At 42.2% G+C, this 56,608-nt stretch carries 59 protein-coding genes (1 of these 59 only partly in view); 26 read left to right on the top strand and 33 right to left on the bottom strand.

What is annotated here, in order from left to right:
- Window positions 1-92 precede the first annotated feature (92 nt).
- Genes ACOOEY_RS09600 through ACOOEY_RS09590 form a run of 3 tightly spaced genes read right to left on the bottom strand, consistent with a single transcriptional unit; the run spans window position 93 to window position 2,148 of the window.
- Window positions 93-995 (bottom strand): MerR family transcriptional regulator, encoded by a 903-nt coding sequence (locus tag ACOOEY_RS09600; protein ID WP_420388457.1) that lies wholly within the window; start codon window positions 993-995, stop codon window positions 93-95.
- Between the two features lie 12 nt (window positions 996-1,007).
- Complete coding sequence (locus ACOOEY_RS09595) at window positions 1,008-1,466, bottom strand: sterol desaturase family protein (RefSeq protein ID WP_420388456.1); 459 nt, start codon at window positions 1,464-1,466, stop codon at window positions 1,008-1,010.
- 25 nt (window positions 1,467-1,491) lie between these two features.
- Window positions 1,492-2,148: a carotenoid biosynthesis protein gene (locus tag ACOOEY_RS09590; protein WP_420388455.1), complete on the bottom strand. Its 657-nt coding sequence runs from the start codon at window positions 2,146-2,148 to the stop codon at window positions 1,492-1,494.
- 68 nt (window positions 2,149-2,216) lie between these two features.
- On the opposite strand from ACOOEY_RS09590, the gene ACOOEY_RS09585 reads away from it, so the two are divergent.
- Entirely contained in the window at window positions 2,217-2,519 is a 303-nt protein-coding gene (locus ACOOEY_RS09585) for a DUF4286 family protein (RefSeq protein ID WP_420388454.1), read from the top strand.
- Here the strand turns inward: ACOOEY_RS09585 and ACOOEY_RS09580 are convergent.
- The gene (locus tag ACOOEY_RS09580) at window positions 2,516-2,977 is read right to left on the bottom strand and encodes a GNAT family N-acetyltransferase (RefSeq protein WP_420388453.1); all 462 of its coding nucleotides are present in this window, start codon (window positions 2,975-2,977) and stop codon (window positions 2,516-2,518) included. The two genes, ACOOEY_RS09585 and ACOOEY_RS09580, sit on opposite strands and share 4 nt — an antisense overlap.
- Window positions 2,978-3,072: 95 nt before the next feature.
- Window positions 3,073-4,344, bottom strand: a complete 1,272-nt coding sequence (serS, locus tag ACOOEY_RS09575; protein WP_420388452.1) for a serine--tRNA ligase — start codon at window positions 4,342-4,344, stop codon at window positions 3,073-3,075.
- 243 nt (window positions 4,345-4,587) lie between these two features.
- On the opposite strand from serS, the gene rho reads away from it, so the two are divergent.
- Window positions 4,588-6,192, top strand: coding sequence for a transcription termination factor Rho (rho, locus tag ACOOEY_RS09570; protein ID WP_420388451.1), 1,605 nt, complete (start codon window positions 4,588-4,590; stop codon window positions 6,190-6,192).
- Window positions 6,193-6,256: 64 nt separating this feature from the next.
- On the opposite strand, the gene ACOOEY_RS09565 is transcribed toward rho, so the two are convergent.
- The 4 genes from ACOOEY_RS09565 to ACOOEY_RS09550 are packed head-to-tail and all read right to left on the bottom strand — an operon-like array spanning window position 6,257 to window position 10,830.
- Complete coding sequence (locus ACOOEY_RS09565; protein WP_420388450.1) at window positions 6,257-6,826, bottom strand: NifU family protein; 570 nt, start codon at window positions 6,824-6,826, stop codon at window positions 6,257-6,259.
- A 52-nt stretch (window positions 6,827-6,878) separates the two neighbouring features.
- The gene (locus tag ACOOEY_RS09560) at window positions 6,879-8,276 is read right to left on the bottom strand and encodes a dicarboxylate/amino acid:cation symporter (protein WP_420388449.1); all 1,398 of its coding nucleotides are present in this window, start codon (window positions 8,274-8,276) and stop codon (window positions 6,879-6,881) included.
- 20 nt (window positions 8,277-8,296) lie between these two features.
- Complete coding sequence (gene aroC / locus ACOOEY_RS09555; RefSeq protein ID WP_420388448.1) at window positions 8,297-9,373, bottom strand: chorismate synthase; 1,077 nt, start codon at window positions 9,371-9,373, stop codon at window positions 8,297-8,299.
- Window positions 9,373-10,830 (bottom strand): BatD family protein, encoded by a 1,458-nt coding sequence (locus tag ACOOEY_RS09550; RefSeq protein WP_420388447.1) that lies wholly within the window; start codon window positions 10,828-10,830, stop codon window positions 9,373-9,375. The genes aroC and ACOOEY_RS09550 overlap by 1 nt, the downstream gene beginning before the upstream one ends.
- Before the next feature lie 150 nt (window positions 10,831-10,980).
- Here ACOOEY_RS09550 and ACOOEY_RS09545 point away from each other — a divergent pair, with 150 nt between their 5' ends.
- The gene (locus tag ACOOEY_RS09545; RefSeq protein WP_420388446.1) at window positions 10,981-11,169 is read left to right on the top strand and encodes a hypothetical protein; all 189 of its coding nucleotides are present in this window, start codon (window positions 10,981-10,983) and stop codon (window positions 11,167-11,169) included.
- Between the two features lie 36 nt (window positions 11,170-11,205).
- Here ACOOEY_RS09545 and queG read toward each other — a convergent pair whose 3' ends face one another.
- The 7 genes from queG to ACOOEY_RS09510 all read right to left on the bottom strand — a co-directional run bounded on the left by queG (window position 11,206) and on the right by ACOOEY_RS09510 (window position 16,753).
- Window positions 11,206-12,141 (bottom strand): tRNA epoxyqueuosine(34) reductase QueG, encoded by a 936-nt coding sequence (gene queG, locus ACOOEY_RS09540; protein ID WP_420388445.1) that lies wholly within the window; start codon window positions 12,139-12,141, stop codon window positions 11,206-11,208.
- Window positions 12,142-12,175: 34 nt separating this feature from the next.
- Window positions 12,176-13,156 (bottom strand): YpdA family putative bacillithiol disulfide reductase, encoded by a 981-nt coding sequence (locus tag ACOOEY_RS09535; RefSeq protein WP_420388444.1) that lies wholly within the window; start codon window positions 13,154-13,156, stop codon window positions 12,176-12,178.
- Window positions 13,157-13,217: 61 nt separating this feature from the next.
- Complete coding sequence (locus ACOOEY_RS09530; protein WP_420388443.1) at window positions 13,218-13,658, bottom strand: doxx family protein; 441 nt, start codon at window positions 13,656-13,658, stop codon at window positions 13,218-13,220.
- Window positions 13,659-13,716: 58 nt separating this feature from the next.
- Complete coding sequence (locus ACOOEY_RS09525; protein WP_420388442.1) at window positions 13,717-14,298, bottom strand: TetR/AcrR family transcriptional regulator; 582 nt, start codon at window positions 14,296-14,298, stop codon at window positions 13,717-13,719.
- Window positions 14,299-14,338: 40 nt separating this feature from the next.
- A complete protein-coding gene (locus ACOOEY_RS09520) occupies window positions 14,339-15,091 on the bottom strand; it encodes an SDR family oxidoreductase (RefSeq protein ID WP_420388441.1) in 753 nt (250 codons plus the stop codon).
- A gap of 80 nt (window positions 15,092-15,171) precedes the next feature.
- Window positions 15,172-15,510, bottom strand: a complete 339-nt coding sequence (locus ACOOEY_RS09515; protein WP_420388440.1) for a potassium channel family protein — start codon at window positions 15,508-15,510, stop codon at window positions 15,172-15,174.
- A 10-nt stretch (window positions 15,511-15,520) separates the two neighbouring features.
- A complete protein-coding gene (locus tag ACOOEY_RS09510; RefSeq protein ID WP_420388439.1) occupies window positions 15,521-16,753 on the bottom strand; it encodes a M28 family peptidase in 1,233 nt (410 codons plus the stop codon).
- A gap of 65 nt (window positions 16,754-16,818) precedes the next feature.
- Between ACOOEY_RS09510 and ACOOEY_RS09505 the strand changes: the two genes are divergently transcribed.
- Complete coding sequence (locus ACOOEY_RS09505; protein WP_420388438.1) at window positions 16,819-17,925, top strand: TolB family protein; 1,107 nt, start codon at window positions 16,819-16,821, stop codon at window positions 17,923-17,925.
- Between the two features lie 123 nt (window positions 17,926-18,048).
- Here the strand turns inward: ACOOEY_RS09505 and ACOOEY_RS09500 are convergent, their stop codons facing one another.
- On the bottom strand, window positions 18,049-18,915 hold the full coding sequence (locus ACOOEY_RS09500) for a formylglycine-generating enzyme family protein (protein ID WP_420388437.1): 867 nt from the start codon (window positions 18,913-18,915) through the stop codon (window positions 18,049-18,051).
- Between the two features lie 22 nt (window positions 18,916-18,937).
- Between ACOOEY_RS09500 and ACOOEY_RS09495 the strand changes: the two genes are divergently transcribed.
- A complete protein-coding gene (locus tag ACOOEY_RS09495; protein WP_420388436.1) occupies window positions 18,938-19,369 on the top strand; it encodes a hypothetical protein in 432 nt (143 codons plus the stop codon).
- Window position 19,370: 1 nt separating this feature from the next.
- On the opposite strand, the gene ACOOEY_RS09490 is transcribed toward ACOOEY_RS09495, so the two are convergent.
- Entirely contained in the window at window positions 19,371-20,060 is a 690-nt protein-coding gene (locus ACOOEY_RS09490) for a hypothetical protein (protein ID WP_420388435.1), read from the bottom strand.
- Between the two features lie 625 nt (window positions 20,061-20,685).
- Between ACOOEY_RS09490 and ACOOEY_RS09485 the strand changes: the two genes are divergently transcribed.
- The 11 genes from ACOOEY_RS09485 to ACOOEY_RS09435 all read left to right on the top strand — a co-directional run bounded on the left by ACOOEY_RS09485 (window position 20,686) and on the right by ACOOEY_RS09435 (window position 32,516).
- Window positions 20,686-21,369 carry a GNAT family N-acetyltransferase gene (locus ACOOEY_RS09485; protein ID WP_420388434.1) on the top strand — a complete coding sequence of 228 codons (684 nt, stop codon included), beginning with the start codon at window positions 20,686-20,688 and terminating at the stop codon, window positions 21,367-21,369.
- Window positions 21,359-22,558, top strand: a complete 1,200-nt coding sequence (argG, locus tag ACOOEY_RS09480; RefSeq protein WP_420388433.1) for an argininosuccinate synthase — start codon at window positions 21,359-21,361, stop codon at window positions 22,556-22,558. The genes ACOOEY_RS09485 and argG overlap by 11 nt, the downstream gene beginning before the upstream one ends.
- Complete coding sequence (gene argC, locus ACOOEY_RS09475) at window positions 22,555-23,508, top strand: N-acetyl-gamma-glutamyl-phosphate reductase (protein ID WP_420388432.1); 954 nt, start codon at window positions 22,555-22,557, stop codon at window positions 23,506-23,508. Before argG ends, argC begins: the two co-directional genes overlap by 4 nt.
- 61 nt (window positions 23,509-23,569) lie before the next feature.
- Entirely contained in the window at window positions 23,570-24,745 is a 1,176-nt protein-coding gene (locus ACOOEY_RS09470) for an aspartate aminotransferase family protein (protein WP_420388431.1), read from the top strand.
- Window positions 24,746-24,749: 4 nt separating this feature from the next.
- Complete coding sequence (locus ACOOEY_RS09465) at window positions 24,750-25,691, top strand: N-acetylornithine carbamoyltransferase (RefSeq protein WP_420388430.1); 942 nt, start codon at window positions 24,750-24,752, stop codon at window positions 25,689-25,691.
- A 166-nt stretch (window positions 25,692-25,857) separates the two neighbouring features.
- Window positions 25,858-27,042: a hypothetical protein gene (locus ACOOEY_RS09460; protein ID WP_420388429.1), complete on the top strand. Its 1,185-nt coding sequence runs from the start codon at window positions 25,858-25,860 to the stop codon at window positions 27,040-27,042.
- A 122-nt stretch (window positions 27,043-27,164) separates the two neighbouring features.
- Complete coding sequence (gene argB / locus ACOOEY_RS09455; protein WP_420388428.1) at window positions 27,165-27,941, top strand: acetylglutamate kinase; 777 nt, start codon at window positions 27,165-27,167, stop codon at window positions 27,939-27,941.
- A gap of 190 nt (window positions 27,942-28,131) precedes the next feature.
- The gene (locus tag ACOOEY_RS09450; RefSeq protein WP_420388427.1) at window positions 28,132-29,187 is read left to right on the top strand and encodes a M20 family metallo-hydrolase; all 1,056 of its coding nucleotides are present in this window, start codon (window positions 28,132-28,134) and stop codon (window positions 29,185-29,187) included.
- A 42-nt stretch (window positions 29,188-29,229) separates the two neighbouring features.
- A complete protein-coding gene (gene argH / locus ACOOEY_RS09445) occupies window positions 29,230-30,561 on the top strand; it encodes an argininosuccinate lyase (RefSeq protein WP_420388426.1) in 1,332 nt (443 codons plus the stop codon).
- 43 nt (window positions 30,562-30,604) lie between these two features.
- On the top strand, window positions 30,605-31,519 hold the full coding sequence (locus ACOOEY_RS09440; RefSeq protein WP_420388425.1) for a hypothetical protein: 915 nt from the start codon (window positions 30,605-30,607) through the stop codon (window positions 31,517-31,519).
- 28 nt (window positions 31,520-31,547) lie between these two features.
- Window positions 31,548-32,516: a M23 family metallopeptidase gene (locus ACOOEY_RS09435; protein ID WP_420388424.1), complete on the top strand. Its 969-nt coding sequence runs from the start codon at window positions 31,548-31,550 to the stop codon at window positions 32,514-32,516.
- On the opposite strand, the gene ACOOEY_RS09430 is transcribed toward ACOOEY_RS09435, so the two are convergent.
- From ACOOEY_RS09430 to polX, 3 genes are read right to left on the bottom strand one after another with little or no spacing between them, the layout of a single operon-like run.
- Window positions 32,513-32,782, bottom strand: coding sequence for a hypothetical protein (locus tag ACOOEY_RS09430; protein ID WP_420388423.1), 270 nt, complete (start codon window positions 32,780-32,782; stop codon window positions 32,513-32,515). The genes ACOOEY_RS09435 and ACOOEY_RS09430 overlap by 4 nt on opposite strands.
- Window positions 32,783-32,805: 23 nt before the next feature.
- The gene (locus ACOOEY_RS09425) at window positions 32,806-33,819 is read right to left on the bottom strand and encodes a glycosyltransferase family 9 protein (RefSeq protein ID WP_420388422.1); all 1,014 of its coding nucleotides are present in this window, start codon (window positions 33,817-33,819) and stop codon (window positions 32,806-32,808) included.
- The gene (polX, locus tag ACOOEY_RS09420; protein WP_420388421.1) at window positions 33,812-35,524 is read right to left on the bottom strand and encodes a DNA polymerase/3'-5' exonuclease PolX; all 1,713 of its coding nucleotides are present in this window, start codon (window positions 35,522-35,524) and stop codon (window positions 33,812-33,814) included. Before polX ends, ACOOEY_RS09425 begins: the two co-directional genes overlap by 8 nt.
- Window positions 35,525-35,623: 99 nt before the next feature.
- Between polX and ACOOEY_RS09415 the strand changes: the two genes are divergently transcribed.
- From ACOOEY_RS09415 to ACOOEY_RS09390, 6 genes are all read left to right on the top strand, one after another.
- A complete protein-coding gene (locus ACOOEY_RS09415; protein WP_420388420.1) occupies window positions 35,624-36,034 on the top strand; it encodes an EVE domain-containing protein in 411 nt (136 codons plus the stop codon).
- Entirely contained in the window at window positions 36,031-37,593 is a 1,563-nt protein-coding gene (locus tag ACOOEY_RS09410; RefSeq protein ID WP_420388419.1) for a hypothetical protein, read from the top strand. The genes ACOOEY_RS09415 and ACOOEY_RS09410 overlap by 4 nt, the downstream gene beginning before the upstream one ends.
- 53 nt (window positions 37,594-37,646) lie before the next feature.
- Window positions 37,647-38,195, top strand: a complete 549-nt coding sequence (gene pyrR, locus ACOOEY_RS09405; RefSeq protein WP_420388418.1) for a bifunctional pyr operon transcriptional regulator/uracil phosphoribosyltransferase PyrR — start codon at window positions 37,647-37,649, stop codon at window positions 38,193-38,195.
- The gene (locus ACOOEY_RS09400) at window positions 38,195-39,121 is read left to right on the top strand and encodes an aspartate carbamoyltransferase catalytic subunit (RefSeq protein WP_420388417.1); all 927 of its coding nucleotides are present in this window, start codon (window positions 38,195-38,197) and stop codon (window positions 39,119-39,121) included. The genes pyrR and ACOOEY_RS09400 overlap by 1 nt, the downstream gene beginning before the upstream one ends.
- Window positions 39,122-39,126: 5 nt before the next feature.
- Complete coding sequence (locus ACOOEY_RS09395; protein ID WP_420388416.1) at window positions 39,127-40,107, top strand: alpha/beta hydrolase; 981 nt, start codon at window positions 39,127-39,129, stop codon at window positions 40,105-40,107.
- A gap of 81 nt (window positions 40,108-40,188) precedes the next feature.
- A complete protein-coding gene (locus ACOOEY_RS09390; protein ID WP_420388415.1) occupies window positions 40,189-41,565 on the top strand; it encodes a pyridoxal-phosphate dependent enzyme in 1,377 nt (458 codons plus the stop codon).
- Here ACOOEY_RS09390 and ACOOEY_RS09385 read toward each other — a convergent pair.
- From ACOOEY_RS09385 to ACOOEY_RS09345, 9 genes are all read right to left on the bottom strand, one after another.
- Window positions 41,562-42,305, bottom strand: a complete 744-nt coding sequence (locus ACOOEY_RS09385) for a tryptophan-rich sensory protein (RefSeq protein WP_420388414.1) — start codon at window positions 42,303-42,305, stop codon at window positions 41,562-41,564. The two genes, ACOOEY_RS09390 and ACOOEY_RS09385, sit on opposite strands and share 4 nt — an antisense overlap.
- Before the next feature lie 100 nt (window positions 42,306-42,405).
- Window positions 42,406-43,518: a hypothetical protein gene (locus ACOOEY_RS09380; protein ID WP_420388413.1), complete on the bottom strand. Its 1,113-nt coding sequence runs from the start codon at window positions 43,516-43,518 to the stop codon at window positions 42,406-42,408.
- Between the two features lie 108 nt (window positions 43,519-43,626).
- On the bottom strand, window positions 43,627-44,568 hold the full coding sequence (locus ACOOEY_RS09375; protein ID WP_420388412.1) for a M43 family zinc metalloprotease: 942 nt from the start codon (window positions 44,566-44,568) through the stop codon (window positions 43,627-43,629).
- 60 nt (window positions 44,569-44,628) lie between these two features.
- Window positions 44,629-45,366 (bottom strand): lysophospholipid acyltransferase family protein, encoded by a 738-nt coding sequence (locus ACOOEY_RS09370; RefSeq protein WP_420388411.1) that lies wholly within the window; start codon window positions 45,364-45,366, stop codon window positions 44,629-44,631.
- A 179-nt stretch (window positions 45,367-45,545) separates the two neighbouring features.
- Complete coding sequence (locus ACOOEY_RS09365) at window positions 45,546-46,013, bottom strand: hypothetical protein (protein ID WP_420388410.1); 468 nt, start codon at window positions 46,011-46,013, stop codon at window positions 45,546-45,548.
- Between the two features lie 65 nt (window positions 46,014-46,078).
- Window positions 46,079-46,756: a head GIN domain-containing protein gene (locus tag ACOOEY_RS09360; RefSeq protein WP_420388409.1), complete on the bottom strand. Its 678-nt coding sequence runs from the start codon at window positions 46,754-46,756 to the stop codon at window positions 46,079-46,081.
- Between the two features lie 76 nt (window positions 46,757-46,832).
- Window positions 46,833-47,516 (bottom strand): Crp/Fnr family transcriptional regulator, encoded by a 684-nt coding sequence (locus ACOOEY_RS09355; RefSeq protein WP_420388408.1) that lies wholly within the window; start codon window positions 47,514-47,516, stop codon window positions 46,833-46,835.
- A 3-nt stretch (window positions 47,517-47,519) separates the two neighbouring features.
- Complete coding sequence (locus ACOOEY_RS09350) at window positions 47,520-48,143, bottom strand: LysE family transporter (RefSeq protein ID WP_420388407.1); 624 nt, start codon at window positions 48,141-48,143, stop codon at window positions 47,520-47,522.
- Window positions 48,121-49,212 (bottom strand): hypothetical protein, encoded by a 1,092-nt coding sequence (locus ACOOEY_RS09345; protein WP_420388406.1) that lies wholly within the window; start codon window positions 49,210-49,212, stop codon window positions 48,121-48,123. Before ACOOEY_RS09345 ends, ACOOEY_RS09350 begins: the two co-directional genes overlap by 23 nt.
- A gap of 358 nt (window positions 49,213-49,570) precedes the next feature.
- Here ACOOEY_RS09345 and ACOOEY_RS09340 point away from each other — a divergent pair, with 358 nt between their 5' ends.
- On the top strand, window positions 49,571-50,389 hold the full coding sequence (locus tag ACOOEY_RS09340; RefSeq protein WP_420388405.1) for a hypothetical protein: 819 nt from the start codon (window positions 49,571-49,573) through the stop codon (window positions 50,387-50,389).
- On the opposite strand, the gene ACOOEY_RS09335 is transcribed toward ACOOEY_RS09340, so the two are convergent.
- The gene (locus tag ACOOEY_RS09335; protein ID WP_420388404.1) at window positions 50,386-52,248 is read right to left on the bottom strand and encodes a sigma 54-interacting transcriptional regulator; all 1,863 of its coding nucleotides are present in this window, start codon (window positions 52,246-52,248) and stop codon (window positions 50,386-50,388) included. The two genes, ACOOEY_RS09340 and ACOOEY_RS09335, sit on opposite strands and share 4 nt — an antisense overlap.
- A gap of 130 nt (window positions 52,249-52,378) precedes the next feature.
- Here ACOOEY_RS09335 and ACOOEY_RS09330 point away from each other — a divergent pair, with 130 nt between their 5' ends.
- From ACOOEY_RS09330 to ACOOEY_RS09320, 3 genes are read left to right on the top strand one after another with little or no spacing between them, the layout of a single operon-like run.
- Complete coding sequence (locus ACOOEY_RS09330; RefSeq protein WP_420388403.1) at window positions 52,379-52,837, top strand: YHS domain-containing (seleno)protein; 459 nt, start codon at window positions 52,379-52,381, stop codon at window positions 52,835-52,837.
- A 59-nt stretch (window positions 52,838-52,896) separates the two neighbouring features.
- On the top strand, window positions 52,897-53,412 hold the full coding sequence (locus ACOOEY_RS09325; protein WP_420388402.1) for a hypothetical protein: 516 nt from the start codon (window positions 52,897-52,899) through the stop codon (window positions 53,410-53,412).
- On the top strand, window positions 53,400-54,086 hold the full coding sequence (locus ACOOEY_RS09320; RefSeq protein ID WP_420388401.1) for an NRDE family protein: 687 nt from the start codon (window positions 53,400-53,402) through the stop codon (window positions 54,084-54,086). The genes ACOOEY_RS09325 and ACOOEY_RS09320 overlap by 13 nt, the downstream gene beginning before the upstream one ends.
- A 51-nt stretch (window positions 54,087-54,137) precedes the next feature.
- Here the strand turns inward: ACOOEY_RS09320 and ACOOEY_RS09315 are convergent, their stop codons facing one another.
- Window positions 54,138-55,682: an aldehyde dehydrogenase family protein gene (locus tag ACOOEY_RS09315; protein ID WP_420388400.1), complete on the bottom strand. Its 1,545-nt coding sequence runs from the start codon at window positions 55,680-55,682 to the stop codon at window positions 54,138-54,140.
- 136 nt (window positions 55,683-55,818) lie between these two features.
- Window positions 55,819-56,608: the 3' portion of a S1C family serine protease gene (locus ACOOEY_RS09310; RefSeq protein ID WP_420388399.1), read on the bottom strand. 647 nt of this gene lie beyond the right edge of the window; the window shows 790 of its 1,437 coding nt (coding positions 648-1,437); the start codon falls outside the window, past its right edge; the stop codon is at window positions 55,819-55,821.

The raw sequence follows: 56,608 nt of genomic DNA, 5'->3' as shown, positions 1-56,608 counted from the left end.
TAAATAAGGCTTATATCTTCAACAAGTTGTATTTGTAAGTATATACATGTAAGTATTTATAGAAAAACTCTTCTTAAACAGAAGTGGGGGAATTATCTGGAAATAGAGACTGATTGATGTTCTTCGATGAATTGAAGTAAATGATTGGGGTTCGCAATCTGAATAACATTATCCGGAAGATCGAGGTCCTGGCCAATGACCTGGCTACCACTCACCAGAATTTCGGTATCTGGAAAGTCGGCAGATAAGTTGTTTAAGTACTCTTTGCAATCCCTTGCCTTATCTCTGCTGGTTAGAATGGTGAGCAAATAATCCGGCTGATAAGTATTGTAAACGTTAGACAGGTCATTGAAAGGCATGTTCTGACCGAGATAAATCACTTTATTGCCTTTAGCCCGGATCAGATAGTTGGCGAATAACAAGCCCAGTTCATGTAATTCTCCTTCGGGTAGGAAAAGCATGTACTTTTTGGCTTTCTCATCAAAGGTCTCATATTGGCCATCTATGGCAACAATTACCTTTTGACGAATGAGGTTGGAGATAAAATGTTCCTGAGCAGGATTGATTGAATCGGTAGTCCACATGACCCCAACCTTCGATAGGAATGGGTATATAATATTAAGCATGGTTCTCTCGAACCCGATTTTCAATGTATTTGATGAAATGATTTTTTCGAAGCGTTGCTCGTCCAAATCAATCATGGCCAGTGTTAAGCCATAAATTTGATCGGCAAAACTGGTCGTTTTGTCTGAAACCTTAAGAACCGCTTCATGAAGCTCTGGTTGACTCATTTCCGCGATGCGGGATATCTTAAAGCCGTTGTCTTTCAGCAATGAAACATTCAGCACTAATTTGAGATCATCCTGATCATAATAGCGAATATTGGTATCTGTCCTTTTTGGATTGATCAGACCATACCGCTGCTCCCAAATGCGCAACGTATGTGCTTTGATACCAGATAAATGTTCTAAATCTTTTATTGAATAATTTGCCAAACCTCGTCTCTTTTAATCTTCTTCCTTCAAATACTTCTTCGGTACAACAAATAACCCGAAAGACACAGAATTCTCTTTCTGTGTTTTGTGGTGTGCCTTATGCGCTTCAGTGATGGCTCTCAAATACTTATTTTTTGGCCTATTGAACCAGCTCAACCTTCTATGGATCAGTACATCATGTAAGATGAAGTACAGACAGCCATAAAGACTAATTCCACAGCCGAGCCAGAACCTGTAATCTAAAGCATCTACTCCCAAAAAGATCAACACAATAGCTGTTCCTCCAAAGATGAGTGTGAATACATCATTGAGTTCAAAGAAACCTTTAGTATGAGTATGATGGGTTTTATGGATATTCCAAAGAACTCCATGCATGAGATATTTGTGAATAGCCCACGAAAAGGCCTCCATACAACCAAATCCCACCAATATCCAAAGGATCGCACTCAACATATTCAACTCAAACAGCATGTTTGATCAATTGTTTACTTCAACTTTAAATAAAATTCAAAGCTATAAAAAAGCCGATCAGTATATACAAAAGTCTAATAGCCAGAGGATTGTTTGCTTTTGGCATAAAAAAAGTGAAGAAACTATGCATGATGAGGCTGGCCACAAACCAACCAACATAATTTCGGATGGGGATATAGGAAGACTCCCAGGTCCAAAAATCGAATTTGACAGCAACCGGTTCTATGATAATGTCAATAGCAGTCATTAATACCGCTCCCAGGAGAATTGGATAATACTTGCTTTTGGTCACATTTCTGGCGAGTAGATTAGTAGAGTAGATAAGTATGACCCAGTTGATACCAATCGCCAATGGTACGTCTAAAAACTTAGGCCCTAAAGTGGGCCCATAAGTATAGTAACCGAAGATAGCACCGGTTTTCACACCCGCTACTTCGACAAAGAAGCCCATCAGAAATACAGTCATAATGAAAAGAATGTAGCGGACCGACTTCTCCTTTTCGAAATGCAAGACAATTGCTGCAGTAGCGAGCAGGTTTAAAGGTGTAAGCATTTGAAAAAGCTCACGGGTCTGAGGAAAGCTTAGTCCAATGGCACCAGCGAGGTGCATGGCAAGAATCAGGTAGAAGGCATTTTTTTGATTTACGAAAGGCAGACGGTCAATCTGAGGTAGCATAAGCATCAAAACTCTGGAGCTGGGGAAATGTTTCGTCAAAAATAAGCCTTAATTTTGGGTCAAACCGCAAAAGAATGATTCTATATAACGTGACAGTTGCAATTGACAAAAGAGTAGAGCAGGATTGGGTAGTTTGGATGAAGGAAACCCATATCCCTGAGGTGCTGGAGACCAATCAGTTTGTAGATCACAAGTTTTTCAAAGTGCTGAATACAGAGGATCCTGAGTCTTCATCATACAGCGTTCAGTATTTTGCAGAGAGCATGAAACATGTAGAGCTCTATCTTGCCGCTTTTGCACCGGAGCTACAGCAAAAGCACCATCTGAAGTTCCCAAATCAGTTTGCGGCCTTCAGGACTTTACTAGAGAAGGTTTAGTAAGCTTCTATTTGTCTGGCATTGAGCGTGCAGTTGACCCACTCTTCATCAAGCTCAGCCCCTAGCTTCTGATAAAACTTAATAGCCGGTTCATTCCAATCAAGTACCTGCCATCTCACTTGCTTTGAGTTGGTGCGCTTAGCCTCATGGATTATGGCATCTAATAATAGCTGGCCGTAGCCCTTGCCTCGATGAGAAGCTCTAACAACCAGGTCTTCAAGATAAACCGCCTTGCCTTTCCAGGTGGAGTAACGAAAATAGTAAAGGGCAATGCCTACAATCTCTTTGTCATTTTCTGCCACGAAAAACTCGTATACAGGTTTATCACCAAAGCCATCTTGCTCCAACTGCTCGAGCGTAATTTCCACTTCATCAGGAGCTTTTTCATAAACGGCAAGCTCATGAATTAATTCTAATACCTGAGGCAGGTCTGCCTTAACTCCTTTACGAATCTTCATTTTCAGTTTGGTTTTATGGACTACTCTGACAAAATAAGGATTATTCCACTACCCTTTTAGGCTGTGGTAATGTCCTCACTTTCTGAACCTGCCAATTAAATACGCTCGAACCCGGTATAGCTATGCAGCACCTCAGGTATGGCGATACCGTCAGCGTCCTGATTATTTTCCAGAATAGCGGCCATAATTCTAGGCAACGCCATTGCACTTCCATTGAGGGTGTGTAAAAGCACAGATTTCTTTTGGTCATCTTTATACCTAAGCTTCAGGCGGTTGGCCTGATAGGTTTCGAAGTTTGAAACAGAGCTTACCTCCAACCATTTGCCTTGTGCGGCAGAATACACCTCAAAATCAAAGGTAATGGCTGAGGTAAAGCCTAAATCTCCACCACAAAGCCTCAGAATTCTAAAAGGTAAGTTTAGACTGGAAAGGAGGTGCTCTACGTGAGCGCACATTTCTTCCAGTGCCTGATAAGACTCCTCCGGTTTTCTTACCTGTACTACTTCTACTTTATCAAACTGATGCAGCCTATTCAGTCCCCTCACATGAGCTCCCCAGCTTCCTGCTTCTCTTCTAAAACAAGGTGTGAATCCCACATTCTTAACGGGGAGGTCCTGCTCGTTGAGAATAACATCTCTGTAAAGGTTAGTAATAGGTACTTCGGCTGTCGGGATAAGATACAGGTTCTCTTCCCCAATATGGTACATCTGACCTTCTTTATCAGGTAACTGGCCAGTGCCATAGCCGCTGGCTTCATTTACGACAATAGGTGGTTGAATTTCAGCATAGCCAGCCTTCACTGCTTCATCGAGGAAGAAGTTTACCAGCGCTCTCTGAAGTCTGGCGCCTTTACCTTTATATACCGGGAAGCCTGCTCCTGTAATTTTAATCCCCAGATCGAAATCTATGATGTCATATTTTTTAATCAGATCCCAATGGGGTTGAGCACCATCAGGCATTTGAGGGATTTCTCCTACTCTTTTAATTTCTTCATTGTCCTCATCACTGTTGCCGGCCGGAACAGAATCATTAGGAACATTAGGAATGTTGTACAGCTTTTGAGTAAGTGCTGCCTGAATTTCGTTGAGTTTGTCGCTAAGGTTTTTGTTGAGTTGTTTAAGCTCAGCCGTACGGGCCTTTACCTTTTCGGCTTCCTCCTTTTTGCCTTCTTTCATTAAGGCACCGATTTGTCTGGCTATGTTGTTGGCTTCAGATAGATTGGAATCCAGTTCCTGCTGTGTACTCTTTCTTTCTTCGTCAAGTTTAATGACCTCATCCAGCAGCTCAGTCGCATTCGCAATGTTTCTTTTTTGCAGTCCTGCAACGTACCTGTCTTTTTCAGCAATAATGTTGTTTACCTGAAGCATTCAATTTCAATTTAGGCCGCTAAATTATCTATTTCAACTGAATAAAAAGTGCCAAAACGGCTATAAAAGCCGCTATAAGAAGAAAAAGAAGTGCTAAATTTTGAGAGTTTAAATGTTTGGTCTAATATTGTGTGTCCTTAAGATGATAGGAAGCATTCCAAAAGTCATCTCTAACTACAATTCTTTTAACCGAAATCATTTTTATAATCTGCCTCTCCGAGGAGATTCCCAATAAATTCATTTATGTATAACATCGAAGAACTGAAGCTCAGACTTCTTTCAGAATTGAAAGAAATTGCTGAAAATCTTGGTGTAAAGAACTTCAAAAAGCTGAACAAGCAAGATCTCATCTACGCTATCCTCGATCAGCAAGCCATTACACCAGACGAGAAATTACCTAAGAAGGCTGATTCAGGCAAAGCTGAAGAAAAAGCACCTGAATCTAAAGAAGAAAGCACACCAGAAAAACAACCTAGGGAAAAGAGAAAACCAGCTCAGGATAAGTCGAAAAGACGTCCGAGAAGAGAAAACGTTACTGACTCTGCCGATGCAGGGGCTGCTGACGCTACTCCGGAGCCAAAATCTGATTCTGAGAAGCCGCAGCCAAAAGAGGAAAAGAAAGCTGCTGGTGATAAGCAGGAAAAGCCTGAAAGACAGGAAAAGCAAGAAAAAGGTGAGAGAAAAGATCACCGAAGAAACAAGAAGCAGGAGTACAACCAGAACATCAAGGATTTTGATGGACTGATTGAAAACGAAGGTGTTTTAGAGATGATGCAGGATGGCTATGGCTTCCTTCGCTCTTCAGACTATAACTACCTTGCCAGCCCTGATGATATCTATGTTTCTCCATCTCAAATTAAACTTTTCGGACTAAAAACAGGTGATACTGTTAAAGGTCAGATCAGACCACCGAAAGAAGGAGAAAAATACTTTGCTCTACTTAGAGTGGAATCTGTAAACGGAAAGACTACAGAAGAAATCAGAGACAGAGTAGCATTTGAATACCTTACACCACTTTTCCCTGATGAGAAATTAAAGCTGAGCACTAAGCCTTCTTTAATGTCTACCCGAATTTTGGACATGTTTGCTCCAATTGGTAAAGGACAAAGGGGTATGATTGTGGCGCAGCCAAAAACTGGTAAAACAGTATTGCTCAAAGAAATCGCGAATGCCATTGCTGAAAACCACCCTGAGTGTTACCTCATTATCTTATTGATCGATGAGCGTCCTGAGGAAGTGACAGATATGGCCCGTAGTGTAAAAGCTGAAGTAATTTCTTCAACTTTTGACGAGCAGGCAGAGCGTCACGTAAAAGTGTCGAACATTGTGCTGGAGAAAGCCAAAAGAATGGTTGAGTGCGGTCACGATGTGGTGATCTTGCTCGATTCCATAACCCGTTTGGCAAGAGCTTACAATACAGTGGTACCTTCATCAGGTAAAATCCTTTCCGGTGGTGTTGATGCCAATGCATTGCATAAGCCGAAAAGATTCTTTGGTGCTGCCAGAAACGTAGAAAACGGAGGTTCACTTTCAATCATCGCTACTGCTTTGATCGAGACTGGTTCTAAAATGGACGAGGTAATCTTCGAAGAATTCAAAGGAACAGGTAACATGGAGTTGCAGTTGGACAGAAAGCTTTCAAACAAGCGAGTATATCCTGCTATCGATGTTCCGGCTTCAGGTACCAGAAGAGAAGATTTGCTCATGAGCAAAGAGGAACTTCAAAGGGTCTGGATCCTACGCAAGTTCATGGCAGACATGAACTCGGTAGAGGCTATGGAATTCTTACTAGACAGAATGAAAGGAACAAGAGACAACAACGAGTTCCTGGTTTCAATGAATGGATAAGAACAACAAACAACCATAAAAAAAGCCCTCTTTCGGAGGGCTTTTTCATTGGGTTAAATATTTTTTATCCTTCTTCGGCCACTACTTCCTTTACTTCATTAGGAAGCATTTGCTTAAGTAAGTTCTCAATGCCATTCTTCAATGTCACAGTAGAGGCAGGGCAACCACTGCATGAACCCTGGAGGTTTACCGTCACAATGCCATCAGCGAAAGAAGAGAAACCGATAGCTCCTCCATCTTGCTCTACTGCAGGACGAATGTATTCATCAAGAATCCCTTTGATTTTCTTTACCACTTCAGAATCGTTCTCATCGAAAAGAGGATCTTTATCTAATTCTTCCAGAATCAGAGGTTTTTCATTTTCCAGGTATGGCTTAATTACAGATTTGATTTCTTCCTGAATCTCCTGCCATTCTACCTCTTCTTTTTTAGTAACAGTAACGAAGTTGCTCATGTAGAAAACCCGGTCTACATAAGGTAATTTGAATAATTCCTGAGCCAAAGGTGACTGTTCTGCAGATTCGACATTAGGGTAATCAAAGCTGACTCCGTCTTGCAGAAGCATGAAGTTAACCACAAACTTCATAGAGTTTGGGTTCGGGTTGGCTTCCATATAAATATTAACAGGTCTCATATCCACTTTCTTTTGCGCAGTTAACTTAACTGCAAAGGTATAAGATTAGTTCTTAGTCTTCTTTTAATTCTCCCTCAGTTTTAGCCACTAAGGTTGAAACCACTGTGTCACCCGTAACATTTACCACTGTTCTTAACATATCCAGTGGACGATCGACAGGGAAGATGATGGCAATCCAGGCCGGATTAAGCCCTACAGATTGTAAAACCACAATCATCATTACCAAACCTGCACTAGGTACAGCAGCACTACCAATAGATGCTAAAGTTGCTGTCAATACAATAGTAAGCTGTTGCGCAACTGTGAGGTCAACCATGTGAAGCTGTGCCATAAAGACAACCGCAACGGCCTGGTAAAGGCTGGTGCCATCCATATTGACCGTAGCCCCGATAGGCAAGACAAAGCTTGATACATTCTTAGATACTCCCAGGTTGTCTTCTACACACTCCATCGTCACAGGCAGAGTTGCCGCGCTGGAACTGGTAGAAAAAGCCAGGAACTGGGCCGGGCTTACCTTCTGGAAGAATTTTCTGTAGGTTAAAGACTTAACAAATGACCTGATAATTATTGGATAGAAAATAAAGATCAGGAATAATAAGCCAGCTACCAGAGTCACCGAATAAGAAGCCAGTCCTTTAAAGATTTCAAATACCTGTGCCGGAGTGTCGGCCATCTTGGCGATGACACCTGCCAACAGGCAGAATACAAAGAAAGGAGCAGCCTTCATTACATAGTCTACCATCTTTAGGAAGACTTCATTGGCTCCATTGACGAATGATTCTAAACCGGCTACCTTATCACCAGGCAGAGCGGCCATACAGATACCAAAAAAGATACCGAAGAAAATGACCTGTAACATCAGCTTGTCATTACTTAATGAGAGCACAATGTTGGAAGGAACCATATCAACAAGGAAAGCAAGAGGTCCTGCGTCTTTGTTTTCTGAGGCGGCAGCCTGTTTCTCCGCCACCATCTTCATATCGTCCTCTGACATCTCTTCTCTTTCGTAGAGGTGACTGTATTGAGGGTCAGACATCAGGTTCTTACCATCAAGAATTTCAACTCCATCAGTTTCTGCCACCCAGGCCTCGTATTGTAACCTGTTTCTAATTCTTTGTTCCTCGTCAATCAGGGTGCCGGGTTTGATGACATTAACCAATAGTAAACCAACAGCAACAGCGGCTACCGTAGTCACCATGTAGAAGCCTAAGGTTTTGCCTCCCATACGGCCAAGTTTGGACATGTCTTTCAGTCCGGATATTCCACTGATAATAGAGAACAATACCAATGGCACTGCAATGTATTTCAGCATTCTGATAAATATCTGTCCGAATGGATCTATCCAATCAATGGTGAATTGGTTCCAGCCGAGTGAGCTTGATAGGAATGCCCAGATGACTCCGGCCAGTAAACCAATCATGATTTTGACGTGCAAAGGTAGTTTCTTCATGACCTGAAAGTGAGGGTTTTTTAAAGTCGATTTGACCTGCTAATTAGCAAATAATCGGCAATAACCAAAGCTGACATTGCTTCAACAATAGGGACAGCACGGGGTACGACACAAGGGTCGTGACGACCTTTTCCTGATACAGTCACTGTTTCTCCGGCTTCGTTGATGCTCTCCTGATCTTGCATAATGGTAGCCACTGGCTTGAAGGCCACGTTAAAGTAGATGTCTTCACCGTTGCTGATACCACCTTGGATACCTCCAGACAAGTTGGTCCGCGTTTTCACCTGATCCTCAGCTTGATAGAATGCATCGTTGTGTTCAGACCCTTTCATCTGAATGCCATCAAAACCGCTACCGTATTCGAAGCCCTTTACCGCATTAATGCTCAGCATGGCCTTACCCAATTCGGCATGTAGCTTGTCAAACACAGGTTCGCCTAATCCGGCAGGAGTACCTTTTATGACTCCGGTAACAATTCCACCAATGGTGTCTCTTTCCTTACGTGTTTGATCGATCAGTTCGATCATGGCTTCGGCTGTCTGAGGGTCAGGACAACGAACAATGTTGTTTTCTGCCTCTGACAGATCAAGCTCCTGATAAGGTTTTTCAAGCTTCAGTTTACCCACTTGTGATACATAGGCCTGGCAGCTGATCCCGTAATGTTGCAATAGAAGTTTAGCCACAGCTCCGGCTGCTACACGAGCCACAGTTTCACGAGCCGATGAGCGACCACCTCCACGGTAGTCCCTTATCCCGTATTTGGCATGGAAAGTATAGTCTGCATGAGATGGACGAAACTTATTGGCTATATGGCTATAGTCTTTGCTTCTCTGATCACCGTTTCGGATGATGATACTGATAGGAGTTCCGGTTGATTTTCCTTCAAATACTCCGGATACAATTTCGAATTCATCAGCCTCTTTTCTCTGCGTGGTAATTTTAGACTGACCTGGTTTTCTTCTGTCCAATTCGGACTGAATAAAGGATTCATCAATCGAAAGACCAGCTGGACAGCCGTCAATTACCACACCTAATGCTTTGCCATGAGATTCACCGTAAGTGTGAATCCTGAATAAATTTCCGAAACTACTTCCCATTACTTTTTGAAGAACAAAAACGCTGCAGCGCCCAACATAGCAATAATCAACAAATTGGCGATAATCTGGGTAGTATTATTCTTCTTCAGGCTTTGCAATTCATTGGCAGCAATGTCAATATTATCGTAGAAAGAGCCCAGATCTGTGGAGGAAATGGATACGTTTTGTTTGCTTTCTCCGGTAACCTCAAGCTTGATCTCTGATTTCAGGGTATCGTATTTAGCTGTTTCTGGGTTGAAGTAAATCCAGCTAAAGAAGTCTTTCAGATCATATTCACCGGGCTCATTCGGAATTCCAAAATAGCTGTACTTCTTGGAACCGGTCACTCTGCCAGCTCCTCTATTGATGTCCTGAGCGATGTTTGGCGGATAAATGTCCATCACCTTGCTATCAGGGATAGTAGGATCAGGAATCCCGGAGATGTTACCTTCTCCATAAATATTGAACTCGTAAGAGAAGCTTTCGCCAGTCTCTACACTGTAGGTATTGATCTTTTCATCTAACTCAAAGTTACCTACTGCTACTTTGTCTTTGAGTGGGTGGGGAGGAAGTGCTTTAACCCTTACTGTCTTTTCTTTGGTATTGAAGGTTTTGAAGTCTTCTTGTCTGTCACGGCCAAAGAATGAAGGAGAGCGGGCAACTCTGTACTTGATCATTTCAAAAGGAACTGAAGGAAATACAACAGGCTCTAAATTGAGCGGATAATAGGTGGCCTGGTAAATCTTATATCGGGTATAATTCTTTCCATTAATGGTTACCCTTTCCCCATAAATATTCTCGATGTTGAAATTTTCTTCCCAACAGTTCTCAGGACGCAGGTCCTTTAGGATAGTTGAAAGTTGTTTTCCAGCTTCGTGGAACTGAAGCGGAGCTCTGTTCGCGTCCGCAACGTAAAAGGCAAATGTGGTGGTGAAGCCTTCACCCACATATACTTCATTTTTATCAGTAGTGAGTGCCAGGAAGGCATCTTCTTCTACATCCACAAATTCTGGTTCACTCTTATTTCTACCGAAAAGATCATCGAATGGGTCACGGGCAAAAGGGTCGTATCTTCTGCGCGAGTTTGATCTTCTCTCTACGGGAGGTGTTACTTTGATGGTCTTTCCCTGTGAGCTGATTTCAGTACCATTGATTTCCATGGTGAATGCCTCGAGCGTATAGGTACCTTCTTCCAAAGGCAGGTACCTCTGGGTGATGCTTTGAGAAGAGCTGATCTGACCATTGACAATATTGGTCTTACTGGAAGATGACGTTCCCCTTTTGGCAAAGCCTTCAATGTTAGGGAAGTCAGTGTAGTTTTTTATCGACTCATTGGTGATAGTAACGGTGATGGTAAAGAGCTCATTCATGCCTACCTCATCTTCACCCAGTTGTACCGTAATTTCCTGTGCGAAACTGCTGGCAGAAAGGCAGGTGATCAGGACTAAGACCGACAAAATTCCCCGAAAATTTCTCATATTTTTTTATTATATTCGTTACCCATTCAGGAAATGGTATTTCAAAGATAAACGCATTTTTGAAAGCATATAACCTGAATTATGTGACTTACGTATTGGTAGGTACGACCTGAACAAAAAGTAGATTCATAACCCTAAAACGTTCTTAACATGCTGGAATATTTCAAGACTATTCTCGCTAAGGTGAGTTTCGATAAACGCCTTTTCGAAAAGGAGTTAAGAAAAGCGATTAAATCACTCATATCAGATGAGTTACAGGAACTGAAAAACTGGTGTTACGCCAAATTTGGCCACATTTATGGGCCCATCATAGAAAAGCAGTTCGTATTAGTGCAATAAAACTAAATTTAACCAGCCCATCCTAACCAGATGGGCTTAACTATTTTTAAGGAATTTCAGATTACGTTTCAGTCCTTCCAGTTTCGTTCTTTTCACCGCAGATTTTCTAAAGGCTGCGCCAAAAACCTCTTCTGTTAAATCTTGCCAATTATTGTTAAAAAGCTGCAAAAGTTCTTCAGGCGGTAAAAAAGCCGGTTCCTGATGCGGAATGGAGAATCGATTCCATGGGCACACATCCTGGCAGATATCACAACCAAAAGCCCAGTTTTGCATATGGTCTTTAAACTCCTCTGGAATACCGTCCTTAAGTTCAATAGTCAGGTAGGAGATGCATTTGCTGGCATCTAGTTGATAGGGAGTAATTGCATCCGTAGGGCAGGCATCTATGCACCGGGTACAAGTACCACAATAGTCTTTAATGGGGCCATCAGGCTCGAGCTCAAGATCAATGATCAGCTCTGCCAAGAAGAAGAAACTGCCTCTTCCTTTATTAATCAAAAGCGTGTTTTTTCCCAGCCACCCCAAGCCTGATTTTTCGGCCCACTGCCTTTCCATTACCGGGGCAGAATCTACAAAGACCCGGCCTTCGATATGGCCGATTTCAGCTTGCAGGTCCTGAAACAAGGTTTTGAGTTTTTCCTTAATGACAAAGTGATAATCTTTGCCATAGGCATATTTGGCCAATTTCGGACTTTCAGGATATTCGTCAGCGAAATCCTGATCGGGATAGTAATTGTAAAGAAGTGAGATGACTGATTTAGCGCCTGGTACCAGCACAGTAGGATCGAGGCGTTTGTCAAAATGATTCTCCATGTAGCTCATTTTTCCATGAGCTCCTTTTTTCAACCACTTTTCCAGACGCGGGGCTTCTTCTTCCAGGAATTCAGCCCGTGAAATACCACAGAAATCAAAACCCTGTTGTCGGGCTAACTGCTTCACTATGCTCGTATTTCTGCTGATCTGATACTCCATGGAAACTCAAATCTAGCAAAGAAGTTGGAATGAATTAGTGAACCGCTACTTCACCCTTGCCAGCGAGAATACTCTGGATAATCATTTCTGAATGTACCCTGGTGTTTTCAATAAAGAGCTTACTGGTTTGAAGACCTGAGTTGATTACCCCGGCAACGTAAACGCCTTTCAAGGGAGTCTCGAGCGTTTGCTCATCATGGACGGGGATTTTGAATTCATCTTCTGTCACCGGTATGCCAAGTGACTCGAATAACTGATAGTTTGGCATGTATCCCGTCATAGCCAGAACAAAATCATTTTCTATGGTTATGTCTCCATCAGGGGTTTGGAGAACTACTTCATGGGGTCTTATTTCTTTTACGGTAGTGTTGAAGTAGGCCTTGATGCTCCCTTCCTTGATGCGATTTTCAATATTTGGCCTGATCCAGTATTTGACTTTAGGATAGATTTCCCCTTCTCTGATAGCCATAGTTACCTCAGCGCCTTTATAATAGGTCTCCAATGCCACATCGCAAGCTGAGTTGGCAGCACCAATGACCAGAACTTTTTGATCTACATAAGGATGAGGGTCATCATAGAAGTGTTTGACCTTCTTTAGTTCCTCTCCGGGAATGTGGAGTAGACGAGGCGTATCATAAAACCCGGTAGCAACTATAACATGTGATGCTGTGAAAGTCCCCTTGGTCGTTAGTACCTGATACACACCATCATATTCACTCATACTTTTTACCTCTGTATACAATTTGATGTTCAGGTCCCAGCTTTCCTGAACTCTTCTGAAGTATTCAAGTGCTTCTCTTCTTGTGGGCTTATCGTTGTGTGCGATGAAAGGAACCCCACCAATTTCAAGTAAGTTGGAGGTGGAAAAGAAGGTCATGTTGGTTGGAAAATTATAGAGGGAGTTCACTAATACCCCTTTTTCTAATACAACATAAGACAGTCCTGCCTTTTTGGCCTCAATGGCACAATTCAAACCGATTGGCCCTCCCCCAATAATTACTAAATCGTATTCCAAAGCATTAATGTTTGATTACTAAGTAAATGAAATGAAGAAGGAAAAGTTCTAAAAATACTCCCTAATTATGGATTCGATTGTTCTTCTTTTGGAACAACAGAACGAATGCTGCACTGATGATCACAATGTTCTTCACTATGTACTGCCCTTCAATAGTCAATTGAAATGGGAAATCTTTAAAAGTGATTTCGGTAAGTATGAATAAAGGCATTATGGTACAGCACATGTGGAAAAAGAGGATCCAGAAAGTCAGCTTGAATTCTCTGGAGAAAACAAGTAATAAACCCAAACCAACTTCCATTAAGGCCAGACTTGGCATAATCATGCCCTGTGGCATTAAGTTGAATGTCATGATTTGAATGGTCTGGGTAGCTAATGATTCTGCCGGACTTAGTCCAGGGAAAAACTTCAGGGCTCCAAACCAGAGGAAGAGGATGCCAATACAAATTCTCAGTATACGGAATTGATGGCGTTCGATAAAAAAGGAAATAACTCGTGCCATAGCTTAAAAAATAGAATTGCAATATAGAATTTCAGATGAGATTAGAAACTGACAAATGTCATTTTAATGATCTAATGGTAATATCTACCACCTCCTGAAGTTCCTCGCGCGAGGCAAAGGTTTTGCACACTACTCTTAAGCCATTGATATTGTTGAAGATAAAGCGGGCATATGCTTGTGCGGACTGTTTGGTATTAAATTCTCCACTTTCCTGACCCTCTTTTACGAGTTCAGCCAGGACTCTCTCAATAGTCTGCTTGTTTTCACTAACCAGCATTTGAATGTCTGGATCCAGGTTGGCCAATTCTGTGGTTGAGTTGACTACAAAACATCCTTTTTTGTCGTGGTCTTGCATCACGTCTTCTATGACATGATTGAGAAATGCCTCTATTATTTCAGAGGCAGGTTTGTCCGAGCGAATTTGATTAAGCAGCCAGGAAGATGAGTTTTGACGATAGCGCTGTAGAGCGGCAACATATAGTTGATGCTTGTCGCCCCAGGTATCATAAATACTGGCACGATTGATTCCTAATTCATCAACCAGATCCTGAATGGAGGTGGCATTATATCCCTTCTTCCAGAAGAGTTGTAAAGCTTTCTCCAATACTTCACCTTCATCAAAATTCTTCTTCCTGGCCATAACGATCTTCGATTGACTGATCGTTCTAAAATATGAAATTTTAGATTGTTGCTATACCGCCATCAACCAGAATCTCTTCACCGGCCACATATGATGAGTCTTCTGAGGCAAGGAATAAGACCGCTTTTGATACTTCGGCAGCAGTACCGAACCTCTTAAGTGGTACAATGTTGGTGAAGTTTTCGGCCATACCTTTCAACTGGTCTTCAGTCATACCCATTTTACCATAGATAGGAGTCTCAATTGGCCCAGGGCTAACAGTGTTCACTCTGATTCCTCTTGGAGCGAGTTCTGATGATAACGTTCTTGCGAAGCTTCTTACAGCCCCCTTGGTAGCAGAGTAAACCGAGCTGTTTTCAAATCCTTTGTGAATGACGGCTGAGGCATTCAATACGATCGATCCACCATCATTGAAAATAGGCAGGAACTTCTGTATGGTGAAGAAAAGGCCTCTTACATTGATGTTAAAGTGAGTATCGAAAAAGGCTTCATCACTTTGTCCGATTGGGGCGAACCATGCAATACCTGCATTGGCAAACAAAATGTCTACCTGGCCATAGTCGGCCTTTACTTCTTCAACTAAACTGTCAATATCAGCCAGCTTAGATGTATCGGACTGAATGGCCTTGAGATTCGGGTTGTTGATTTCTGCCACGGCAGCATCCAGCGTCTCTTTGGTGCGTCCTGTAATAATCACTTTGGCTCCTTCCTCAAGGAATGTTTTAGCACTGGCAAGTCCAATACCGGTGCTTCCGCCTGTAATTACGGCAACTTTGTTGTTTAATTTGCTCATGATTTTATTTTAGAATGATTGTTCCAAAAATGATTGAATGATAACAGAACGATCGTTCTAGATAATAGTTCCCGAGCTGACTATTTTTTGGATTTTCCTTTCAGAAGGTTGGTGTATTCTTTCCTGGTTTGCTGGAAATGCTGGTAGACGGTGTTGATGAAAGTAAGGATCAGGCCGACTCCTATACCAATGTAGATGATGGTAAAGACCTTTCCTCCATCAGTTTGTGGAGAGAAATCTCCATAGCCAACTGTACTTAGGGTAATTGCGGCAAAATAAAGTGAGTCCAGATAAGACCAGCCTTCCAGATAACTGTAGACCAGGGCCCCGCCAAAAAGGATAAACATGGAGGCGCCTAATAAACTTCTGTAGTGTTTATCTTTTAAGAATTCCAGTAAGGTGTGGAATAGGAATTTCACTTACCGGGGTCTAGAATTTTATTTTGCTCGACTTGGTTTCCTCTCCACGTTTGAACTCGACTGTTGTTTCATCACCTGCTTCAAAAGCGCCAAGCGCCCTCATGTAGCTCATCATGTCAACAATGGTGGAGTCGCCCAGCTTCATCACAATGTCCCCTTTCTGCATACCGGCTGAGGCAGCTGGTTTACCTTCGGTAACGCCATCTATACGCATTCCTGTACCGTCATACAGGTAATCGGGTACAACACCCAGTGACACCGTAAACCTTGGTGAGTTACCAGAGTCGTCTTTCGTCTTGGTAAAGGCCAGTTTTTCTTTATCGTCCAGCCTGTCAATGAGTCTTTCGATGTAGCGAATTACTTTGATCATACCGGAATAGTTGATTTTGTCAGCATCATCTGATGGTCTGTGGTAGTCTTCGTGTTGCCCGGTGAAGAAATGAAGCACCGGAATATCTTGTAAGTAGAATGAGGTATGGTCCGAAGGTCCAACTCCCGACTCTGAAGTAACAAGCTTTAGTGAGTCATAATTGATTTTGTCTAAAATATCATTCCAGACAGGACTGGTCCCTACCCCATTGATGGCTAGCGTATTTTCTTTCTTAAGTCTGCCCACCATGTCCATGTTGATCATATAGTTGATACTGTCCGTAGAAACAGTGCTGTTTTTAGAATAGTAGTTAGAACCCCACAGCCCATTCTCTTCTCCTGAAAACGCGATGAACAGATAATTGTAGTTTGATTTCTTCTCTTTCAGAATTCTTGCTAGTTGAATCAATGCGGCAGTTCCGCTGGCATTATCATCGGCTCCATTGTGTATAGTAGGCTCCCCACGATAAAGTGAACCTTCATTACCATAGCCGAGGTGATCGTAATGTGCCCCAATGGCAATAGTGTAAGGCACCCCATTATCGATATAGCCTACCACGTTGCGACCACTGATTCCTTCTCCACTGCTTCCAATCACTGCCTGCTCATGAGGATTGGTGGGCTTGTTTACTCTGAACACCTGAAAATATTTGTCTGAACCTTTTGGCTCTAAACCGATGGCCTTGAATTGATCAGCAATGTATCTGGCAGCCAGAATCTCACCATCAGTTCCAATGGCACGACCCTCCAGATCATCACTCGCCAAATAGCTGATATCTTCTTTCAGGCCAGTCATCAATTCCTTGTCGGTGGTGAAATCTGTGCAGGATGCTAAAAATGCAGATACGAACAGGAGTGCTAAAAACTTCTTCATGGTGGTTAAATTTAGCTCAAAGATAATAATGATTATCTTCGCGCCATTATCGAAACTTTCTAATAATGAGGCAGTATTTCCTTCTAGTTATTGTATTAGCCCTTTTTTCTTGTGGGAAGCAGCAAAGTTCCAACTCAATCGTAGAATCTCGTTCTGCTACAGATTCTTTACTGCTGCATCCTGAAGAGATGAAGTACCTGAAGAACATCAAACAAATCACGTTTGGGGGGAATAATGCGGAGGCTTATTGGAGTTTCGATGATAAGCACCTGGTTTTTCAGAGTGATTACAGTGCATGGGGTGTCAACTGTGACCAGATTTTTGTGACTGATTGGCGTAACGATGATTTAAAGAATAATAAGCCTGAGATGCTGAGCACGGGCATGGGAAGAACGACTTGCTCTTATTTCCTGCCAGATAATCAGACTATAGTTTATGGTTCTACCCATTTGGGTGGAGAGGATTGTCCTCCAGCACCGGAACCAAGAGCCGATGGCAAGTATGTATGGCCAATCTATCCAAGCTTTGACATCTTCACTGCCGATTTGGACGGAAACATCATCAAGCAATTGACCGACAATCCTGGATATGATGCCGAAGCCACCGTTTCTCCGAAGGGCGATAAAATCGTCTTTACCTCAATGAGAACAGGCGATCTCGAATTGTTTACGATGAATATTGATGGCACAGATGTAAAGCAGATTACCAATGAGTTGGGCTATGATGGTGGCGCTTTTTTCTCTCCTGACGGAACCAAGCTGATTTTCCGTTCTTCCAGACCAAAAACAGAGGAGGAGATTAAAGAGTACCAGGACCTATTAGCAGATGGACTGGTTAAGCCAACTGACATGGAACTTTACATCTGCAATGCTGATGGAAGTGACCTTAAAAAGCTGACTGATCTGGGGCAGGCCAACTGGGCACCGTTTTTTCATCCTTCAGGTGAAAAAATCATTTTTGCCAGTAACCACACCGCTACCCGTGGTTTCCCTTTCAACCTGTATATGATTAACATTGATGGAACCGGTTTAACCCGAATCACACATGATGAGACTTTCGATGCATTTCCGGTTTTCTCCAATGATGGCAAATACATTGTCTTTTCCTCGAACAGAAACAATGGTGGGACAAGAGATACCAACCTGTTCGTAGCAGAGTGGATTGGGGGTTAGTTAAAAATTTGAGGTTTTAAGTGGTAAGGTTTATCCACCACGCAAGTAGGCCAAGCCTTGCACGAATGTTCTCCTTGGGAGAAGATGTCCGAAGGACAGAGGAGGATTATCTATTACATAAAACTATTTCTCAACCACCTCCATTACCAACCTAAAGCCAGTGTAAGCAGTTGGCTTTGAAAACTCTTGTCGAGAACTGATCATTGCCCAATAAGGTGTTTGCAGATAACTTCCTCCTTTCGCCACAGTTGAAGTTTGCCCTTCAGCATAAAGTGAAGTAGTCATTTCACTCACGTTGCCACTCATATTAAATAGGCCATAAGGATTTGATATGAATTGATTGACAGGGCTGGTATAGCTGGTAGGGTTAACTTCATCCATCTGTTCTTGAGCAAGGCTAAATTCAATCGATCCATTGTCCTGAACCTGGCTGATGATATTCGTGTCACTCACCCGAAGGATGTTAGCCAATACCTCGCCTTTGGAGTTTCTAATGTAAGGACCACCCCAGGGAAAAGGAGCAATATCATTACCTCCACGAGCTGCCCATTCCCATTCCTGCTCAGTTGGCAAGCGGAAAAGGACTTTCTCAAACTCACGTTTCGGTTGGTTATTATATTCTGTCGTAAGCCAGGCTGCATAAGCCATAGCATCATTTAAGTCTACACCAACAATTGGATAGTTGTCGAAAGCTGGGTGCTTGTAGTAATATTCAAGTTTGGATTCATCAAGACCTTCGCGAAAATTCCAAACACTCACTTCAGGAGAATAGTCTTTGTTCTCTTGACCCATAAGACTATAAAACTTTCTATAATCTCCAGCTCTGGTCTCAAATTTGGCCATGTAAAACCCATTTTCACCTGTCTGGCATGGAATATATGCCCAGTGATCCTTGGAAAGAATTTCTGGAATTTTAGGGGTCTTCTTTTGAGCAAGCGAAGGAAGAGAAACCAGGAGGAATGCCAGCAAAAGTGTGTTAGCTTTGTTCATTGTTCTAAAGTTGAAGTTAAAGATGACCAATAAACGAATCAAATACTTCTTTCTTGCCTCTATTCTGATCCAGATGTTTGTGATCACCTCTTTGGCAACCGCTTCACCTCTTCTCAGTATGCCCATAGCAGGTGAAGGAAGTATGCCTTGGGGTAACCTGATGACAGCCATCCTTTTTGTGCTTTTCCCCCTGAATTTTTTACTCATCAGAACCACCCGAAAAATTCATCAGGTCCCACAAATGGCTTTTAGAATTTGTGTACTGGCCAGCCTGGTATTGGGCGTTCTCTGGATTCCGGTTTCTTTCTTATTGACAGGCAATTGGTCGGCCAGCTTTAGTGGTCAGGACGCTTCTTCCCGGTTTTGGTGGGTCTACACTACGGTGACACCATTGCTGCCTTTTGCCGGTTATTTCCTCATGAGGATATTGACTTTGTTTTTTAAAACAAAGTGAACTAATTCAATTTACCTTTTAGAATTTCAACGTCTTGCTTCAAACTCAATAGTAGGTCTTTGAGTTTCTGGTTTTCCCTTTTCAAGGCTTCCTTTTCTTTATTCTCGTCAATTAGATATAGGGTCAGTTCTTCAATCTTCTTTAAAAGAATTGTTTGAATTTTTCCTAAATCCTGTCCCTTTGTCTTGATCTCATTGGCCGATGGTACTTCGGGCAGGTGTTGATTTTCCATAATAAAAGCCTCCAACTCATTCAAGGTTCTTAATTTAAAGCTAGGGGTAAAGACATAGTCCGGCCAGTCACCTCCTGCTGTTGAAACTCTTACTCCTTTTGCTAATACAGTCCCATCTACAGAGAGTTTTTCAGTTGGCGATGTGGTCCCAATTCCAACATTACCCCCACCAGAGTAAGCCGTCCCATTTCCATCGGGATATAGGATAATATTTTGTTGAGATGATAGTAATAAATCAGAAAAGGAATAACCAGCAAGTCTTGTTGATCTAATGCGAAATTGACCATCTACCGCCTCAAATCTCAAAAGGGAATAAGTGTCATCAATTCTTAATTTGGAATCAGGTGAATCAGTTCCAATCCCAACTTTTCCATTACCAGTCACTCTAAATCGTTCGACAGAGTTTGTTTTTATCAAGAAATTTTCGTCAATATTAACTTCGAAGTTATAATTCCCCACTCCCTCGGTACCGATGAAGTGACTTGAGGTTCCTATGGTTTCTCTTTGTCCTTTAAAATATATTCTGGAGGTATTGTTTGAAGAGTTTGTATGCAATATCATTCCTGTTGTTGCCGAACTTTCTAAATGAAAAAGGAAAGTTGGGTTAACAGTGCCTATCCCTACATTACCGGAATTATAGTAAATCGGACTTGAACCAATTTGAGTGCTTTGAGCAAATATCAGGGTAGGGGAGAAAAGAATTAATAGAAAATAAATTGACTTTTTCATAAGGTTTATTGTTTAGATGAATGTAGTAAATGAATTTTAGCAATAAGAATAGTAGACATCAATAATCGGTTATCTATTATTTTCTAATTTCTTATCAACGGCATTTGCACATTCCGGAATTTCTATTTCCTTTGTCCCCTCAATGTTGAAAACAGCTCATATAGTAACCCCACCCGGAGCCCCTCTTTTTGTTAGAGGTGTGAGGACTGTTTTAGCCATAAGGCAAAATAGGCGCTAGTCGCCTCTATTCTTTAGGTCACTTACGTGGTGACTTCTTAACCTATATTTCTTAGTTTAATCTTATTGAATTTCAACCTTAGTCTGTATTCAGGCTTAGATTTGATCATAACCCAAAATGGAATTAAAATTTACAATCAGACCGGCCACCTCAGATGACATTCACTATGCACAGATCATAGTAGATGAAATTGCTTCTTCGGCAGCTAAAAGGGGAACTGGTATTGCCAGGAGAACACCGGAATATGTCTCCAGAAAAATGGATGAAGGTAAGGCCGTAATTGCCTACGCACAGGATGGCACATGGGCAGGATTTTGCTACATCGAGGTCTGGAGCCATGGGCAGTTTGTTGCCAACTCTGGCCTAATTGTCAATCCTGAATTCAGAGGACATGGTCTTGCTAAACGCATTAAGTCGGAGGTCTTCAAACTCTCTAGAAAGAAATTCCCCGAGGCTAAAATCTTTGGTCTTACCACAGGAGCTGCGGTGTTAAAGATTAACTCTGAATTAGGTTACAAGCCTGTGATCTATGAAGAGCTTACGCAGGATGATGATTTCTGGGCTGGCTGTAAAACCTGTGTGAATTATGATATTCTCACCGCCAAAAATAGGAAGAACTGTATTTGTACTGCCATGCTGTATAACCCGGCCTGGGAGAAAAATGCCAAGCCAAAAAGGACTGCCTGGACAGAAAGAGAGCTCGATAAAGACCTCAAATTATTTGAACGCTGGATTAAATTCAAGAAGAGTGTACTCCTGAAAATTGACGAAAGAAAAAAGAAGAAAGACAATGGAAAATAATAAAGTAGTACTGGCATTCAGTGGGGGATTGGATACTTCCTATTGTGTTAAGTACCTCTCTGAAGATAAAGGATTGGAAGTACACTCTGTAGTGGTGAATACCGGAGGATTTGATAGTGACGAGATAAAGAGAATTGAAGAAAGGGCTATCAGTTTAGGTGTTAAATCCCACAAGACCATTGATGAGACCGATAATTACTACCACAAAGTGGTTCGCTTTCTCATCTTCGGTAACATCCTCAAAAATGGATCTTATCCACTTTCGGTAAGTGCAGAGCGTGTTTCGCAAGCGGTTGCCATTGCTCAATATGCTAAAGAACTTGGTGCTAAAGCCATCGCTCATGGAAGTACAGGAGCCGGTAACGATCAGGTGCGCTTCGATATGATTTTCCAGACCTTTATGCCAGAGGCTGAGATCATCACCCCAATTCGTGATATGCAGCTTTCGAGAGAGGCTGAGATTGAGTACCTAAAAGCTAAAGGCGTTGATTTTGACTTTACCAAATCTGTTTATTCCATTAACAAAGGACTTTGGGGTACCTCGGTGGGAGGAAAAGAAACGCTTAGCTCCAATGGTTATTTGCCGGAAGAGGCATTCCCAACCCAAGTCACTAAAACAGCTTCCGAGGACATTAAACTGACTTTTGAAAAAGGAGAGATAAAAGCCATTAATGGAACGTATTATGATCAACCTGCGGAAGCTATTCTTGCTCTTGAAAAGATAGCAGGTCCTTTCGGTATTGGCCGGGATATTCACGTGGGAGACACCATCATTGGTATTAAAGGACGTGTAGGTTTTGAGGCAGCGGCCAGTGTTCTTCTTATCAAATCGCATCAGGCACTGGAAAAACATGTGCTTAGCAAGTGGCAGATTTACTGGAAAGATCAGGTTTCCGCTTTCTATGGTAACTGGTTGCATGAAGGACAGTTTCTTGATCCGGTCATGCGTGACCTGGAAGCTATGATGCAAAGTACACAACGTAATGTGTCTGGCGATGTATTCCTCACTTTGTTCCCATACAGGTATCAGATTAATGGTATTGAATCACCACACGATCTGATGTCAGCCAAGTTCGGTCACTATGGTGAAATGAATAAGTCATGGACGGGTGATGATGTAAGAGGCTTCGCGAAAATCTTCGGTAACCAGAATGCTATTTACCATCAGGTCAACGAAGAAGAAATATGATCAAGGTAGGAATTATAGGAGGTGCCGGATATACAGGAGGAGAGCTGATCCGCCTATTGGTCAATCACCCCGAAGCCGAAATCAGCTTTGTGCAAAGCCGAAGTCAGGCCGGTAAAAAGCTCTACTCTTCACATAGCGATTTGCTGGGAGAAACAGAACTGGCATTTGTACCAGAATGGCACGGTGATGTTGATGTTTTATTCCTTTGTATGGGACATGGCGATTCCAAAAAGTTCATGGAGTCGAATGAGGTCAATGCTTCTGTTAAAATCATCGATCTTGCACATGATTATCGATTGGACGATAGCAAGGTTTATGGTTTACCTGAGCTGAACAGAGAAGCAACGAAGTCCGCCAACTTTGTTGCTAACCCGGGGTGTTTTGCTACCGCCATTGAACTGGCGTTACTTCCTCTCGCACACAATGGTATGTTAAAGGAGGTGCATGTTTCAGGAACTACCGGGTCTACTGGAGCGGGTGTCATGCCTTCTGAATCGACTCATTTCAGCTGGAGAAATAACAACATATCTACCTATAAGGAATTTCAGCATCAGCATCTTGCAGAAATCAGGAAGTCTTTGATGCAGTATCAGCCATGGTATGAGAACAATATCAACTTTGTTCCATATCGCGGGAATTTTACCAGGGGGATATTGGTATCCGCTTACCAGTATTGTGAGTGGCCATTAGAAGAAGCCATCAGAGTTTATAAGGAGTATTATGAAGACCACCCTTTTACCTGGGTGACCGATAGCCCTCTAGACGTAAAGCAAGTGGTGAATACTAATAAATGCTTTATCCATTTGCAGATGCACAATGGCTACCTGATGGTTCAGTCGGCCATTGACAACCTGCTCAAAGGAGCTTCGGGCCAGGCGGTTCAGAATATGAATCTGATGTTCGGGCTGGACGAAACCACCGGATTGAAATTGAAAGGAAGTGCTTTTTGAGCCCCTTCCTGTAGAACAATAACTATAACACGTCATCCCCGTGAAAACGGGGATCTTAATAATGAACGGAGAGATTCTCGCCTATGCGGGAATGACGACAACAAGCAAGAAGATGAAATTATTCGATGTATATCCCCTCTATGATATTGAACCTGTGAAGGGGTTCGGTTCGAAACTATGGGATAAGGAAGGAACTGAGTATCTGGATCTCTATGGAGGTCATGCCGTTATATCAATCGGTCATACCCATCCGCATTATGTGAAGCGCCTGACAGATCAATTAAATACCCTCGGTTTCTATTCCAATGCTGTACAGAACTCAGTTCAGCAGGAGTTGGCAGACGAGATGGGGAAAGTTTCCGGCTGCGAAGATTATCAGCTTTTCCTATGTAGCACCGGAGCTGAAGCCAATGAAAACGCGCTGAAATTAGCTTCTTTTCACACCGGCAGAAAGAAAGTTATAGCCATGAAACAGGCCTTTCATGGTCGTACTTCAGGAGCCGTAGCGGCTACAGATAATCCTAAGATTGTAGCCCCATTCAATGCTGATCATGAGGTAGCTTTTGTGCCGATGAATGATATCAATGCACTTAAAGCAGAATTGGATGATCAAACCGCTGCTGTCATCATAGAAGGTATGCAAGGAGTGGCAGGTATCTATGTGCCAGACAATGAGTATCTGCAGCAGGTCTCAGCTCTTTGTAAAGAGGCGGGTGCTTTATTGATTATGGACGAAGTTCAATCAGGTGCAGGTCGCTCAGGCAAATTTTTCGCCTATCAGCATAGCGGTATTCAACCCGATGTGATTACCCTGGCCAAAGGAATTGGCAATGGTTTCCCTGTGGCAATGGTTTTGATCGCTCCACATATTGAGCCGTGGCATGGTATGCTGGGTACTACCTTCGGAGGTAATCACCTGGCTTGTGCAGCAGCACTTGCGGTATTGGAAGTGATTGAGCAGGAAAACCTGATGGACAATGCCAAGACCTTAGGTGATTGGTTGATTGATGAACTCAAGCAGATTTCTCAAATCAAGGAGGTGAGAGGAATGGGGCTAATGCTAGGCTTAAGCTTTGATTTTGCCGTGGCTGATCTTAGGAAAAAACTTCTTTTTGACCACAAGATATTCACCGGTTCAGCGGGTGATAAAAATACGATGCGACTCCTGCCTTCATTGGCCGTAAGTCGTGAAGAGCTGGAACATTTTTTAACTGCACTTAAGCAAGAACTGAATTAGTCAAATGAAAAACTTCACCTCCGTAAAAGATGTAGAAGACCCGGTGGCATTGGTTCAAAAGGCCCTTGCCTTAAAAGCTAACCCTTTTAATCCTGATTTTGCCAGAGGGAAAAAGGTAGGTCTCATATTTCTTAACCCAAGCCTAAGGACCAGGTTAAGTTCTCAGATTGCTGTTCAAAATCTGGGAGCTGAGGCCATTGTGCTTGATATAGGAAAAGATGGCTGGGCCTTGGAGTTTGAGGACGGAGTGAAGATGAATGGTAGCAAAGCCGAACACATTAAAGAAGCAGCTGGGGTAATGGGGCAGTACTTCGATGTTTTGGGAGTGAGAACTTTTCCTGAGCTGAAGGACCGTGAGCTGGATTACTCCGAGCAATTGCTCAATGCATTCATTAAGTACTCAGGTCTTCCGGTGGTAAGCCTGGAAAGTGCCACGTTGCATCCACTCCAAAGTTTAGCCGATTGGATGACCATAGCTGAGCACTGGGACAAAAAGGAAAGACCGAAGGTAGTACTAACGTGGGCGCCCCACGTAAAAGCATTACCTCAGGCTGTGCCTAATTCATTTGTGGAGTGGATGAAAGCAGCACCGGTGGATTTGACGATTACTCATCCTGAGGGGTATGAATTGGCAGGTCAATTTGCTGAATCCGTACCTGTAGAGTACAACCAGGCCAGGGCCCTCGAGGGTGCCGACTTTGTCTATGTGAAGAACTGGTCTTCTTACCACCAATATGGTCAGATCCTGAATCAGGATGAAAGCTGGAGTTTTGGTAGTGAACAACTAGCCTTAACCAACAATGCCAAAGTAATGCATTGCTTGCCAGTAAGGAGAGGTTTGGTCATCAAGGATGAAATATTAGATGGACCCAATGCAATTCACCTGCAACAGGCCAAGAATAGAATTTACAGTGCACAGGCTGTATTTGCTGAGCTGCTGGGCTAATCGTCATTCAGAGGAAGAACATTTCGATGATAATCAGAAATGTGCGACCGAAGAATCTCCCAATTATTGCACCGTAACCAGGAGGTTCTTTGCTTCACCCGAATCCTCAGGATTCACTCTGAGTTATGTAACTTCAAACCAATAACCAACAATAAATACAACCATTATGAAAAAGATACTTTTTACAACACTCTTATTAACCCTAATTTGCTCAAACTCATTTGCTCAGTGGAGCACCAACGGAAGTAATATTTATTATTCAAGTGGCCCTGTTGGAATCGGTACCTCTAATCCATCCAGAGAATTGGCCGTCATAGGAAGTATTCATTCATCGAATATCTTAGGGAATATTGACACCAATATTGGACAACAATTAGAAAGAGGGTCTGCCAGCTTAACCACCCTAAGGTTTGATTCAGATGCTTGGAGGATTTATTCTGGGGGTACTGGTTCTTCAGGAGAGCTTTTAAGAATTACCGAGTCAGGAAATATAGGTATTGGCACACCCTCACCTTCGAACAAGTTGACGGTTAGAGCATCTAATGCATTGGAAGGGCTAAGAGTCGAATCATCTTTGGGCAAAGTAGCCTACCTTGGAAATCTAGGTAGTGCCTCAAATATTGACAGGGGTTTATTAGAATTATATGATCAGGGTAGTTCCTTAATCAGATTTGCAGCCGAATCAACTTCTGTTTCTTATATCAATGCCGGCAATGTTGGCATTGGCACTACTTCGCCTGCTGAAAAATTAACTGTCGATGGAAATATTTTGGTCTTCCACCCAGATAATCAATATTATAATTCTCCCTCAACTCTCACTCTTCTGAACAACGCCTTGGTTTTCAAGCACCAACATGGAAATAAAAATGCGGAAATCAGAGGAGCTATTTCTCCAGGAAAACATACAACAGGCCTGGTCTTTAGAACCAAGTCCAGCTATGATACAAATCTGGAGAATAGGATGATAATTCATCCTGATGGCAATGTTGGCATTGGAACCACATCACCCACTGAAAAACTCTCCGTTGACGGCACTATACTGGCCAAGAAAGTCAGAGTATCTGTTGCCGGAACAGACTGGCCAGACTATGTCTTCTCTCCCAACTTTAAACTGAGAAGCCTAGACGAGCTGGAGCAATTCATTCAACAAAATCAACATCTACCTGAAGTACCCTCTGCTAAGGAAGTAGAAGCTAATGGATTGGACCTGGGAGATATGGAAGCTACTTTACTCAAGAAAATTGAAGAGCTAACCTTATATGTCATCGAACAGAATAAGAGACTTGAGAATCTGGAGACTGAGAATAAGGAATTGAAGAAAGAGGTGGCAGGACTGAAAAAGCAAGATTAAGCGTCATTCAGAGAGAGAATCATCTTGATAAATTCAAAGATGATGCGACCGAAGAATCTCCCATTTAATAAGGAGATTCTTCGCTTCGTTACACTTCGCTCTGAATGACAGAAGGATATAAAATGAACAAACTAACCATAATCAAAATAGGTGGAAATGTGATCGATGATCCCAAGTCATTAGATCTGTTTCTTGCTGATTTTGCGAAAAGAACCGAACCTACCATTCTGGTGCATGGCGGTGGAAAGATTGCTACACAAATCGGTAATCAACTGGGAATTGAAGCCAGAATGGTGGATGGCCGGAGAATTACAGATGCTGAGACGCTCGATTTGGTGACTATGGTTTATGGTGGTTTGGTCAATAAGAAAATAGTGGCACAACTTCAGGCTAACGGCATCAATGCGATTGGGTTGACTGGTGCTGATGGAAACTCCATGCTGGCAAAGAAACGTCCGGTGAAAGAGATAGACTATGGCTTTGTAGGTGATGTGGTTCCGGAAGGGGTCAATATTAATTTGTTGGTAAGCCTCTTGAATCAGGGTATTCGCCCTGTTTTTTGTGCATTGACTCATGATGGCCAGGGGAATATGCTTAATACCAATGCAGATACTATTGCTTCAGTATTGGCGGTGGCGCTCAGTAAATCTTTTGATGTAGAGTTAGTCTATTGCTTCGAACAGCCGGGTGTTCTTTCAGATTTTGAGAGTAAAACGGTAATCCCGGTACTTGATCCCGACAATTACCACGAGTATAAAAATTCAGGTATAATCAACAGTGGCATGATTCCTAAATTGGATAATGCTTTTGACGCCCTAAATGCTGGGGTGGGACAGGTTAGAATTATTCATTTCTCAAGTCTTAATAATAATCAGTCCGGAACGATAATTCAATTATAAGATTTTGACGAGGCTGCTTTTCTAAGATAAGATGATAAAGATCCTTGGTTAAGTTATGGAGTCAACACTCAAAAACAAGGGAAGGAATTTTTCTATCCACCGTCAGTCAAATAACCAAAAACGATGAAAATTCAGTTGGCTAAATTAAAAGACAAATTTTTTCAACACCAAACACCTCAACTCAACTGATATGAATTTTGACACTCAGGCTATTGCCCTTCTGAAAGAACTAATAGAGATTAAATCCATTAGTAAAGAGGAAGAAAAAACGGCTAGTCACATCGAGCATTTTTTAAAAGACAAGGGTATTGAAGCCCAAAGAATTCAGAATAATGTATGGGCAAAGAACAAACACTTCAGTCCATCAAAACCAACTCTACTTCTTAACTCACATCATGATACAGTAAAGCCTAATGTGGGTTATAAAAATGATCCTTATCAGGCCATAGAGGCCGATGGTAAACTGTATGGTTTAGGAAGTAATGATGCAGGAGGTTGCCTGGTCTCTTTGCTTTCAACCTTTCTGCATTTTTATGATCAGGAGATACCTTATAACCTGATTTTTCTGGCTTCTGCTGAAGAAGAAATTTCCGGAAAAGAGGGAGTAGGCCTTGCTCTACAGGAATTGGGAGATATTGAGTTTGCCATTGTAGGTGAGCCAACTCTAATGCAAATGGCTGTGGCTGAGAAAGGACTTATGGTACTCGACTGTACAGTAAAAGGAAAGGCCGGCCATGCCGCCAGAAATGAAGGGGAGAATGCCATATATAAGGCCCTGCCTTCTATTGCCTGGTTTAAGAACTATCGTTTTGAGCGGGAATCAGAATGGCTGGGTCCAATTAAGATGACGGTAACACAAATCAGTGCAGGTACCCAGCATAATGTTGTTCCAGATACCTGTCACTTTGTGGTAGATGTGCGTACAACTGATACCATGACCAACTGGCAAGTACTTGAGCATATTGAGCATTCGGTAGACTGTGAAGTGGTTGCCCGTTCCACAAGGCTAAATCCTTCTTCAATATCAATAGAACATCCAATAATCAAAGCCGGAGAAAGTATGGGGCTCAAGAAATTTGGATCTCCTACACTCTCAGATCAGGCACTTATGCCTTTTCCAAGTTTGAAAATAGGTCCGGGTGATTCAGCCAGATCGCATACTGCAGATGAGTATATCTATACAAATGAGATCGAGGAAGGCATAGAATTGTATATTGAGTTATTAAATCGGTTTTTTAAAAATTAAGCTGAAGACTTACTTCATTCTTCAGTCCTTGAACTTCAACATATGAAACTCTGGAAGAAAGACATAGAGAGCTCAGTTAAGGTCGAGCAATTCACGGTAGGCAGAGACCTGGAATTTGATATTTTTCTTGCACCATTCGATGTGCAGGGCTCTCTTGCACACACCGCTATGTTGGAAGCCATCGGTTTGCTAACGAGGGAAGAAAAGGAGTCTATTCACAACGAGCTGAAGAGTATTTATAGCAGTATGGAAAAGGGAGAGTTTGAGATGATGGATGATGTTGAAGACATCCATTCTCAGATTGAATTTATGCTGACGGAAAAACTCGGAGATATAGGCAAAAAAATACACAGTGGAAGATCGCGCAACGATCAGGTTTTGGTTGACCTGAAACTCTTTATGCGTTCAGAGATCAAAGAACTGGTGGAGGGCACTAAAGGACTTTTTGACCGATTGACGACTCTGAGCGATACCTACCAAAATATACTGATGCCAGGTTATACGCACATGCAGGTAGCCATGCCCAGTTCGTTTGGAATGTGGTTTGGAGCTTATGCAGAGAGTCTGGTTGATGACCTCAACGCAATGCACTCTGCCTATAGCATGGTCAATAAAAATCCTTTGGGCTCTGGTGCTGGTTTTGGCTCTTCATTTCCTTTGAATCGTCAGCTCACTACAGATCTTTTAGGCTTTGATTCTATGCATTACAATGTGGTCAATGCCATGATGTCCCGCGGCAAGGCAGAGAAACAGTTGGCTAACGGAATGGCCGCTATTGCTTCTACATTAGGCAAGTTTTCTATGGACGTTTGCCTGTATATGGGGCAGGATTTTGGTTTCCTGACTTTCCCCGATGAACTAACAACGGGGTCGAGCATTATGCCTCACAAAAAGAATCCAGACGTATTCGAGCTGATTAGAGGAAAGTGCAATCGTATTGTGGCCCTACCAAACGACATTGCTATGTTACTGGCCAATTTACCCGTTGGTTATCACCGTGAAATGCAGTTGCTTAAAGAGCTGCTCTTTCCTGCTCTGGAAGATTTGAAAGCTTGTCTGGAAATGGCTGATTACATGTTGCAGCATATCAGGATTAACACGGAAATAGTCGATCAGGAGAAATACAATTACCTTTTCACTGTAGAGGAGGTGAATAGACTTGTTCTTTCAGGAGTACCTTTCCGCGAAGCTTATGTACAGGTAGGTCAGGCGGTTAATGCAGGCAAGTTTGAAGCGAAAAGAGAAGTAGAACATTCCCACGAAGGAAGTATTGGCAACCTGATGACAGTAGAAATCCGTAGTGCCATGGATGTTCAGTTGAACAAGTTTGATTTTAAATATTGGAAAAAGAAGATAAAAATGCTTGTTAGCTAACAGCTTTCATGTTATTATGTGTGTCATTTTAAGGTTAGAATCGATGCACAGAGTTCTCTTCATTCTATGTTGCTTCCTGTTTAGCGCTGAAATCATTGCCCAATCGAATATTGAGGTTAGCTATGATTTCGATCAGAAAACAGGTGATTATAAATTCACAGCTATTAATACCAGTCCTTCTTACATGACCATAGTGGTTGAGTTTAACAAACTGGTAGGCCTGACCTGCAATACTTCTCTGCCAGCGGTTAAAGTGGTTCCCCCCGGCAGGCATCGCCTTTTTGAGCTTGAAAAATCGGGAAGCGGAAATAGTGACTTCAATTATAAGTTTTATTACTGGACCGGATCGGCAAACCCTAAAATTGATGATGTGCTTTACACGTTTCCTGTCAGTAGTGGTTTGCAGGTTGAGGTGAGAGAAGTAGGCAGCATTAAGGAACTGGTAAAGGGTGAAGAAGATGAAGACTTCTATGCCCTGTCTTTTGACCTCATCGATGGAGATACCATAACAGCGGTCAGAAGAGGAGTTGTGGAGCAGATTGAACAAGGGAACCAGACAGACACCTTAACCTATACTTTTACCAGAAGCAGGAACTTTATGACCGTTAGACATGAAGACGGAACAGTTGCCCGCTACATGAATTTTAAGAACAATAGCGCCCAGGTGGAAAAGGGAGATGAAGTACTACCAGGGACTGCCCTGGCCGTAGCAACGCAAACCAGTACTGTAGGACATGCCAGACTCTTACTCGACATTACCTATTTGGCCATCGATACCAAAGTTTCCAGGAACTATAAAGATTGGGCAAAAGTCAAAAGCCTGATCCCTAAATTTGTTGCCGAAGGATTTGAGGGCTCCTTAAAATCTGGAGAAACTTATACCTCTGTGATTAACGATGAACTTATTACTCAGGAAATGAGCAAAAGGGAGAAAAAGAAATACCTCGGTTCGAAATAGATGGTTTGATTTTTGCTAAAAAGCAGACATGAAAAAAACTTACACAATACTTCTTTTACTGATCTCAGTGCTTATTCAGGGGCAAACCATTACTTCCCAAAACAAACTGATCCAGCAAGGTTCGGGCTTTTATGACCCTCAGGGAGGAGGCTTTAGGAATGAAGACTTTCCATTAAATCTGGAATTGTTTAGAAGTCAAACCAGGTTGTGGCGCCTTAAAAATAGTACCGGGAAAACGCTCTCAATTATTATAGACTTTGAAAAACTCATAGGAGCTACAGCCACAGAAAGACTTCCTTATATTAAAACTGTCGGGCCTGGTGTTCATACTCTATTTGAACTCAAATCAACCGGAACAACCACTTTTGATTATAGCTATCTGTTCTATTACACCGAAAGCATACTGGTTACAGAGCCTGCAGATTTTGATTATTTGCTTCCCGTAGATGAGAGTGAAGAAGTCACGTTAATTTCCTATAACTATGATGCAGATGAACCCTACGTTTCTCCAATCAAGTATGCAGATGGCGTTTCTCAGTTTTATGGCCTTGAGTTTAAACCTGAAAACAGTAAAAACATTACAGCTATTCGTGGAGGGGTTGTTGAATTCGCAGAGTCAACCTTACCCGAAAGTCGGTTAAAAAACAGAATTCGCATTCGGCATGCAGATGGTACCGTGGCTGACTACCTGGGTTTTGCTAATCAAGGGTTGATGGTGAAAGAAGGAGATGTAGTGTTACCAGGTCAGAAAATTGGTGAACTGGATTATGAGAATCGCCTCTTCATTTCACTGTCTTATCAAACCGTTACGGTCGATCGTCTAAAGCCTCATAATGACTGGCTTAAAACAGTGTTTTTCAGACCAACATTTCAGACCAATCGTTTGAAAGGACAGCTAAAAATCGGTTATACCTATATTTCTAATCATTCCGAAGATTTGGTTACCCAGGAGATGAGTAGAAAGGAAAGGAAGAGATTTTTGGCAGAAAGCAATTAGATCAACTCCAACCCAAACACAGCCAGGGCATACATAGCGGAAATAACCAGTACAAGTTGACTGGTTTTCCTTGTGTGAGGTTTGATGCCCATCGTTCTGATGATCTTCACATTGATGGACATGGAAACCAGGACTAAGGCCAGTGATACACCAAACAATGCCTGAGGTTTGCTGAATTCAAACCAGCCCTGACCCGCTCCGGTTTCCAACACGAGGGATACCAGAATGAGAAGAATAGAAATGGTTTGTAAAGATTTATGTTTCATGCTGTTTTCTTCAAGGAGTATGACTATGGTAGCCAGAAGTCAAAAATGATTTCATTCATACACTTAAAATGACCTTTAGGGCATTTTTTATAGCCGATTTTTGAACATGGTCGGCAACTTAATCCCTTCTTTTCAAGAATAGTGAATTTAGTTCTGTAGGGATACATACCAAATTCAGGAATGGTATTGCCCCATATAGAGAAGATGTTCTTCTTCAGAGCGGCTGCAATATGCATCATGCCGGTATCGTGCGTGAATACATAAGTTGCCTGCTTTAAGACAGAAGCACTTTGGTTGATAGAGAATTTACCACAACCATTATAGATCAGTGCTTTTTTACCCAGGTCGTCCAAAGGCTGTTTGAAATCTTCCGTTTCATGTTTGCGATCAAAGAAGTCAGCAATCTTTTCCCCATTCTCCGCATCTTCCTTACCTCCCAACAGGATAATCGGCTTGTTGATTTTGTCGCAAAGCTCAATCATTCGGTCTAGTGGCAATTTCTTCGTTTCATGGTTTCCCCCAATAGCAAATGCCACAAACTCTTTTCTGTGTGTTTCTGGCAGCCAATCCTTTTCTACTTCATCCTTTTCAGGAATAAAATAGTCCAGCCCTAAAGCATCTGCTTTCACTCCCAAAGGCTTAGCTGCCTCCAGATAGCGGTCTACAATATGAATGTTAGGGAGCTTGTCTACTTTAAGGTTCACAATCAGCCACTTCTCCCAGTTCAATTTAGGAAAGGCAGCATGATCAGTTTTTAAGCCTGACTTTATTCTTCGGGTACGTAGGTTGTTGTGCAGGTCGACAACAAAATCGAACTTTTCCTGCTTGAGCTCATGGGTGAGCCCTTTCAGGTTACCATCCAACAAATGAAATTTGTCTATGTAGGGGTTGGCTTCCAGAACACTGTGATACTGCTTTTTGGTAGCATAGTGTACTTCTACATCATCCATCTGCGTTTTGATCGCGCGAATGACCGGAGTCGTCAGTACTATATCTCCTATAGAGGAGAAACGAATGATCAGAATTTTTTTAGGCATGTGCTGGAGCGGAAGCCCTTTTCTCTGCGAAATGTTTTTCTATAGCGTCTTTACTAAGTGCATTAAAGGTCATGTCAGCAGTCAATCCACCTTTCCGTCCGGTGAGCAAACCATACTTCATGTGATGATATCCGTTCATTTCGTGAGCATCGGGGTTAATTGATAGCATAACTCCCTGCTCCAAAGCATAGTTCACCCATCTCCAGTCGAGATCAAGGCGCCATGGGTTAGCATTGATTTCAATGACTACGTTATGCTTGGCACAGTGATCGATGACGGCTTTATGGTCAATCGGGTAACCGGCTCTCCTCAATAAAAGGCGTCCGGTCGGATGACCCAATATATTGGTATATGGGTTTTCTATCGCTGTGAGAAGACGTTGAGTGGCTTTCTGTTTGTTCATATTCAACACAGAGTGTACAGAGGCTACTGTGAAGTCGAAGCTGCTCAATACATCGTCATCATAATCCAGCCTCCCATCATTCAGGATGTCAGACTCAATGCCTTTGAAAATCCTGAATGGGGCGAGCTCTTCATTCAGTTGGTCGATTTCCTTATGTTGTTCAGCCACTCTATCCTCATTCAGGCCATTGGCGTAGAAGGCTGATTTACTGTGGTCACAAATGCCCAGGTATTCATAACCTAATTCTTTGCAGTACTCAGCCATTTGTCTGAGGCTGTGCTTGCCATCGCTGTAGGTGGAGTGATTGTGAAGAATGCCTTTCAGGTCGCTCATTTCTACCAGTTTCGGCAGGTTATTACCTTTGGATAATTCTATTTCGAAACTACCTTCCCTCAATTCCGGAGCTACATAGGCCATATTTAATGAGCCATATAATTCTTCTTCAGATTTATACTCGGCACTGTAGGCCATGTCACGAAGCGACTTGTCATTGGCAATGGGGATGGAGATATGAAGCTGATTACCGGTTTGAAGAAATTGCTCACGGACAAAGTCTTCCGGTTGACAGAAAATGAGTTCAATTACAATTTTGTGCTCCTTGTACAAACCTCGCCAAACTATCGGACCGCTTTGTTCTAAAAGCTGCGTGAATGCATCCTGTGCATTCAACTCATCTTCCAGTGCATCGAAGTCACTGGCCCCGACCAGTATCTCAATACTGTCTGCAACTTCAAGTTTTCTACGCATGGCACCGGTAACCTCAGCTCGATCTACCTGTTTGAAATCATTGAGAAGGTCAATGATTTCTTCGGCAATTGACTCTGCATCGGCATAATGAAGCTTATTGGCATTGGCTTCTTTGAATTCAAGTGCATCGATAATGGTCTGCTGTGTCTTTTCTCCGAAGCCTTTGAGGTTGGCTACTAAACCTGAGTTGGCTGCTTCTTTGAGCTCATGACCACTTTCTATCCCTAGTTCCTTCCAAAGCACCTTGATCTTTTTCGGGCCAATCCCTTTCATGTCGAGCAACTCAACGATTCCTTCAGGAGTGTTTTCCAGTAAATCATTCAAAGCATCAGAGCTACCCTTTTGTGCAATTTCCCTGATACTGGCTGCAATACCTTTTCCAACACCTTGTAAGCCTTCCAGTTCAGAGAGGCTCATAGAGGCCAAATCAAGGTCAGATTTGTCTAATTGAAAAACTGCATTTTGATAGCCTCTGATTTTGAAACTGTTTTCATCGTGAAGCTCCATAAGTGCAGCCTGTAGCTTGAGTTGTTTAAGTATTGTCGAGTTATCCAATTGACTTGCTTTTGTTAATGAGAGATGATAATTCTTGCTTTTTTAGGCCGGAAAGACTAATTATTGTCTAACTGAATGCAAAGTTAAAAATAAGTGATTATGAACTATTGGTTGATAAAATCTGAGCCAAATACCTACTCTTATGACGATCTGGTGAAATTAGGTCGTGATCATTGGGACGGAGTGAGAAACTATCAGGCCAGAAATAACCTCAAATCAATGGTTCCAGGAGACCTTGCACTTTTCTACCATAGCGTGAACGAAAAGGCTGTTGTAGGCATTGCTGAATGCGTTAGTGAGTACTATCCTGATCCGACAATAGATGATGATCGTTGGGTGGTGGTTGACTTTGTTCCTAAACAAAAGTTGAAGAACCCTATTACCCTGGAAGAGATTAAGAAAACAGATTTGCTATCGGATATGGTGTTGCTAAAGAATTCGAGATTGTCTGTTCAGCCTGTTAGAAAAGAAGAATTTGATCTGATCATTAAAATGTCTGAGAGTAAATGAAAAAGCTACTTCTCATTTTCTGGTTGTTCGGCTCTGTGGCATCTTTTGCCCAGATTGAGCATATATCCAGATATGAAATTGAACATGACTGGGACAATTTAGATTATGTGGTGATTTCGAATGAGGAGAAGGGTGTTCTGGTAATTCAACCACAGTATAGTGGTAGTTCTAATCGCTACCCGATCGTTTTTCACCACCTGGATAAGAATCTTGAATTCCAGTGGGCAGATACTCTTTCAGTCAATAAGCGACTACAGTTACGCGGCTATCACTATGCGGGAGACAAGACTATCCTGCTTTTTCAGAATGTGCAGCAAAACCGTTTGATTAAGATTGTTTCGGTTAATCTCAACGAAGAGCAGTTACTAGAGTATGAACCTAAAAGTATTGTAGACCTTCAGATTGAGGAGTTCGAAGTAGTGCAAGACCATGCCATTATTGGCGGTTATATTCAGGACAGGCCTGCGGTCTTTGCCTATGACCTCACCAATGATAAGGTGAGGACCTTATCCAATGTATTTCAGAACAGGTCGGAACTGGTTGAGGTCCGAGTGAACTATGATAGCCTGACCTTCAACGTACTGTCCTCGGTGGAGAATGCCCAAAAGGACAGAACCATTGTGGTTAATACCTATGATTATGCCGGTAATGCCATCCGCAGTTATCAACTGAACACGGCAAAGGATCATCAGCTCCTTAGCGGAGTATCATCATCTATCATTGATCGGGAGCAAGTAGTTGTTGGGCTTTACTGTATCAAGGCTGGTACCTTCCCAAGTGGTATGTATATCAATCATGTTGATAGGACGGGGAAGCAAAATATGAAATACGTGAGCTTTGGTGAGTTCTCTACCTTTTTGAATCACAATGGAGAACGTAAAGCGGAAAAGCTTAAGGAGAAAGCTCTGGAAGCCAAGAACAGTTCAAAAATATGGAGGTATAAGATTGATGCCTTATTCTCCGAAATGGTCGAGACTGAAGATCGTCTGTTGTTGATGGGTGAGTTCTATAAGCCCAATCAGATGAGTACTCAGGATTATATGAGAGCTAAGTATGGATTGAACGATTATAACAATGATGTAGATAACTACCGCAATGGTAATTATCGGTGGAACCCAATTGGTACGGCTAATTCATTCAGGAATGATGAAACAAGATTCACCCATGCTTTTGCCTTGGCTATGGACTTAAAGGGCAATATGCTTTGGGACTCAAGTATGGAAATTGAAGAAGATCAACCCATGCCACTTAATAACTTTGGGGCTTTCGAAACAAAAGGAGATCAGGTTTACTACAGCTACTATTTTGATGAGGAACTCTTTGGTAAGCTGCTCTACGAAGAGCCGGGAGAACGTTTGATGGACGTGCTTCAATTGATGTCTGAAGAAGAAAAACTCAGGTATGAGAAAGAAGAATACCAGGGTGTGGTCGGCTGGTACGATAATAAATTCCTTGTTTTTGGGGTTCAGAATATTCGCGGAGCGGAAGGGACAGAGAATAGAAGAGTATTTTTTCTGAATGCCATTGCAGTGAATAATACCGGAGATACTTCTCACTAAATGTTTAATGCTGCTTCCGAGAGCAATTCCTTTTACTATATTTGTATCCTGAAATGCAAAAAAGGCTTCTTTTAGGTCACCCTCAGTTAGCCATCACTATTGGCCGTCTCTGTCAGCAACTGATAGAAAACCATCAAAATTTCGAAAATACTGTATTGCTGGGGCTTCAACCCAGAGGGATTTTTCTGGCCGAAAGAATCAAAGAAAGACTTACAGAATTTACTAACTCCAAAATTCAACTGGGTTATCTCGATGCTACATTCTACAGAGATGACTTCAGAAGAAGAGATACACCCGTACGTGCAAATGAGACTAAAATCGACTTTCTGATTGAAGGAAAGAAGGTGATTCTCATCGATGACGTATTCTACACAGGCCGTACTGTGCGGGCTGCGCTGGATGCTATGCATGCATTTGGCAGACCAAGCAAGGTAGAGCTGCTGGTACTGGTGAGGAGAAGGTATTCCAGCCAACTGCCAATTTTCCCTGACTACATTGGTAAACAGGTAAATACCATCGACAGCCAAAGGGTATTGGTAGAGTGGGAACACCAAAAAGGTGTTGAAGAAGACAATGTGTGGCTAATCAATAAAGAAGACTAATGGATAAACTGAGCACTAAACATCTTCTGGGGATAAAGGATCTTACGCGGGAAGATATAGAGCTCATTTTTCAGACTGCTGAAGAATTTAAGGATGTAATTAACCGTCCGATTAAGAAAGTGCCTTCACTTCGTGATATCACCATTGCGAATGTGTTCTTCGAAAACTCTACCCGTACCAAACTGTCGTTTGAGTTAGCGGAGAAAAGACTTTCTGCTGATGTGGTGAACTTCTCGAGTAGTAGCAGTTCTGTAAAGAAAGGAGAAACCTTACTGGATACGGTCAATAATATCCTCTCCATGAAGGTCGATATGATTGTCATGAGACATTCAAGTCCTGGTGCTCCACACTTCTTATCCAGGCATATTCAGGCCAATATTGTCAATGCCGGAGATGGTACTCATGAGCATCCGACACAAGCATTACTCGATACTTTTTCGATTCGGGAAAAGCTAGGCGATGTGGCAGGCAAGAAAGTGGCCATTATCGGTGACATACTTCACTCAAGAGTGGCCCTGTCTAATATTTTTGCCTTGCAGAAGCTGGGAGCAGACGTGATGGTTTGCGGGCCTATTACCCTGTTACCTAAATATATCGATACGCTGGGCATTAAGGTGGAACTCGATGTTCGTAAAGCACTGGAATGGTGTGATGTTGCCAATATTCTGAGAATTCAGCTGGAAAGGCAGCATATTAAGTATTTCCCTTCTCTAAGAGAATATTCACTCTATTATGGAGTCAACAAAAAGTTGCTTGATTCCCTCAATAAAGAAATTACCATAATGCACCCGGGGCCAATCAACAGAGGTGTTGAATTGAGCAGTGATGTGGCAGACTCAGATCACGCCATTATTCTAGATCAGGTAGAAAACGGAGTGGCTGTGAGAATGGCTGTTCTTTATCTACTCGCTTCAGTTTCTAAATAAGCATCATGAAAAAGTTTCTGAGAATACTGGCCATCAGCATCTTGTTGATCGCGTTGGCCTTTTATTTTGTAGGAATCCCTCACTTTGTCGGACTCATTACAGACTACGACCGATATACTTTCGAATTTGTGACCAGCGATCCGCAGAGGGTAGCTGACTATGGCATTGGGGACAATAGGAACCCAGCAGATTATGGCTTCAGTAATTATGAGGAGGTAGATTATCAAACATTGACTGATGGATTGTCTCTGAACGGATGGTATGTGCCCTCCAGCAAAGAAGGGATCAACCAAACGTTGATGATCAATCACGGTAGAACCTCCAACCGACTGAAAACCATGAAATACCTTGAATTGATCAAGGCACAGGGATTGGATTCGCTGTTCAATATTTTCATTCCGGACCTGCGTAACTCCGGAAAGTCTGAAGAGGCATCAACAGCCTTAGGCTACGAATTCGCAGAAGATATAGTGGGCAGTATGAAGATGCTGAATGAAAAGTATGGACAAACAGACTTTGTGCTTTGGGGCTTCTCAATGGGAGCTATGGCCAGTGCGGTGGCAGTCAACCGTCCCGATTTGGTGCAATATCAGAATGAGCATGGACTTAAGGTACATAAACTCATTTTGGATAGCCCATTGAGCAATATCAAGGAGACAGCCAGAGAAGGGGCTAAAGGTATGGGTATTCCGAACTTTATTTTCAACATGGCCTGGAGCAAATTTGATCAGAAGATTGAAGGCTGGAGCGATCAAATGAAATTTTCGTTTCTGCTCTCTAATAATAAATTACCTGTGCTGATTTTATATACAGACACTGATGAGCAAACCCCTGCTTCCATATTGGAAGCCGAAATAGAAGGAGAAATGAATGTTTACCCCGTACTATTTAAAGGTTGTAAGCACGTTCAGCTATACACAAGGCCGGAGTACAAGGATCGGTACACCAGTCGTGTCAATACTTTTTTACGCACAGATGATCTTTAAGTAATCAAAGCTTGATTTTCGACAGAGGCTAATAAACGTTAGTTTTGCAGCCGCTATTATAGAACAGGAAATTATACTCAAATGAAATACTATAACTCAATCATTGATACCATTGGAGATACTCCACTGGTTAAACTTAATTCGGTTAATAAAGGCATCCCCGGAACAATATTGGTGAAGGTGGAATACTTTAACCCCGGGAATTCTATGAAAGATAGAATGGCCCTTAAAATGATTGAGGATGCTGAGGCTGCCGGTCACCTGAAGCCGGGGGGGACTATTATCGAAGGAACGTCCGGGAATACAGGAATGGGCCTGGCTTTAGCGGCTATTTCTAAAGGGTATAAATGTATTTTCACTTTGGCCGATAAACAGTCTCAGGAGAAAATAGATATCCTTAAGGCCGTTGGTGCTGAAGTAATCGTCTGCCCTACCAATGTGGAGCCTGATGACCCAAGGTCTTACTATTCTGTAGCAAAAAAGCTAAACAAGGATATCCCCAATTCATTTTATCCGAATCAGTACGATAACCTTTCCAATGCTCTGGCTCATTATGAGACAACGGGGCCTGAAATATGGAGAGACACCGAAGGAAAAATCACGCACTGGGCTGCAGGTGTAGGAACGGGAGGCTCTATGTGTGGAACAGCGAAATACCTGAAGGAACAAAATCCGGAGGTTGTTTCAGTAGGAATAGATACTTATGGATCTGTATTTAAAAAATATAAAGAAACCGGAGTCTTCGATGAGAAGGAGATTTATCCTTACCTGACTGAAGGTATAGGTGAAGACATTCTTCCTAAGAACGTAGATTTCGATCTGATCGATCATTTTGTAAAGGTGACTGACAAAGATGGTGCTATCATGACCAGAAGACTGGCTCGTGAAGAAGGCATGTTCTGTGGTTGGTCATGTGGTTCTGCTGTGGCTGGAGCTTTAGAGTATGCCAGGGAAATCCTCAAAGAAGATGACGTGATGGTAATCATTCTACCTGATCATGGTACACGATACCTGGGCAAAATCTATAATGATGACTGGATGAAAGCCAGAGGTTTTATAGAAGACAGAGCTTTTAGTTCCGCTGCTGATGTCATTGCGCATCAGAATGGAAATGGTAGCTTAACCACCATTGAAAAGTCAGCAACTGTTGCTGAAGCCATCAAGCTGATGACTTCTAATAGCATTTCTCAACTTCCTGTAAAAGAAGGCAATGATTTTGTAGGTAGTCTGATTGACTCTAAACTGCTGGCACAGATGATTGAAGATCCTGATCTGAAGAATAAACCGGTATCTGAGGTAATGGACCCATCGTTCCAGTTCGTATCTCCAGATAACACGCTGGATGTACTTTCTTCAGTAATTACAAAAGACAATCCTGCAGTACTGGTAAGAGATGACAACAATGAGGTACACATCCTCACGCGTCATGATTTGCTAAGCGCCATGACCAGCAACTAGGCGGAGAGTTTAGTTCTGTTGACATAATCCTGATAAACAGATAGAACAAATAGCAATGCACAGCTGATTACGGCTACCCATTGTATTGTTATTTGTTCTCCCCATTGTTTAACGGCTATGGCCGCCAGTGCCCATACACCCACGTAACCGGCATAGGCCAACCGTCTTTTCAGTATAAGGAAGATATAAATGGCTGAGGCCACTAGTATTATGGTTATGGCCCAGTTTGATTCTGAAAGGAGTGATACCCAATTGATTTTGGCCAGATAGGCACTAATGTTGGCTGCCAGGGCAACGGTTATCCATCCGGTGTAGATGGAAACAGGCCACCATGCCCAAACGGATTGCTTTCTGAACCCAATTTGAAGAGCAACGGTCAGCTTTAGCAGACTAAAGAGAATCAGTATCATGGCCAATATGCTTAGTCTGGTTAGTTCATATAGCCACAGCAATACCCATATACAATTGGCAATATTCGCGAGGCTGAGCCATGTAGCCATAGGTCTAACCATAGGGTCTTTGCTGTTGAATAGCTGGAAAACAGCATTGCCAATCAGCCCTATATAAATGAAACCCCAAATGGCGAAAGCGTAGCCTGCCGGAGTGAATAAGTTAGTGTACTCATTACTCAGGCTACCCATGGTATTGCCGTTGATGGCTCCTGTGTTAGAATAGTAGGATAGAAAAATAGTGGTGGCAACTACTATGGCGTTGAACCAGGCAAATGAGCGGTTATTCATGATAAAAAAGAAACTCCTTTACCTGAAGGTTGTTTAGATCCAGGGGCAGGAAAAAGAAAGGAGGCTGTATCAAATATAAGTTTTTGATACAGCCTCCAAATTAAATTCTCGTGTCTCGGTAGAGCTGCCGTATTTGACCTAGGGCCTGATCGTAAATGCGATCTATAAACCCGGTAAAGAGCTCTTGAGGTGTTGGAGGAGGTATTTCTTTTTGCTTAGACATGCGAATCTCATCTTTGGTCAATGCACGTTCATCACCATTAAATGATGCCCATTCGTATTGCCAGATATCTTCTCCTCCCATCTTACGGTGGATTAATACCTGATTACTGTAAGCATCTCTGATTTCGAAATTCAGTATTCCGGTCGAAGCCAGTGTTTTTCTGTAGGTAGTGAAATCCGCTTTTACTGTCCCGAAAACATCATGTGAAACACCGTCCTCGTCTTTGTACTGTCCAACCACTACACTATCTCTTTTGATTTCCTTGGTTTTAGATTCTACCAATGTCTGGCCTAAAACGAAATCATCGAATTCCATGCTGAGTATATGGTCTGGTTCTATGTCGTAAGCATCAATATCTCCCTGAGAGAAAAACTGAACAAAGCGATCTCTGCTAAAGCCATCCAGGAACTCAAACATTCTGTTGGCAAAGTACTCATTGGTCAATTCCAGGCTTCTGGAGTGAACAGGGATTGGTTCAACCAAAACGCGTACAGTTCCCATGTTTCTCGCTTCGGTTAATAAACTGTCAATGCCCTGGATTGCATTATTGAATCGAAGGGCTCTTTCAAAGTGACCAAAAGCGATTCTGCCTGCTTCAATGGTATTCAGCTGCATGGCCTGATTACCAAGGTCTACCTGAACACTGGCTGCTTGCTGAGCAGCATCTTCCTGTTCTTCAAGGTATTCCTTAGGGTTTACCAGATCTAAACAAGCAGGACATCTTTGAATGTCATTGTAATATCTGTTTAAGGCAGCGTACTCGTTGAAAACACTTTCCCATTTCAAAAGGTCCGTGCTTCGGTTGAGCTGCTGAATTCTTCTGAGGTGGTATTGCGAAGCCACCTTGTAGCCATCAACCAAAACATCCTGAGCTTTTTTGTTGGAAGGGTTTGACTGTAAACGGTTCACCGCTCTATCCAGAGCTGTTTCATAATCACCTTTATCGAAGGCATTTTTTCCTGTGGCGCAGCCTATTAAAATCAACGCCATGAACCCTATCATTAATGGTTTGTATAAAGTGTTCATAAGCTTTAATGTTTGGTTGAAAATGAGCTAGTCTAAAATAGTGCCAAATATTACTGCTGCGAATTTACAAACTTATTGGAGGCTTTGATTGACAAGTGTTTTTCTTCTTGGACTATTTTCCAAAACATATCTCATTCGGGCTATTTGCTCCTTTGTGAACTTATTCATCATAATGTCATCAGTATAGTCCATATAGTTTTCTACCATGGCTGCAGAACCATCACAAGCCAATAGGTTGTTGGGGGAACCCAGTGTGCGAATTTTGGTTGGCGGGGTGTCATCGCAAAAGTCATCGGCCTCACATGTTCCTTCATGTTCATCATCTCCCCAAATATGCAAGAGGCCTAAAAAATGTCCCATTTCATGTGTACCGGTTCTGCCCAGGTTATAGGGTGAGTCTAAATCACTTACACCAAAATGCATGGAGGTAATGGCAATTCCATCTACCAATTCAATGGGAAAGCCGGAAAGATTGTCGACACCGGGGATGACCATGTAAGCTTCATCTTCTAGTCCGGGTAAATCCGAAACAGGAAACCTGGCTTCTCCGACACCTGTATCTTTAACCCCAGGCCAGGTCCATATATTTAGGTATTTTTCGGGATCCCACATTATATAATGTGCTCCCATGGCTATCCTGTTTCCACCAAAGCCCGGAGGGGGTTGACTGTTGATATCTACTCTGTTGACCCCATTGGTAGAGGTGCCATCTGGAGCTATTTGAGCCAGGTAGAATTCAATTCCTGCGTCTTTACTGAGATGATCATCATTGAAACCGTTAGTATTGGGTTTTCGCCTAAAATCCTCATTCAAAACCCTGATTTGAGACTTTATCCTCTCCATTGACAAATTATCTCCCTGGCCAACAGGGTCTCCCATATGAAGCACATGTATCACTATTGGAATTCTATATACTTCCGGTTCTTTCGGGTCAGGGAGAGTATCTTCAATACTTCTTTCTGAACATGCGGTGACCATCAGGATCAGTAGGAGGTAATTAATGAGGTTTTTCATTTTTGACTTTACTCTGTAGACTCATCGGCAACAGGAAGGGTTGTAAAGCCTCAGGATGAACTACTGACTGTTTAGCTCGATGATTTTATTTTTCATGAGCTCATAGGTGCTGTTGGTCAGCTCGTCCAAATCGTCCTCTGTTAGGCCTTCAACAGAGATTTCAGGCAGACAATAGGAGTGTACAACACCAGGAGTAAGTAAGAGGCTTCCCCGCTTCATTAGTTTCCCTGCGTTGTGTATGATTACGGGTAGAATTGGGATTTGCGACTCTATGGCTAGCCGGAAAGGACCATATCTAAAGGGAAGCAATGGTTCGTCAGTGTTGTTACGAGTGCCCTCCGGAGCTACCAGTACAGAAGTACCTCCTGATAGTAGTTGCTTTAAGCGTTGACTTCCTGCTTTTCTGCTCTCCGGATCAGAGCGGTCTACCCAAATAGCAAAGCGGCCCGTAATCCATCCGAAAACAGGAATTTGAGAAAGCTCCTTTTTACCCAGGGCAACCAGGCTACTCGGAATAGCAATTGGAATAGCCGGAGCATCGAGAAATGACGTGTGATTAATTACGAATATGTAAGACTTCTTTCTGTCTACCACCCGTTTGTTGTGTCCTATGAACCAAATGCCTGTAGTTATGCTGAAACAGTAAACCCAGACACGGATAAAGAAGTAGGTGATAAAGTCTAGTTTCCTTGATACAATCACAGGTATAACCATAGGAATAGCCAGAATGAGCATAGGAACTACAAAAGCTATGGCACACCAACCGGTATATAGGTATTGAATTAGTTTTTTCAGCACTTTAAGTTTTCCGAAGATTTTTCGAAAATAGTTTTTTTAAGTCAAACGGCTCATTAGTTTTGACCTCGAATTTAATGAAACAAGATGATGAGCAATCATCCAACTCATCATCTTTAAAAATGGATGAAACCTAACTCTTTGCTTGCAAAACCCTGACTTTTGTCGGGGTTTTTTGTTTTCTACATGGCGCAGTTATCTTTTCGACTGGTGTCTACCAGGTGAAATATTTTCCAGCCTTCCTCGGTACGATAAAGTTTGAATGAGTTTACACCGCAGTGTGAGAACTGACCTCCCAGAAAGAACTTAAATGGGGTCCAGGCTGAAGCCATATCACCGTCTACGAGAATAGGACCAAACTCAATTTGTTCGTCCCATACCTTATCATGAGGTGTTCCTACCGCTTTAAGAAAGTTTTGGAAGTCACTGTCCTGTACAACGGTTTTACCTTCTCTGTTTTTACCGACTCTTTGAAAGACAACGTCATCGATGATGACGGAATGAACCATAGAAGAGTCTCCTGCTCTCATACCATCGAACATGGTAGTGATGGCTTTTTTGATTTGAGCCACATCCTCAGCATCCTGAGCTTTTAAAGAAGGGGCCAATAGAAAGAGCCCAAGAAGGGCTCCAAAGAATATTCTTTTCATATCTGAAGCTTTATAAGCTTCAAATTAATCATATCGGTTAAGTGGTGCTAATGCGGAATTGCTAATTATCCGCCTCTCCTTACACTTCCTCCCGTATTGGTTCGGATATCTGTTCTGGGTTTGCCACTATATCTGACAGAACCTCCTGTACCAGCACTGGCTCTGAGCCTCTCTTCTGCATTGATCATTACGTCTGCACCGGTGTTAGCTCTGGCATAAGCCATGCTGGACTGTAGTTCATAGGCATCGATCATTCCTCCTGTGGAAGCGGTTGCTTCGATTTCTTCGCTTTTTCCCTCAATGCGGATTTTTCCTGAGGTAGTAGCACTCATCTCGACTATCTTGGCTTCTACATCGATAGTGGCAATTCCACTGGTAGAAGTGGTGACGCTCAATCGGTTGGTTTTAATTTTAGTCTTGAATTCAGCTTCTGCACCAGTGCTTACATGTATATCTTCAAGCTCTTCAGTATAGGTAAGAGTAGCTCTCACCCGGTTGCTTCTATGATTACCTCTCGATAGTTTAACATAGAGCTTGCCTCCCCTCACTTCGGTGATGACATCTTCGAGGTCGATGCGTGAAACATCTAGTCTGATGGTGTTAGATGAGCCTTTCTCTGCAATCAGGTCGATGCCTTGAGATACTGAAATCTCAGTAAATTCATCCAAATCGCGAGACTCGCTATCCTGTGCCGAAAGTGAAAAAAATGCCGTAAGGCAGAGTACAGTTAATAAATATTTCATGGTATTGAGATTTTGACTTTTGTCAAAGACTTCCCTATTGAGAGAAGGGTTGCATCAATACCATGAAATCTAAAATTTATGCTGCAATGGCATGAAGGTTCGGAATAGTAATCACTTTCCTTGAGTAAAGGATTACACCTTCTTCTTTCAGTTCGTTAATGAGTGTTGTCACCGTTTGTCTTGACGAACTAATGATATTGGCAATCTCACTATGAGTCAGGTAATTTTTAATCACCGTGCCGTTCTCATCCAGCTTACCTTCTCTGTTCGCCCACTCGACAAGGAAAGATTTCAGTCTTGCTTTTACATCTTTAAAAACAAGGTTAGTGTATCTGTTCTCTAGTCCGCGTAGCTTTTCTGCCATTCTTTTGGCGAATGAAAGTGCCAGGACAGGATGCTTTTGCATTATCTCTTCGAAATCTTTCTGATTGAAAATACAGACGATCACTTCGCTAGATAGAATCTCAGCAAATTCCTGAGTCTGTTTCACATCTGTGTTGCTTAATTCACCAAAATGATCTCCCCCCAGTACGATATTCTTAATAAGCTCATTTCCAAAGCCATCAATCTCACTGATTTTGACTTTGCCATTGATCAGAAAGTAGAGCTTTCTGCCTTGTTCTGTGGCAAAATAGATAGACTGACCTTTCTTCATTCTCACAAATCGAGCTACTTCACTCAGGTCGTTAATTTGTTCTTTGTTCAGGTCTGAAAACAAATCGAAGTTTTTCAGATACCAATACTTCATTTCCCTTTGCATAGACTATAGGTTTAATAGCAGTTGTATGAGTGCAATACCAATGATGATGGTACCAAGCACTTTATTATAGTTTTTCGTTAATCTCATATAAATGAACTCCCTCTTTCTGGAGGTGAATTCAGCAACGAGATACTGCAAAAGGAAAGCTCCCAAGGCCGAGCCCAGCACAAATGCTGTTTCAACCAGCCAATGGGTTGAATTAAGTATTTGATTCGTTTTGAGATTTGTAATAACAAACAGCCAAAACGGGTATAGTTGTGGATTTAATAATCCGAAAGTAGCACCAAGCCAAAGCTCGTTGCCTTTTTTCATCTGATGCTTTGCTGCGCCTGATGAACTTTTCTGGAACATCAGAAAGGTGCCAAAAATCAGCAGTACCCCGATTGTCAAATATTTCAGAGTGTCTTGAAAACCATCGAATCTGTCGAGCAGATTGGCACTTGCAAATGCCAGTCCACAGTAGAGCAATTCGGGTAGGCTTCCTCCGAAACCAAATCGTAAAGCAGACTTTTTATCCTTGTTGAGCGCAGTGTGTATGGTGCCAAAATTGACGGGTCCTAATTGAACAGATCCGGCAAAACTGATGGCAGTGGCAAGTAATAAGCTACTGAATACCGCCCAGAGCATTTGGTACACTTAGGTTCTTGACTGATTGCATGGCCTGCTCCGGTTTTTTACCGAAGTGTTGCCTGATCAATCTGATCATTTCTGATGCCGGAGTGGTCTGAGCACCGAGCTTTCGAGACTGTTGACTTACCTGAAACATTAACTTCATGTTAGCGGCCGTGTCTTTGTAAGCGCGAAAGAGATTCAGAGAAGGGTCATAAATATGTCCTGGTTCTGAGGTTACTCCATTCAACTCCATTATCCTGATTTGTTTACCCCTCATGAGGTCTTCTACTGAGGCTACTTTAAGGTCAAATCTCCCAAAGTTGAAACCGTCAATTTTCTCAGCAATTTGCCTGAAGACGTTTTCCAGCTGTGTGTTGATGAGATGTTGTCCGCTAAGGAACTTGGTTCCTTTACAGTGGTTGCCTATTGGCTGGAGTAGCTTTTGCTCTCCTGCCGGCAGCACCTGATTCATCTCTTCTCCAAACTTTCGGGTCAGACTTTCCAGTTGTAAATGGGCTCTTTCACTTTGAAGTATCAATTCACGAAGAGTTGACCTTCCGTTGCCTGTTACACTCAGAAACTCTTTGATCACCACAGAACTGATTCCGCTTTTATTGGTACCCGGAATCCGATAGAATAATACTCCAAGTTCAAGAGGGTGATTAATAAACTCCTGTACAATAAAGCTTTCTTGATTTTGCTCAAGGTATTCTCTCAAGTCCTCTGCATTATTGATCTTTTCTACCTGGCTTCCTCTTTCTCCAACATCGGGCTTCAGTATTACCGGATAGTCGAGATTTAAGTCAGCCAGTTGCCTGTTTACTTCTAACCAGTCTGCCTGGGCTTCAAAGTAGATGGTCTTTGGTAAATACTGAGCATCGATTTTCCGAAGAATATCGATTTTGGATTCACCAAAAACTCCACTGTGAATAATACCAGGATTAGCGGCCGTGAAATAGGTCAATGACCTTGCTCTTATAGCCAGATAGATCCAATAGGGAACTAGAGGCAAGAAGAACAGCCAAAATGGCCAATATTCATAGTAAAGAATCTTAACCCAGAAAAGAGGTAGCTTATTTCTCATTAATGCATTGAATTTAATCAACGGAACATGATTTACGAAGTTTATCTCTTGTACGGGCTCAAATCAAAAAGAATAAATGTCTTTCAATACGATGTCGTTTTACCGTCTGCAAAACCGTCAGGCTATTGACAATTGGTGTGCCAAACGATTTTTTTAATAAATAACACATTGATAATCAATGAATTGAATTCATATTTTCTATTTTAAGCATGAATTTTATTCACGATATATCAGGAATAGCCTAATATGTCGTGAATAAAATATTTGAATAAAAATTCAGCTAAAATCTTAATTTGCTGCGCTTTAAGGCTCAAAGAACAAACTCAAAAGGATTAATCACGAAATATCAGGAATTGATATGAAACAACTCACACTCGCTTTATGCCTCTTAATGGCTACAGTTTTTAGTTTACATGCACAGGAAGATGTAACGACAGATACAGGTAAAAAGGTCATCATTTATCTGGAAGACAAATCTGAAATCGCGGGAGAATTGGTCTCCGAAAACGAAACTACCATTGTAATCAGGAGCACCAGTCTTGGCCTGGTTACTTTTCAGAAAGCAGAAGTTAAAAGAATTCTCTATCTGGATGAGAGAGGAAGGATTCCAAACCCGAATCCTACTCGTTATTTCATTGGACAGTCAGCTTACACCCATGAGCGTGGTGAGGGATATTATCAGAATATCTACGGACTCTTCAACCTGGTTAGTTATGGGTTGACAGATCGACTGAGCGTGATTGGCGGAGTTGAACTGACCTCGCTTTTCAACGGAAGCCCTATCCTCTTTGCCAATGCGAAATATGGAGCTCCTGTGGCACCCAATTTGAACCTGGCTGCTTCAGTGTCCTATATTACGGTAGCGGGTTCACTGGCCGATTTTAATGCCGGAACGGTTAACGGTTTACTTACCTATGGCAGTAAAGAGCACAACATTACCGTAGGAACCGGCTATGCCTTTGCCAATGGTGAAATTGATAGTAGTGGTATCATTACTCTGGGAGGTATAACCAGATTGACTAATCGTCTGGCTTTTGTCACTGAGAATTACATTCTGACTTCCGGTGAAGATGCCATTATCTCAGGTGGGCTCAGGTATATCGCTAAGAAACTTACCATAGATGTCATGTATTTTGAAGGAGGTTTACCAGCTATTGATATTGTGATCAAGCTCTAAACCAGGCCTCTTTTAATACCCAGCTTTTTCATTCTGGATTCTAATGTGGTTGGCTTTAAACCAAGTATTTTGGCAGCCCCTTTGTCTCCACTGACTCGCCATGAGGTTTTCTGGAGTACACTGAGTATATATTTTTTCTCGAACTCTTCGAGTGTTTCCAGCTCTGAACTGCTGGTTTGAGTAGCTTTTTTAGGAATCCAGTCTCCCAGTTCCAGTTTGTTGCCTGGAGATAGAATAACGGCTCGCTCAATGACGTTTTCAAGCTCCCGGATATTACCGGGCCAGTTATAGGCCTGTAGTGCATTGAGAGAACGCTTCGGGATGTTGGTTACTTTCTTGCCGGTTTTAGTGCCAAATTTTTCCATGAAGTGCCTTACTAAGAGAGGAATGTCTTCCTTTCTTTCTCTCAACGGAAGGCTATTCACGGGAAATACATTGAGTCTGTAGAACAGGTCGGCTCTGAATTTACCTTCTTCTACTTCTTCCTGGAGCTTTCTATTTGTAGCAGCAATAACCCTGACATTAACCTTTTGTGTCTGGGTACTTCCTAACCTTTCAAACTCTCCTTCCTGCAACGCGCGCAGGAGCTTTGATTGAAGCTCTAACGGAAGTTCACCTATTTCATCCAGAAATATGGTTCCTTCATCAGCTAATTCAAATCGTCCGATTTTCCGGGCCAAGGCACCGGTAAAAGCTCCTTTTTCATGGCCGAAGAGTTCACTTTCTATCAGGTTGGCAGGTAATGCGGCACAATTGACCTTAACCAAAGGCCGGTTTCTTCTAGGGCTGATGTTGTGAATAGCTCTTGCCAGCAACTCTTTACCTGTGCCTGATTCTCCCAAAATGAGCACCGTAGCATCTGTTACAGCTGCCTGCTCACAGTTGGCCAGAATTGACCTGAAATCTTCACTCTGAGTAATTATCTCCTCAAAGTTGTGCTCAAGTTGAATTTCCTGCTGTAGGTAAATGTTTTCTGCCTCCAACTTGTCTTTCAGGCTTTTTACCTCTTCCATGGCTGACATCAGTTGGTCGCTGGCTATGTTCCGTTCTATTTCTGCGGCAGCTCTATCAGAAAATATCTTCAGTATCTCCTGTTCCTCAGAGGTGAGATCCAGTACATCGTCATTGAATAGTCCGATGTGGCCAATGGTTTCGCCTTGCCTATTGATGATGGGAACCCCAAAGTACCCCTCAACCCCCACATCACGGGTGAACTGCGCATAGGTCTTTTCTTTGATCAGCAATGATTCTGAGGTTTCCATGATCACTCCGCAAGGGGTGCCATTGACATCGTACTCAACGTTCTCTCTTATTTCATCACCCTTGAAGTAGGCCAATGTTCTCAGTCTGGCTTTTGTGGCATCAGTACATTCGGTCACCACAACCATGTGCACATTAAGTGCTTTAGAGATTCTTTCGACAAGGGTTTTGAAGAAGTCTGTTCCAATTTTGGCTGCGGTGGCTTCTGAAACCAACTTGAGTAGTTGTTCTTGTCTCTTGCGTTGGCTGATATCCAGAATGAAACTGACATTATAGGCCTTTCCTTCGAACTCGATATGATTGACAAAAATCTCAACCGGGAATTCGTGTCCTCCCTTTTTAAGATGTGAAGATTCAAACCGGAGACTTTGCACATGCTTAGACTCCTTCCAGAGTTTGCTGTAGCGTTTTGGATTGAAATTGGGGTTGATATCAAAAATGGATAGCTGCCTGAATTCCTCCAATGTGTAGCCATACTGATTGATGGCCGTATGATTGGCAAAATGAATCTTACCCGCCTCATCCATCCAAAGAATAGAAGCAAGAGCTCTTTCCACCGTGAACTGAGCCAGAAGCGGATGTTCTGATATGATCTCCATAGTTACTTCACGATATATCGTGAGTAATTTATACAAACTTCCGCAGAATAGAGTTCAAGTGTCAGCCAAATGATCTTTTGATTCAACCCGATGTGTTATATTTTTCGTTTATGCCTCTAAACTTAAAGTGATGAAGCAATTTTTCGTGTTGATTATGCTGTTGGGCTTAATAATGCCCACTATGGCTCAGGACACCTACTCCAAAAAACACTATAACCTTGAAAAGAATGTGGCTATTCAAGGATACGATCCGGTGAGTTATTTCACCAAGAACAAGGCTGAGGAAGGTAAAGAGAGTATTTCATATACTCACAATGGGGTGACCTATCGTTTCGCCAGTGAAGAGAACAAAAGACTATTTGTTGCTAATCCATCAAAGTATGAACCTCAGTATGGGGGATACTGTGCCTATGCCATGGCTGATGGGGATAAGGTTAAAATTGACCCTGAGACTTTCAAAATTGTAGATGGCAAACTGTATCTTTTTTACAACTTTAGATTCACCAATACTCTTAAACTCTGGAATAAGGAAGAATCTGTACTTCTCCCCAAGGCAGAAAAGGAATGGGCTAAGATTATTAAAAACTAGAATCGGAACCTACTTTCATTAGCGCTAAAAAACCGTATTTTTAATCAAGAATTTTTTGAATGGAACTTCAAAGGGTATCAAAAGAGATATTAGATCAGCTTATTTCGGCAACTAATCAGCTGAACAGTAATAGATTCAGTCAGTCTTTAGACGTGTTATCCGGCAACACTGTTGGCAAGCACGTAAGACATATTATTGAATTTTTTGACTTAATGATGTTGGGTAAAGAAGCCGGTTTTGTCAACTATGACCAGAGGAGTCATGATAAGGTCATTGAGACTAATGCCGAATTGGCTGTTGAGAAAATGAACTCACTGAAGCAGGAAATTGAGTCATTGGACAATGATTTTTCTTTAACTCTTAAAGTCAATTACTGTGATGATCAATCGGCACAACAGACTTTGAAGAGTTCTTTTTTCAGAGAACTTCAATACAATATTGAACATGCCATACACCATATGGCGATTATAAAAATAGCGATCAGCTCGAGCTTTAAAGATGTTGAACTTCCGGCCAATTTTGGTGTTGCCTATTCAACAGTAAGGTATCAAAAGGAGCTTGAATGTGCACAGTAACATTTCTACCGAAAAAGAATCGGGACTTTATTCTTACTTCTAATCGTGATGAAGATCCCTCAAGGGCTAGTCATGAGCTGAATAGCCAATTGATAGAAGGTAGAGAGGTTCGGTTTCCCAAAGACCCTAAAGCCGGAGGAACCTGGTTTGCCACAGATGAAGACCGGTTTACTTTATGTCTTCTGAATGGGGCTTTTGAAAAACATCAACATAGACCGCCCTATCGATTGAGCAGGGGAATTATGTTGCTTGACTTTTTTGAAATCAACCACGTAGAAAGCTTTGTGAAGAATTATGATTTCGATGGTATTGAGCCCTTTACCCTGGTTCTCATTGATCATAGTGAGGAGGAGTTAAGACTCAATCAACTAGTTTGGAATGAAAATGAGCTGAACCATCAGGTATTGAATCAAGACAGTCCTTATATCTGGTCCTCTTCAACATTGTATCCTCAGCCGGTGAGGGATGAGAGAAGAAAGTGGTTCAATGAGTGGCTGAAGGGGAAAGGTAGTTTTAATCAGGACGAGATTCTTTCATTTCATCAATTTGGTGGCAAAGGTGATGCCTGGAACGACTTTGTAATGAACAGAGAAGGCAAAGTGAAAACAGTAAGTGTTACCTCGCTGGATAAACGTGGCGCTGAATTTTCCTTTGAGCACCTGAGCCTGATATAAAAAATCCTCACCAAGTAAGCTTAGTGAGGATTTTCTATTTTATGTTGATGATTATCCTAAATCGAATTTGATTCCCTGAGCTAGTGGGAGCTTGTCGGTATAGTTAATCGTATTGGTTTGTCTTCTCATGTATCCCTTCCATGCATCAGAACCAGATTCTCTTCCTCCTCCGGTTTCTTTCTCTCCTCCAAAGGCTCCTCCAATTTCGGCACCTGAAGTTCCAATATTCACATTGGCAATTCCACAATCGGATCCGGTAGCTGATAGAAAGCTATAGGCCTCTTGGACATTATTGGTCATGATGGCCGAAGAAAGCCCTTGTTTTACTCCATTTTGAATAGCTATGGCGTCATTCACATCACCAGAATATTTCAACAGATACAGAATGGGGGCAAATGTTTCTTCCTGTACTGTAGCGTAACTGTTATCAGCTTCAACAATACATGGCTTTACATAGCAACCACTTTCATAGCCTTCTCCTTCCAGGACACCACCTTCTACAATGACTTTACCTCCTTCTTTCTGTACAGATTCAATGGCGTTGAGGTAGTTATTTACTGCGTCTTTATCGATAAGAGGTCCTACATGATTAGTTTCATCGAGCGGGTTGCCGATTCTCAACTGCTTGTAAGCATTGACAATAGCATCTTTTACCTGGTCGTATATAGATTCATGAATAATAATTCTACGGGTAGAAGTACATCTTTGACCGGCAGTACCTACTGCTCCGAATACACTACCAATTACCGTCATTTTTAAATCAGCCTCTGGGGTTACAATGATGGCATTGTTTCCTCCCAACTCGAGGATTGACTTACCTAGTCTGGATGCTACTGTTTGTCCAACAATTTTACCCATTCTGATAGAGCCAGTTGCTGAGATCAAAGGAACGCGTTCGTCTTTTGTCATCATTTCACCCACCTTGTAGTCACCATTAATGATGCAGGAAATGCCTTCAGGCATGTTGTTTTCTTGCAATGTTTCGGTGATCAGGTTTTGACAGGCCACAGCGGTAAGTGGTGTCTTCTCCGATGGTTTCCATATACATACGTCTCCGCACACCCAGGCAAGTGCTGTATTCCATGACCATACGGCTACGGGGAAGTTAAAAGCGGAAATAATGCCTACGATACCAAGCGGATGCCATTGCTCCTGCATGTGGTGACCGGGTCTTTCAGACTTGATGGTCAGGCCATGTAGTTGTCTGGAAAGACCTACAGCAAAGTCACAGATGTCAATCATTTCCTGTACTTCACCTAATCCTTCCTGGTAGGATTTTCCCATTTCATAAGAAACCAGTTTTCCTAAGTCTTCTTTATATTTTCTTAGCTTCTCTCCGAACTGACGCACTACCTCGCCTCTCATTGGGGCGGTTACATCTCTCCATTGCAAAAAAGCTTGTTGAGCAGTGGCAATTACTTCTTCATATTCCTCTTCTGTTGTGGTAGTTACAGAGGCTATGTATTCACCACTAACAGGGGTGTATGACTTGAGTTCGTTTCCTTTACCGGAAGATTTTGTACCTGTGGAGGTACCATGATTGGTTTGATTAACGCCCAGGTTTTTGAGTACCTGATCAATTCCAAAATTATCCATTTCTATTTCCTTCAATTAGTTCCTAGGTTCATAATTACGAGTATTTTCACAGGTGTCCAAGAAATGACCGGATTGCTTCTCCATATAGCAAAAAAGCCTCATTTCTGAGGCTTCTTGTTTATGCTTTGTCTTTAGACTACCAGTTGATTCGGAAGTACTTTTTATCCCCATCCGGGTATTTGCCCATTACGTAGAAGTCGCGGGTTTTAGCGTCAATAATTTGCTGGAATTCTTCCAGGCTGTTAATGTCCAGGTCACCAACTTTGGTGATGACAAAACCTTCGCCAATTCCGGCTTCACTCCAGGCTCCTTCGCCTATCTCGAGTAATTGAACACCGCCCTCAATTTTCAGACGTTGTTTAATTCTGTCGCTGATGTCGATAAAGGTTGATCCTTCGATTTTATAACTGAGTTGTATTTCTTCAGGGGTAATATCAGCGACAAAATCATCTTTCTTTCTGAGTGTAAGGTTTGTCTCTTTCTGTTTTCCATCTCGCTTAAACTTTACCAGGATATTATCGCCCGGTCTTTGGCGTGCCACTAACTCCTGAAGTTCACTTGTGGTTCTTACCATACGCTCGTTGATGCCTACGATTACATCTCCTTCTTTCATACCAGCTTTATCTGCAGCCCCATCAGGAGTTACGCCACGGATCAACACTCCGCTCAATTCATTAGTGGTACGTCCGTCTGCATCCGTTATGGTTACACCGAGTAAGCCCCTTTGTACTTCGCCAAACTCCAGCAGATCATCCATTACCTTTTTCACCAGGATGGACGGAACGGCAAAGGAGTATCCGTTGAAAGTTCCAGTATTGGTAGCAATGGCTGTGTTGATACCGATTAGTTCACCATCTAAGTTCACCAGTGCACCACCACTATTGCCTCTGTTGACTACTGCATCAGTTTGAATAAATGATTCAATA

Origin of the sequence: Roseivirga sp. (assembly GCF_965216855.1) — a bacterium.
Classification (GTDB): Bacteria; Bacteroidota; Bacteroidia; order Cytophagales; family Cyclobacteriaceae; genus Roseivirga.
The sequence above is the reverse complement of the archived record's forward strand: the minus strand, read 5'-3'. Positions and strand labels throughout refer to the sequence as shown.

Excerpts from the sequence above, each read along its gene's own strand:
- ACOOEY_RS09315 (WP_420388400.1), bottom strand. The coding sequence starts at position 55,682 with ATGGATAATTTTGGAATTGATCAGGTACTCAAAAACCTGGGCGTTAAT.
- ACOOEY_RS09560 (WP_420388449.1), bottom strand. The coding sequence starts at position 8,276 with ATGAAGAAACTACCTTTGCACGTCAAAATCATGATTGGTTTACTGGCC.
- ACOOEY_RS09510 (WP_420388439.1), bottom strand. The coding sequence starts at position 16,753 with ATGAAGAAGTTTTTAGCACTCCTGTTCGTATCTGCATTTTTAGCATCC.
- ACOOEY_RS09355 (WP_420388408.1), bottom strand. The coding sequence starts at position 47,516 with ATGCAAAGGGAAATGAAGTATTGGTATCTGAAAAACTTCGATTTGTTT.
- ACOOEY_RS09485 (WP_420388434.1), top strand. The coding sequence starts at position 20,686 with ATGGAATTAAAATTTACAATCAGACCGGCCACCTCAGATGACATTCAC.
- ACOOEY_RS09495 (WP_420388436.1), top strand. The coding sequence starts at position 18,938 with ATGACCAATAAACGAATCAAATACTTCTTTCTTGCCTCTATTCTGATC.
- ACOOEY_RS09335 (WP_420388404.1), bottom strand. The coding sequence starts at position 52,248 with ATGGAGATCATATCAGAACATCCGCTTCTGGCTCAGTTCACGGTGGAA.
- ACOOEY_RS09345 (WP_420388406.1), bottom strand. The coding sequence starts at position 49,212 with ATGAGAAATAAGCTACCTCTTTTCTGGGTTAAGATTCTTTACTATGAA.
- ACOOEY_RS09430 (WP_420388423.1), bottom strand. The coding sequence starts at position 32,782 with ATGAAACATAAATCTTTACAAACCATTTCTATTCTTCTCATTCTGGTA.
- ACOOEY_RS09520 (WP_420388441.1), bottom strand. The coding sequence starts at position 15,091 with ATGAGCAAATTAAACAACAAAGTTGCCGTAATTACAGGCGGAAGCACC.
- ACOOEY_RS09360 (WP_420388409.1), bottom strand. The coding sequence starts at position 46,756 with ATGAAATATTTATTAACTGTACTCTGCCTTACGGCATTTTTTTCACTT.
- argG (WP_420388433.1), top strand. The coding sequence starts at position 21,359 with ATGGAAAATAATAAAGTAGTACTGGCATTCAGTGGGGGATTGGATACT.
- ACOOEY_RS09385 (WP_420388414.1), bottom strand. The coding sequence starts at position 42,305 with ATGAATAACCGCTCATTTGCCTGGTTCAACGCCATAGTAGTTGCCACC.
- ACOOEY_RS09390 (WP_420388415.1), top strand. The coding sequence starts at position 40,189 with ATGAAATACTATAACTCAATCATTGATACCATTGGAGATACTCCACTG.
- queG (WP_420388445.1), bottom strand. The coding sequence starts at position 12,141 with ATGGAGTATCAGATCAGCAGAAATACGAGCATAGTGAAGCAGTTAGCC.
- ACOOEY_RS09595 (WP_420388456.1), bottom strand. The coding sequence starts at position 1,466 with ATGCTGTTTGAGTTGAATATGTTGAGTGCGATCCTTTGGATATTGGTG.
- ACOOEY_RS09470 (WP_420388431.1), top strand. The coding sequence starts at position 23,570 with ATGAACGGAGAGATTCTCGCCTATGCGGGAATGACGACAACAAGCAAG.
- argB (WP_420388428.1), top strand. The coding sequence starts at position 27,165 with ATGAACAAACTAACCATAATCAAAATAGGTGGAAATGTGATCGATGAT.
- ACOOEY_RS09530 (WP_420388443.1), bottom strand. The coding sequence starts at position 13,658 with ATGGCACGAGTTATTTCCTTTTTTATCGAACGCCATCAATTCCGTATA.
- argC (WP_420388432.1), top strand. The coding sequence starts at position 22,555 with ATGATCAAGGTAGGAATTATAGGAGGTGCCGGATATACAGGAGGAGAG.
- ACOOEY_RS09330 (WP_420388403.1), top strand. The coding sequence starts at position 52,379 with ATGAAGCAATTTTTCGTGTTGATTATGCTGTTGGGCTTAATAATGCCC.
- ACOOEY_RS09400 (WP_420388417.1), top strand. The coding sequence starts at position 38,195 with ATGGATAAACTGAGCACTAAACATCTTCTGGGGATAAAGGATCTTACG.
- ACOOEY_RS09320 (WP_420388401.1), top strand. The coding sequence starts at position 53,400 with ATGTGCACAGTAACATTTCTACCGAAAAAGAATCGGGACTTTATTCTT.
- ACOOEY_RS09410 (WP_420388419.1), top strand. The coding sequence starts at position 36,031 with ATGAAAAAGCTACTTCTCATTTTCTGGTTGTTCGGCTCTGTGGCATCT.
- ACOOEY_RS09465 (WP_420388430.1), top strand. The coding sequence starts at position 24,750 with ATGAAAAACTTCACCTCCGTAAAAGATGTAGAAGACCCGGTGGCATTG.
- ACOOEY_RS09340 (WP_420388405.1), top strand. The coding sequence starts at position 49,571 with ATGAAACAACTCACACTCGCTTTATGCCTCTTAATGGCTACAGTTTTT.
- ACOOEY_RS09525 (WP_420388442.1), bottom strand. The coding sequence starts at position 14,298 with ATGGCCAGGAAGAAGAATTTTGATGAAGGTGAAGTATTGGAGAAAGCT.
- ACOOEY_RS09590 (WP_420388455.1), bottom strand. The coding sequence starts at position 2,148 with ATGCTTATGCTACCTCAGATTGACCGTCTGCCTTTCGTAAATCAAAAA.
- ACOOEY_RS09325 (WP_420388402.1), top strand. The coding sequence starts at position 52,897 with ATGGAACTTCAAAGGGTATCAAAAGAGATATTAGATCAGCTTATTTCG.
- ACOOEY_RS09545 (WP_420388446.1), top strand. The coding sequence starts at position 10,981 with ATGCTGGAATATTTCAAGACTATTCTCGCTAAGGTGAGTTTCGATAAA.
- ACOOEY_RS09580 (WP_420388453.1), bottom strand. The coding sequence starts at position 2,977 with ATGAAGATTCGTAAAGGAGTTAAGGCAGACCTGCCTCAGGTATTAGAA.
- rho (WP_420388451.1), top strand. The coding sequence starts at position 4,588 with ATGTATAACATCGAAGAACTGAAGCTCAGACTTCTTTCAGAATTGAAA.
- aroC (WP_420388448.1), bottom strand. The coding sequence starts at position 9,373 with ATGGGAAGTAGTTTCGGAAATTTATTCAGGATTCACACTTACGGTGAA.
- ACOOEY_RS09500 (WP_420388437.1), bottom strand. The coding sequence starts at position 18,915 with ATGAACAAAGCTAACACACTTTTGCTGGCATTCCTCCTGGTTTCTCTT.
- argH (WP_420388426.1), top strand. The coding sequence starts at position 29,230 with ATGAAACTCTGGAAGAAAGACATAGAGAGCTCAGTTAAGGTCGAGCAA.
- ACOOEY_RS09395 (WP_420388416.1), top strand. The coding sequence starts at position 39,127 with ATGAAAAAGTTTCTGAGAATACTGGCCATCAGCATCTTGTTGATCGCG.
- ACOOEY_RS09375 (WP_420388412.1), bottom strand. The coding sequence starts at position 44,568 with ATGAAAAACCTCATTAATTACCTCCTACTGATCCTGATGGTCACCGCA.
- ACOOEY_RS09415 (WP_420388420.1), top strand. The coding sequence starts at position 35,624 with ATGAACTATTGGTTGATAAAATCTGAGCCAAATACCTACTCTTATGAC.
- ACOOEY_RS09585 (WP_420388454.1), top strand. The coding sequence starts at position 2,217 with ATGATTCTATATAACGTGACAGTTGCAATTGACAAAAGAGTAGAGCAG.
- ACOOEY_RS09425 (WP_420388422.1), bottom strand. The coding sequence starts at position 33,819 with ATGCCTAAAAAAATTCTGATCATTCGTTTCTCCTCTATAGGAGATATA.
- ACOOEY_RS09350 (WP_420388407.1), bottom strand. The coding sequence starts at position 48,143 with ATGCTCTGGGCGGTATTCAGTAGCTTATTACTTGCCACTGCCATCAGT.
- ACOOEY_RS09450 (WP_420388427.1), top strand. The coding sequence starts at position 28,132 with ATGAATTTTGACACTCAGGCTATTGCCCTTCTGAAAGAACTAATAGAG.
- ACOOEY_RS09440 (WP_420388425.1), top strand. The coding sequence starts at position 30,605 with ATGCACAGAGTTCTCTTCATTCTATGTTGCTTCCTGTTTAGCGCTGAA.
- ACOOEY_RS09435 (WP_420388424.1), top strand. The coding sequence starts at position 31,548 with ATGAAAAAAACTTACACAATACTTCTTTTACTGATCTCAGTGCTTATT.
- serS (WP_420388452.1), bottom strand. The coding sequence starts at position 4,344 with ATGCTTCAGGTAAACAACATTATTGCTGAAAAAGACAGGTACGTTGCA.
- ACOOEY_RS09460 (WP_420388429.1), top strand. The coding sequence starts at position 25,858 with ATGAAAAAGATACTTTTTACAACACTCTTATTAACCCTAATTTGCTCA.
- ACOOEY_RS09505 (WP_420388438.1), top strand. The coding sequence starts at position 16,819 with ATGAGGCAGTATTTCCTTCTAGTTATTGTATTAGCCCTTTTTTCTTGT.
- pyrR (WP_420388418.1), top strand. The coding sequence starts at position 37,647 with ATGCAAAAAAGGCTTCTTTTAGGTCACCCTCAGTTAGCCATCACTATT.
- ACOOEY_RS09565 (WP_420388450.1), bottom strand. The coding sequence starts at position 6,826 with ATGAGACCTGTTAATATTTATATGGAAGCCAACCCGAACCCAAACTCT.
- ACOOEY_RS09380 (WP_420388413.1), bottom strand. The coding sequence starts at position 43,518 with ATGGCGTTGATTTTAATAGGCTGCGCCACAGGAAAAAATGCCTTCGAT.
- ACOOEY_RS09365 (WP_420388410.1), bottom strand. The coding sequence starts at position 46,013 with ATGAAAAGAATATTCTTTGGAGCCCTTCTTGGGCTCTTTCTATTGGCC.
- ACOOEY_RS09550 (WP_420388447.1), bottom strand. The coding sequence starts at position 10,830 with ATGAGAAATTTTCGGGGAATTTTGTCGGTCTTAGTCCTGATCACCTGC.